Here is a 43,311-nt window from a genome sequence, read left to right as displayed (position 1 = left end):
GCGAATGAATTTCCTGCTCCATCGCATACCCGGCAGCCTCCATCTCTTTTTTCATGTTCGATCGCTTTACATATTTCTGTTGGAGGATTGCCTCTGCCCAATTTGCAGGGTCAGCCGATAATGCCACAGACGTATAATAAGAAGAAACACGCGTCTCATCCGATAGAACATCTGATACAACACACGGGAGCCCTGCAGCCTGTGCCTCTATCGCCGCGATCGAAAGGCCCTCGTACTTCGACGGAATCAACGCTACATCAAAGGCTTGATATAATTGATTCGCATCGTCCCGTGATCCCAACAACCTCACGTTCCTATCCAAATGCATACGCTTTATCTTATCCAAAACAAGTTGATAGTAGCGTTCCCCTTCTTTAGAACGTGGATATCCTCCGACCAACACCAACATGGCACGCTCCTCGGTGCGTAATACTTCTTGAAGAATATCCAACATAAACAGTTGATTTTTCTGATCTGAGATTCGCGCAATTGCTCCTATCACAAAGCAATCTTCCAAATCCAATGATGTACGCACCTCTTTACGAATGTTTATATCGAATATAAATTTATCTAAGTCAATCGCATTATGCAAAACTGTATAGTTTGAATGGTGGAAAAGCCAATCTCCTGCAAGTCTGGAGCAAGCTAATCTCATTACTGGTAGTTTTGATAAAAGTCTCTTGTTCAACCAATGCAAAGCCATTCCAATTTGACGACTCGTACTTGGCTGTGTGTTATGGGAATGGACAATAACCTTACACGACCCGGCTACACTTGCAACAAGTATTGCAAGCGGATTTGCCAAGCTGTTTTTATGAATATGCACAATATCATATTTCCCCGACTGAATGCAGCGATAAAGGTCTAAAACATGTCGGAGCGGATTCGAAAAATTGGCTATGCGAATAATCTGACAGTCATTGTCATTGGTAAGAAAATCTGAAAGCACGTAGTTGAATCTATCTGCTGTTGTGACAAAATCCATTTGAAACGACTTATCCCGATTGTTGTAAACATTAAAAAGGAACCTTTCTATTCCACCCAACGTTTTGTCCAAGCCAACATGTAAAATCTTCATAGTCGCCGTCCCCCTATGACCGGCTCATAACGTGCTTATATCGGCTATTGCGGCGTCTTGACGTGCTAATTTGCATCGTATAGTGCACGGGTTTCCTGACACATCTTAGTAGAATCAAATTTTTGATGAAAAATCTTTTCTGCTTGCTCTCCCATTGTGCGAAGTTTTTCTTTATCTAACTCCACTATGTTAAGCGCATTGGGGTTATTAAAATCGATTACATAGCCATTTATATTGGAAGAAACTAATTCAGGAAGGGCTCCATTCGGGCTTACCAAAACAGGCTTTCCATACTTCATCGCCTCAATGGCGACTAGCCCAAAGGCTTCCCAACGCGAGGGCATAACAACAGCGTCGCAATGAAAATAATATCTGGGCAATTCATCATGTGAAATCCACCCCAAAGAAGAGACATTATCCATATCAGCAACAGAAAAATCTTTGCCGCCTAACACACTGTCTCCAATAAGTGTCAAGTGTACATCCTTCCGTGTAAGATTCTGCATTGCTGATAAAAGCAAATCCACGCCTTTTTGCGGATCGAATCGCCCAACAAAAAGGAGATTTATGCGACTCGAATCAAACGGAGATGCCTCTTGAACATCTTCCCTATGAGAAGATATACCGCTGTAAATCCGCTTCATTTTTGTTTCAGGAATTCCGTATGATATAGCACTGCACATTTCATACTGCGATACATTGATAATCCAATCCGTCCTTACAGCAAGAAGTCGTTCTACCCATGCGTATAGATGTTTTTTCCAATCCGAAGTATCTTGCGTAAACGCCCAACCATGTGCATTGTATAAAATACGCATACGCTTCTTTTTGAAGAAGAACGGAAATCTGCCTAATACACCGGCCCATGTACTGTGACAATAGATAACATCAGGCTTTACCTGTGCAATGACGTTTTGAATAAAACACATGGCGGGAATGATATTCAAAAAGCTTCGACGATACGAATAAAAAAAACGTGATTTGGATCTAGTGACCAACTATGATCGGATTTGGCATCCGCTAAGACCATGAATTCATCTACACCTACATCTCTTGAGTGAGTTAGCAATGTCTTAATATAGGTAGCAACACCGCCCTGCACATACTCACCAATATGCAAAACGCGAAGATTGTTCATTTGTAGAGCCTCCTGCGTAAGATTTTTCTTAACGAGTTGTTGGAGCATCAAGAGATAATCAGTAGGCACCTTTTCCTGTAAACACAATCTTTGCAGTCTTAAATAAATACATCAAATCGAGCCAAATTGACCAGTTCCGTACGTACCAAGTGTCCATCGCAACGCGCCCTGCAAAGCTGACATCATTGCGCCCACTGGTTTGCCAAAACCCCGTAACCCCTGGAACAGTCAAGGTGATCGTAGAAAGGTACTCACCAATATCTTTCTTTTCGCGTGGGAGATAAGGACGAGGTCCTACAAGACTCATATCGCCTTTGATCACATTGAGGATCTGGGGCAGTTCATCCAAACTATATTTTCGGATCCATTTTCCAACCTTTGTCACGCGTGGATCGTAATCACGGAGTTTTGCGTAAGTATCCCACTCCTCTTTCGCTGCAGGGTTTTCTGCAAGATACTCCTCCAAGATTTTCTGAGAATCCAGATGCATGGAACGAAACTTATAGCAGGTAAATATTTCTCCCTTTTTTCCGATGCGCTCAGCGTTAAAGAAAGCAGCCCCCTTCGAATCAATCTTGATGCAAAGGGCAATGACAAAAATAATTGGAATGATCGGGATGCACACCAAGCCGCCAACCACAATGTCAAAGATACGTTTGAATAGCTGATTGCGACGACGCGCAAGATTATTTCTGAGGGACAACATCATAATCTGCTCATTGAAGAGTGTCTGAGCTTCGACATTGTAGAGAGGAACACCGATCAAATCGGGGACAAAGATAATATCCCTTACATAAGGCTGTATACCCTCCAAGAGTGTTTGAAGTTTTTCCTTCTCCATACCGGGAGCTGTAATGATAACCGTCTTGACACTGGAATCATGAATGATTTCTGCCGCGTTTTCCAATGTACCCATCAAAAGAAATTTCTGGGGCAAGTCTTCCGAGATGGGGCTGTCATCCAATATTCCAATCACTCTATAGCGATACCCCAAATCTCGATCAAAAGAACGAAGGACAAGTTCTGCGGTTTTTCCCGCACCAATCAAGATGACCGGTTTTGTCAGTGTATTGGTTGTCTTGAGGAGTTTCAGCAGGATGTAGCGCCCAACATAGATATTGAACAACGCGAGTATACCAAATAGGATCACGTAGAGACGTGAAGCAAGCATGCTCGCCTCCATAAAGTAGAGGGCAAGGAGGCAGGTAATGAGCGCATAGAGAACGGCATAGAATATCTGTCGCACGGTCTCTAGGATCGGTTGCATCTTTGTATATGTCTGTGCGATTCCAAGGAAGGCAATAAAGACAAGGGGAATCCAAAAAAAGAGGTAGGCATCGGGAACATGATAGGATGTCCCCATAAGAAGACCATAGAGATCATGCAGACCAAATGCCATCTTTTCGGCAAGGAGAATTGCTGTATAATCGAAGATAATAAAAAGAAGGGGGGCACATACCCTACGAATGCGAGTTGGTATTCTGATCCCCGTATTCATATATGTGCTTCCCTCCTTATTCTGTGTTATGCTTCACGCCGATAGACAAGCATACTGTACCCCATTGCAAGAAGGACACCGACCACAAACCCAATCGCTGTAATCAGCTTCTTCCGCGGTGCAACAGGTCTATCTTCATCCGGAAGATTGGCAGGATCGACAATCTGGATGTCCATACTCTCCATTGCTGCTTGAAGCTTACTCTGCTCACTCTGTTTTACAAGGTTCAGATAAACTTCACTCTGAATGGTCACATTGCGTTGCAGACGAACATACTCTAACACATCGTCCGGCAGTTTCCCGATCTCTTTTTCTTTCTTCCCCCACTCTTCTTCGACAGCTAACTTACTTGCTTTTGCAACAGAAATCTCAACAGAAGCAAGCGCCTGCTGTTTGAGAAGTTCGGACTGGGTAGGATTCAGTGTGACCGCATTGGAGTCCACAGAAGCCACCACTTCTGAATGCAGACTATTTTCGAGCTGATGCAACTCCTCCACCGCCCTTTGGACACTGGGATGTTTTTCGGTATAATTTTGGCGCAACCCAACAAGCTCGACCTGCTTCGCAACTATTTTTGAACGCAGTCCTTGAACAATGCCGTTATCCGACACGTTATACATTCTGCTACTCATTTTCTGGTCTTCAAGCGCTGCATTCGCAGCATCCAAAGATGCCTGTCCGGACTTAATAGAAACCTCGAAATCTGCCATAGCCTTATCGAACGCCTGCATTTGACCGACAACAAACTTTACTTGTTCATCCGGACTGTAAATCTTGTGTTCTTTACTGAACGTTACCAGTTTTTCCTCTGCAACCTCGGAAGCTTCTTTACTCTCGTCAATTCGTTTTTCAAGGAACTTTAAAAGTAACGATTGTGTCTGCTGGTTCATATCTGTCTGCATGAGAAGGAAGTTATCCACAACGGTCTGAGAGATGCGTTGCGCCTCTTCCGGACTTCTCCAGCGTGCAGAAACCTCAATGAGATTCGTTCCCTTTGTATTTTTTATGTCGAGATATTTTTTTGCGAAGTTTTTTGCATCCGGCTTCTTATCTTCACCTTCAAACGCAAGGCTGTCAATAATCGGTTCTAAAACCGTTCGCGACTTCATCAACTCCATATAATTCGTTGTTTGAGAAGATGCTGTTCCGCCTCCAAGAACCGCAAGAGCCGCAACAGCTCCCGAAGAGGCCGCTCCGGCGCTACGCGTTTGAACGAGTGTTGTAGACTCATACTGCTTCGGCAAAACAAGCGAAATCACAAGTGCTACAACGGTACAAATCCCCACAATACCGAATATAACAGCCTTGTGCCGCCCCATCACCCAAAATAGACGTCCGAGATCGATCGAATCTTCATTACGGTCCATCATTCAATCTCCTCCCGACTTACTTCGTCAAAGCCTTATACATTGCCCATACGCTCACATACGGCAGAACATCCTCATCCAGCTTAATACCATTGGAACGCGGTACATAGATGATGTCACCGTCCTGCAGGACGACGTTCTGTGTGAGGTCATGTTTCTTGATGTAGTTTTTGATATTCAGCGTCTTATAGTACATGGTATCGCCCACAACACGCAGAACCTGCACCTGTGTGCTGCGTCCGCGACGTTTGATGCCGCCGGCAGAGGAAAGTGCTGCGTATGCGTTGAGGTTATCGGCAGAGAGCTCCTGTATTCCGGGCGAACCGACTTCCCCCATAACATAGACTTTACGTGGTCCATAGGATTTCATAATGAGCGACATGTCCGGAAAACGAAGGTACATGCTCATCCGCTCCATCAGCACAGCCTTTGCCTCATCCAGTGTCAGCCCCGCAAGTTTCACGGAGCCGACATAAGGCAGTTGTGCATAACCGTCGGGACCGATCATGATATCGCTCATTCCGGCACCTTCAGGAAGTCCGATGACCTGGATATCAATGACATCATACTTCGTCAGGCGATATGTTTCGAGCAAACGATCCGGACGAAGGGTCGCCGTCTTAAAGTCGCCGCCCTCGACAACACGATGCGGCATATCGCTCGCCGTATCTGCTGTGACAGGCATAGCTTCAGCCGCCTGCACCGACGGTGACATCATTCCAACACAGCCCACAAGAGCGAGTGCACCGAAAGCTGCAAGGCCTTTCTTCCGTATCATTGCCGTCGATCTCCTTTTCTTGTTCTATAACCTAGTCACAATTATACAAAATTAAAGTGCGCTGTCAAGGTATTACTCATTGTCAAAAGAATTCCAATGTCTTGAGCAAAAAGACCCAACCAAAAATTGTAAAACAGGAAAGTGCACTGCTATATACAACGCAATTACCCGCGAGTTCCGCATCCGCCTGCATCTGCTGCGCCATCGCAAAGCTGGCAACGGCACATGGCGTGGCAAACACGGCGATAAGAGTCACCAGTTCGACACCGCGGAATCCGAGTGCAATCGCAAGAGAAAGCATGATTGCAGGTACGATGACAAGACGGGAGGCAACGGAGAACACAAGCTGACGCAGATGCGCCTGATAGCTCCCGCCATGAAATGAAGCGCCGAGAATAATGAGTGCCACTGGTGTCGTTGCTGCCGCAATCTGCGCGACGGGCTTCAACACGGGCGCAGGAATGGACAGGCTGACGAGGCGGCAGAATACACCCGCGATCGCCCCGAGGATCATGGGATTCATGAGTACGCCACGCAGAATGTGCAGGAGATCAAATCGCCCGCCGCGAAAGGTCTCGAGAACAAATACGCCGAGAACGTTATAGAGCGGGACGATCGCCGCAATCATCATGGTCGGAATTGCGATCGCCGCATCGCCGAAAATATTGCCGACCAGAGGAATGCCCATGAGGACGTAGTTGCTGCGAAAGATCGCTTGGATCATGGGACCGCGCCGTGCATTATCCTGCTCAATACGACAGACAATACCGGTAAAGACGAGCGCCGTGAACAGCACCCCGCCCGCGCCAAAGAGCATTAGCAGTGGCTGAAACGCCGTCCCCGGATCGGAGATGTAGATGTTGTAGAACATCATGAAGAAGAAGAACACGCGGAACACCATGCGGTTCATATGCAGGAGTTCTTCTTCTGTGAGAAGGCGCGAACGCTTCACGAAGACACCGACTGCCATCAGACAGAAGAGGGGCACGACGCCGCCGAGCGCGACAAAAAAATTGCTGAGCACAAAAAAGCCTCCCCATCCATAACCTGTATTATAACAGGAAAGAGGAGGAGAGGCAACGGATAAAAGGTTCAGCAAAGATCGACAAATTCGTTGTATTCTTCTTGTATGTATAGTAAGATAAAAAAGAAAGGTGGGATAAAGCATGGCACACGCAATGCCACTGAACAACACCGTGTCAATTACGGCGTTTAACCGTGGAAAGGCGGGACAGATTTTCTCGAATGTGAAGAAAAATGGCATGACTGTTGTGATGAAGAACAACAAGCCGGCGTGTATTCTTCTCTCGCCCGCACAATACGAGGCGTTGATTGATGAACAGTTGCTATGTGTCGCTGAGGAACGGTTGCAGTCGCTTGATCCGAAGGACTTCATGTCGTTTGAGGAGGTATGCCGTGAGGCAGGCATCTCACAAGATGAACTTGACCAAATGGACGAGGTTGAACTCGAATGAGTTGGCAGCTCACCTACATAAAGAAGGCCTCAAATGATTTGCGCCGCCTCGACGGCAATCAGAAATGCGCATTATCATCATCAGCATACGCGCAGACGAGCAAGTCTACAAAGAGGCGCAAGCACGCATGGACAAACTAAGGAAGCACTGATAAATTCAGCACCGCCATCTTAGCACATCTTTTTTGTCCGCTTTTCGTTAGCAAATCCTCCACATAGCTTTGGCTATGCGTCCGGTTTGCTGCCTCAATCGGACGAAAAATCTGCGCCAATCTGACGGACTTCATTTTATCAGCGATTCCCTAAAATAGTGTTCTATCCCTCACAAACCCGCATCTTCCGCTCACAGAATGTAACGACCTGCAAATCAAACGCACGGGCGAGTTCGCGCGCACGGTCATAGTTGCGGCCGACCCCCTCAGGGACATGGGCGTCGGAGCCGATGGTGACGTAACGCCCGCCGAGCTCGCTATAGCGGCGGTAGACAGGTGCAAGTTCCTTGATGCCGCGCGGCGCAGAGAGGCGTCGCGTGTTGATCTCGATGGCGGTCTCCGTCTCGATAAGGGCACGCAGAACGGCGTCGATATCAGCCGAAAAATCCCCATAGGAAATCTCCGGATTGTCGAACGTGGAATTCCGCGCGATGTAGTCGATGTGTGCAAGCGCATTGATGAAGGGATGCGCATAGATCTCATCGCGCATGACGGTGAAGTATTCGTGATACATCTCGCCCTTCTCGCGCCCCTCAAAGGTCTCGGGATAGTAGAGATCCTTCACATCCAGAAAATGAATCGAAGCAAGTATGAAGTCAAAGGGGACACGCCGCGCGAATGCGGCGTTTTTTTCGCGTGCGCTCGCCATCATTCCCATCTCGACGCCAAGCGAGAGCGACCCGTCCGCGCGCAGCGGTTCGTATGCCGCCCAATACGCCTCGGGATCAAAGATAAACTCTTCCTTGCCCGCCGCAGGATAGTCATAGTCCAGATGCTCGGTAAAGACAAGCCCGAGTCCCTGTTTCTCTGCCTCTCGGAGAGCCTCCTGCGCCTTCATCTCGGAGTCGGCGGAAAACTCCGTATGAACGTGGCTGTCAAAGTACATCGTCATCCCTCCTGCATCTCCAAGTTCCCAACGGCATCGGACAGGCGTGCAAAATCCATGAGCGAGAGCTGCTCTCCACGCATATTCTCAGCGATTTCCGCCGCCGCGAGCCCTGCGCGGCTCATCTCCTTTGTCACCCCCGCACCTGTGAGCGCATTGAGCAGTGTCTTGCGCCGCTGTCCAAACGCGGCGCGAACGAGACGGAAGAAGAGTTTTTCATCATTCGGCTGAACTGTTGGGACATCCTGCACCTGACAGGCGATGACGGCGCTCGTCACCTCGGGCGCCGGCAGGAAGGAGCGCGGCGGCACGTCCATGACCATGCGCGGCACGGTGAAATACTGCACGGCGATGGAGAGCGCGCCGTAGTCCTTCGAGCCGGGACGTGCCGTCATGCGGACGGCGACTTCCTTCTGCACCATCGTGACGAGTCGCTCAATCGGCAATCGCTGTTCGAGGAGCGTCATGATGATGGGAGTTGTGATATAGTAGGGCAGATTCGCAACGACCTTGAACCGTTCACCCTCTCGAAGTCCGAGGATTTCCGGGATATTCAGCTTGAGGATATCGCCCGGCACGATGGTCACGTTGTCATACCCCTTGAGCGTTTCCGCAAGCACGGCGGGGAGTTTCTTATCCAGCTCAACCGCGACAACGCGCGCCCCAGTCTCCGCAAGCCCCTGTGTGAGTGTCCCGATGCCGGGACCGATCTCGAGCACCGTATCCGCAGAGGTCAGTTCCGCCGCCTCGACAATCCCCTGTACCACGCTCCGGTCCACGAGGAAGTTCTGCCCGAGGCGTTTGCTTGCACGCAGGTGAAATGCGTTCAGTATATGGCGTGTAACCTTGGGATCGGCGATCACTGGGATACTTGCGTTCATTCTATCTCCTTTAGGGCAGAGTCAAATTCCTCACGAGTGATTCCATAGGTGTTGAGGCGACGAAGAAATGTCTTGGCGTTCGCAAATCCGAGCCCGAGCAGGCGACCGAGTTGCGCGCGGCTGGCAGCAGCATCCTCTGTTCCCGTCAGTCCGTGCGTCATCAGATCGCTCATCGAAAAGGTATTTGCGGGTGCTTCCATCGGCGTACGCACCGTTTCAAGCGCCGCACGGATGGCATCGGGACTTGCCTGCTCGACACCGATATCTCCGTCACGGATGTTCGTTGCATCCTCGACAGGGATAAAGGCATGGCGCGCACGCGGGAACATCTCTGTGAGGCGCGCACGGATGCGCTCGCCCACGGTATCGGGATCGGTGAGCACGATGATCCCGCGCTTCTCGTAGGCGGCACGAATGTTTTTAATTGCGGCATTGCGCAGACGAAAGCCGTCGGTGATGATGCAGTCCGCCTCGACCGCACGCCGCACCGCACGCACGTCCATCTTCCCCTCGACGATGATGACTTCTTTAATCACAATCGGCTCTTACGCTCCTCAGCCTGACACGTCACTGTATTCGCCCCTTCCACCGCTTACGCGGTCCCCCTCCCCCGTTGCGAGGGAGGCTTTTTAGTTTACGGACACCAACTTCTCCACCATAACACAAGACAGGCTTGAGGGAATCATGCGGATTCCTCAAGTGGATCCTTTACTACAGGGGCTTCATAGAGGACAAAGGGATCGATGTCAATACATTTCGTCGCGTCGCGATTTCCTTCGAGATCCCATGCCACAGAGCCATTCATGACGGTCATCGTATTTACAAAGACCTGCCGGTCACGCAGCCGCGCAAAAACGCCCGTCCCCATGACAAGCTCTGAAGCATCATAACAGCGTACCGTACCGTCGTTGAAGTATGCGTAGACAATATAGTTGTCACCAGGGACAACCTGCAATACTTCGGGGAAAAAACGAGAATCCATCGTGGTCACATCCTTCCCATTGGCGGAACCGGATTGGGAGACTTTCCACTCTTGACCAATTCCCAATTCTGCATCAGTTCATCCTGATAGAGAACACACCAAGCAAGGACAATCTTCAACTGTCTATTTGGGAGATATCCACTCAGAACGCAAGCATTCTGTATATCAATCGCCGCTTTGTTGCCTGCATATTCTGCATGGATATGCGGAGGATTGTGATCTTTGTAATAGATTGTAATACGAATACCAAAGAACAAACTGATTTCAGGCATATTACATCCCCCCGTCACAAAAATCTCCGCATTTCGCCATACAGCCTCTCGTGAATCTCCTCTATGGGAAGCGGCTCTCCATCCACACTCGACGGAATCCGCACCCAGCCGTAACGCTCTGCAACGAGGACGTAGGCGTCGTGGGCGCGCGCAAGGTAGTCTGAGTCGCGCTCGTGGATATCGGGCGTCGCGCCCTTCTCCTTTGCACGCGCGGCAATCAGCCGTTCCGCCGCGCGCGGCTCCATATCGAGGAAGAATACGGCATCGGGCACAGGCAGTCCCATCTTGCGGAACTCGAGGTCATAGAGCCAGTCGAGATAAGCATCGCGCTCTGCGGCATCCCTGATCTTCACTGCCTGATGTACCATGTTCGACGTGGTGTAGCGATCGGCGAGGATGATGGCACCCGCCTCGTAGTCCCGCCCCCACTTCATCCGATAGGAGGCGTAGCGGTCGACGGCAAAGAATGTAGACGCCGCATAGGCATTCACATCGTCCGCATGCGCGCCGAAGTCCCCGCGCAGATACATGCGCACGAGCATCGACGAGTCCGCCGCATAGTCGGGAAAGGTCACGGGCACGATACGATGACCCTCACGCACAAGCCGCTGGGCGAGCAGACGCGTCTGCGTTTCCTTGCCCGAGCCATCCCCCGCCTCGATGATAAAGAGTTTGCCGTTTGCCATATCAGCCTTTCGCAATCACCATGAGTGTTCCGAGCGACGCATCCGCCGCCCCCACCACGCGTGCTCCAATCGCCTTCATCGCACGCAAATACGCAAGTGTCTCCCCGTCAATGCGATCTCCCATCGCCAGCACGGGAATGCCCGGCGGGTAGAAGACAATCGTCTCCGCCGCAATCCGCCCCTCGGCATCCCCAATATCAACATGTTCACTTCGCGCAAAATACGCCTCACGCGGCGAGAGTGCCGTTTCCGGCGTCAGCGGCAAGGCAGCGAACGACGCCGCCCCACGCGAGGTGCACAGCGGCGCACACGATGCCGCCATATCCCGCAGCGCCGCCAAAATTCGCTCCGCCTCCCGCGTCCCATCGGCGTAGGACAGGAGCAGGAGCACGTTCCGCGCGTCGGCAAGCTCGCACGCGATATTGCGCCGCCGCAGTTCCTCCTCTGCCGCAAATCCTGTGCATCCAATTCCGGTAACCTGCACCGTGATCTTCAGCGGATCGAGAGCAAAACATCCGGCACCGCTCATACATTCCGCGCCAAACGCCCAAAGCCCCTCAATCGCATTGATGCGTCGACGCAGCTCGTGCGCACATCGAATCGCAGAGGAAAGGCGTTCCCTTCCCTCCTGAGCCATCTGCTCCCGTGCCAGATCAAGCGAGGTGAGGAGGAGCTCATTGGGACTCGTCGACTGCATGATGCCCGACGCCGCACGAATTCGCTCGTCAGGTATACGTCCGCCGCGCGCGAGCAGCATTGAGGTCTGCGTCAGCGAACCAAGCAGCTTGTGCGTACTCTCCGCCGAGAGATCCGCACCCGCCGCCATCGCAGACGGCGGCAGTTCATCGGAGAACGCGAAGTGTGCGCCGTGCGCACCGTCCACAAACAGCAGCATATCATGTGCGTGCAGGAGGTCCGCGATTCGCCCCAGTTCCGTCGCCACACCGTAGTATGTCGGATAGACGAGGAGCGCCGCGCGTGCCTCCGGATGCCTGCGCACAGCACGCTCAACGGCGGCAGCGGAAACGCCCATCGCAATCCCGAGCCGCGTGTCGATCTCCGGCTGCATGTAGACGGGGCGCACGCCCGTGAGTATCATCGCCCCTACGATGGAGCGATGCACATTGCGCGGCACGAGGATGGTTTCGCCCGGTGTGAGCGCTGCCATCAGCATTGTCTGGATCGCACCCGTCGTTCCATTCACCATAAAGTACGCGGCGTCAGCCCCGTATGCCTCTGCTGCCAGTTCCTCCGCCGCACGGATGCAGCCCGTCGGCGCATGGAGATCGTCCAGCTCCGCCGAGAGCGAGACATCGGCGCGCATCCCCTCCTCCGTAAAGAAGCGCCGCAGCATGGCGTGTGCTCCGCGTCCCCCCTTATGCCCCGGCGTGTGCATAGGCAGAACGCCCAGCCCCGCATACGCGAGCACCGCCTCGGCAAGGGGCGCGCTCAAGCGTCCTCCACCATACGGTTTTCCACGCGCAGATGCACCTTTGTCCCCTTGCCCGGCTCGGAAATGATCTGGATCGATGCACCGATGATCTTCGCGCGCTCCTCCATGCCGATCACGCCGAAGTGGCGCCCGCGCAGACGACGCTGTGTCTCCATATCGAACGCGTCATCCTCATCCGTCTTCTCCGGCTCCTCCGACATACGCTCCGGAGCAAAGCCGACGCCATCGTCCGCGATCAGCACCGTAAGCGCCTGCTCCGTATAGTGCATGCGCACACGTACTTTGTCCGTTTTGGCATGATGAACGACGTTGTTGAGCGCCTCCTGCACGATGCGAAAGATCGCGATCTCCACGTGTTTCGGCAGCGTGTAGTGCACCCCCTCGAGGCTGAATGTCCCGCGCAGCTTTCTGCGCTCGCCGAAGAGCGCGATCAGCTGCTCCACCGCCTGCGGGAGCCCGAGATCGTCCAGCGCCATCGGACGCATGTCGAAGATGATCTGACGCACGCCCGTGAGGCATTTACGAATCTCTTCACGCATCTCCACAAGGGTTTTCTTCGCCTCTGCCACGTCCTGATCCATCAGGCGCTCCGTAATCGTCGTGGTGAAGAGGACGTTTGCCAGATCCTGCGCAGGCCCGTCGTGCATCTCACGCGAGATGCGGTAGCGCTCCTCCTCCGTCGCCTTGATGATGCGCGCGCCGACGAATTTGTCCTTCTGCACCGCCTCGATCTTCCAGAGCACGCCGCTGACCTGCGTGCTGAGGTAACTGAGCACCGAGCCGATGGAGAGTGCCATATGCTCCGCGCGTACCACGACATTGTGGAGGTAGCGCAGACGAATCTCGAGCTTGTCGCGCTCCACGCGCATGGACTGCTCCTTCTCGCGCTCGATCGCGAGATTGATCTGGATGATCGAGACCGTCTCGTAGGACTTGCGAATCTCATCCTCCGTGTGCTCGGCGAAATTCTGACTCACCTGTGCCAGCTTCTGTTTCGCCCGCTGCTCCTCCACCGCAAGGGCATCCACGCGCTCGATCGTGTCTGCGACACGCTGCTTGAGCTCCGCCAGACGCTGCCGCGCATCATCCACCTCATTGCGCGTATTCTGGTAGATATCAAAGATCTGCGTCTTATTGTCCTCGATCGTATCGATCGTATTGGTCAATAGTTTGCGCAGCTGCCCCTCTTCAAAGCCCTCTATAATTGGCTCGCCCAGCATGCTGTCGCTTCCTGACCGGAATCTCTCACTTGTACGCATCGCACCCTCCTGTCCTCTGACTGCGTTCATTGTACCCCATTTCACATCAAAAGTCACGCAGACTTCTCCCTTGCTTTTTCCTTAAAAAATCGGTAAAATGACGCAATGGAGAGAAATACAGATCCGCATAGATAAAACGAAAGCATAGGTGACGTCAATGAGCATATTCTCACGCTTCCTCCCAAAGCGTAAACCACCGGAACTCAAGAACAACATTCCGAAGGAGAAGGAGAACATCCGCAAGACCTTCGGCGTTTACTGCAGTAAGCATCACAATCCGAAGAGCGGCAAACTCTGCCCCGCCTGCACGGCACTTCTCGCCACCGTCTTCACGAAAATCGATCGATGTCCCTACGGCATCACGAAGCCGATCTGTGATCGCTGCGACCGCCCGTGCTTCGGCGCGAAGGCGACACAGGACTTCCTCACCATCATGAACAGCACGCAGCGCGGCATGTTCCTGCGCCACCCGATCATGACGATCAAGCACAAGCTGGCGAGCATGGGCGTCGACTATGCGAAGTACCAGCAGGAGAAAAAGGTCAGTGACAAGGTAAAGGCAAAGGAGAAGGCGGCGAAGGCACGCGCGAAGGAAAAAGAGAAGAAGAAGTAAACGACATACAAAAAATCCCGCGAAACCGCGGGATTTTTGTATGTCGTTATCAAGCGAGGTTCTTGATATAGTCCTTAAGCTCGTCCGCCGCACGTGTCACGCGCGAGAGGTTCGCCGTGATCTCCTGCGTCGATGCCGCCTGCTGCTCGCTGATAGAGCCGGTCGTCTCAATGGACTTGGAGATGTCCTCCACCGCACGATTCATCTCGTTCAATGTGACCTGAATGCGCTCCGTCGCCTCACGGGACTGCTCGGCGAGCTTGCGCACCTCCTCAGCGACGACGGCAAAGCCGCGTCCCTGCTCACCGGCACGTGCCGCCTCAATCGCTGCGTTCAAACCGAGCAAGTTCGTCTGCCCGGCGATATTCGTAATGAAGTCGATGACCTTGATCGTATCGGCATTGCGCTCCTGCAGGAACTTCGCCTGCTTGACGGACTCCTGCCCCGCACTCGCAAGCTCCGTCGCACTCTGAGCGACCTGCTCGATCGCCTCATAGACCGTCTGCGTCGAGGTCGCGATCTGCTCAATCGCTTCGAGCAGGCGCTCGTGGTCAATCTTCGTCTCTTCTGCCATGTTTTCTTCCTCCCTGATCTACACAGGTCTCGGGAAACACGGATAACTTCATTTTATCAGCGATTCCCTAAATGATTTCGTATGTACTGCTTGCTATGTTCTTATTCAACGCACATAAGAAAAACCCTTCTTAAATGAAAAAATTATCTTATGGAAGCACTGATAAAATGAAGTCCGTCAGATTGGCGTAGATTTTTCGTCCGAACAAGGAGGCAAACCGGACGCAGAGTGGTGCTCTGTGGAGGATTTGCCGACGAAGTGCGGGCAAAAAAGATGCGCCAAGATGATGGTGCTGAATTTATCAGTGGTTCCTTATATTCTCCGGCATAAGAATGATGTTCACGGGGAGGTTCGACGCGCCGGGCGGCGAATACTCAAAACGCACGGGCTGTGCGCTCGCATACGTACCGAGATCAGAGAGCTCCGTGTACTGCGTCAAAAAGAGCAGCCCCTCCTCGCGCGCCTGCGCCACGTTCGGCGCCTCCGGCAGTGTCTGGTCACCGAAGTAAGGACGTGTCGCGGGTATCTCAAGCATGCGGCGGTGCGCCCCGCTCTCCGCGCGCATCGCCCCCGCATAGACACCACCGAGGGGACTCAGGAAGTAGCGTGTGTTCTCCCGCCCTGTCGTCGGGATGTTGATCTGATAGAGGATGCCGTAGTTGCCGTAGTTCACGACGACAGAGCCGTCCGTCGCGTCAATGCCGCTGCGGTAGACATCGTGGAGATTGTCCCCGATGGGGAAGTAGACTGCGCCGTCCGTCGTCGGACGGTAGATTTTCTGCGAGGTAATCATGCGGTTCATCCCGCGGAATGTCCCGCGCAGAGCCACCTCATCACGCGGCAGCACGTGCGCCGTGCGCAGGAAGGCAAAGGGATCGACATCCGCCCCGTACATGATGACCGAAACACGTACGGGCGCATTTGTGTGGAAATCATAGACCCCGTAGACGAGCTGCCCCGGTGCGAGCACCGCCACATTCATCGTGGGTGTCAGGAGGCGCGGTCGCTCCTTTGTCACGTAAATGCGCTCATCCATCTGGCGCGTATCGAAGTATCCGATCTGCGTTTCCTTGCCGACGTGCAGATAGTCCGTACTCGGTGCAGCTGCCGCCCCGCGCGTCACCGTGACCGTCGCGAGATCCGCCTCCGTCTCAAGGATGACTGCGACCTTCTTCGGCTGCGCGGTATCGTTCAGATGGTAGTAGAGGACGCGCGCATCCCCCGTCACCGTATCGCGGTAGAGGATGCCTGTCTCCTTGACATACTCGGGACTGTCCGAGAAGAGCAGTGTGCCGCCCGTATCGTAGGATTCCACCGGCCAGCGGTGCATGAGGTGTGAAGTCCCCGGTGCAAAGACGCGGTTGCGCGGCGGCTCCGTCGACCCGAGGATGCTCGCGACACGATCGCGGATATTCGCCTGCGCCGTTCCGCGTTCACGCACAATCGTATGATTCTCACCGCGATGTGCGGCGTATGCCTGTCCCGCCGTACAAACGAGGGCGAGCGTCAGCGCTGCCATCTTTTGAAATATTCCCTTGTTCATGCTTTCTCTCTTACATTCCCTTCGTTACAAGTCCCCGTTCAGCATTCTGCGCAGCTCCAAGATCCCGTCACGCATCCCCTCGGGCAGCTGTGAGAGCCGCACATCGAGCCGCGCGGCAATGTCAGCCTTCATGAGGCGCAGGCGGAACTCCGTCAGCCCAAAGTGCGGCGGCGGAATATTGACCCGGCGCAGGAGATAGGGGTTCGTCTCGAGCGTGTTCAGCCCCGCCTCCCCCGTCACTGCGGTCAGATACTCCTCCTCGGCAAGCATCGCAACGACGCCTGCGTTATAAGAACCATTCGGATAGGAGAAACTGTAGATGGTCTTCATCCCCTTCCACTCAAGCATCAGCTTCGAGAGGCGGAGTTCCTCGCGCTGCTTCTCGGGCGACAGCGTCGTGAGCGGCAGATGGTTTGCCGTGTGACTGCCGATCTCCATGCCGCGCCGCTCCATGTCAAAGAGGTTGTCCCACGTCAGGTAACCGGGCTTCCCAATGCTGTTTGTCACCATGTAGAACACCGCCTTCATCCCGCGTTCCTCAAGCATGGGCAAGACGACGCGCCAGTTGTCCTCATAGCCGTCGTCAAAGCTGAGGATGATGGGCTTTTCCGGAAGCTGCTGCTTGCCCTTGCGCGCACGCGCGTAGTCCTGCGGCGTGATGGTGGTATAGCCTTCCTCTGCGAGATAGTCAAGCTGTTCGGCAAAGTCCTCGGGCGGTACCACGTAGGGTTTTGCGTCGGGGTGCGGGTTCTCCGTTACCATGTGGTACTCGAGAATGGGAAATCCCTCCGGAGGCGCAGCGGTCAGAACCCATGCCACAAACGCCATAAGCAGGAGCATGGGCAGCGGCAGCCCCTTCGAGAGCAGCCGTGCAATTCTTCGGATCAATACTCAAACCTCCTCCGCCATCCTGCGGATCTTTCGCAGGCGATGGCTCATCCCCGACTTACTGATGTGACAGAGCGCGGCGAGCTCTGTCATACTGATCTCCGGATGGGCACGCCGCATCTCTGCCGTCTCGCGCAGATCCTCAGGCAGTGCTGCAAGCCCCCCCGCCGCCGCTGCGAGGCGCTCGATCGCCGCCAGCTGATCCGCCGCAGCATCTACGGCGCGCTGCAGATTCGCCGTCTCCACATTGACGAGACGATTCACCTGTGCACGCACCTCCTTGAGGTTGCGTGCCACCTCGATCTCCTCCGCTGCCTCCTCCGCACCGATGAGCGCGAGGAAGTCCATGACAGCGTCCCCCTCTTTGAGGTATACGACGTAGGTATCACGTCGATCAGTCAACCCTACAGGAAAGTGCAGACGACGCAGGAGCGTATGCAACGCGCGTCCCATCACCGCACTCTTCGTTGTAATCTCAAGATGACAACTTGCCTCAGGACGATTGACGCTCCCACCGCCGAGAAACGCGCCGCGCAGGTACGCCGCGCGACAGCACTTTCGGCGCAGGAGCTGCACATCCGTACCCGCGCGCGGAGCCTCTCCGCGCGTGAGGAAGCCAAGCCGCGTGAGGAGCGGCGTGACGCCCTCACCCGCCGCGATATTGACAATGTATGTGCGGCGCCGCAGCTGTGGCGTGCGCTCCATCGCGACCGAGGTCTCAATCGTCGTATCCATCGTGCGCAGAAGGCGAATGACACGGCGCGCGACGGCAGCACTTGCGGCCTCAAAGCGGAGCCCCAGTCCATGTTCCCCATCCGTCGCCATGGATGCCCCCATGCGCAGGAGCGCCGCAAGCTCCGCCGTCCGACAACAGTCACGCTCCGCATCCGTGCGCGAGAGCGCATTCTTCACATCCGAGGCGAACGATGGCATCTCAGCTCACCCGAAAATCATAGATCATACGCATGACGTTGCGGCTGAGCTTGTCGGGGTCATGCCGCACGGCATCCGATTGATTGATGATATCCGCCGCGACAAAACCAATGCCGAGCGCATTGATCGCTTCCTCGTCCACTGTGACGGGCTCAATTCCCTCTGTCGCATACTTTTCGCGCAGTTCATCCGAAATCGACGCGTTATTCACGAGCATAAAGTCAATCGCACCGCGTCCCGCATGCCTGATGATTGCCTCTGCGTGCATGGCGGCCGTATAGCCGTCTGTCTCGCCGGGCTGAGTCATGACATTGCAGATGTAGATTTTGAGCGCACGGCTTTTGCGGAGTTCCTCTGCAACACCATTCACGAGGAGATTCGGCATAATGCTCGTATAGAGACTGCCGGGACCGAGGATGATCGCATCCGCCGTGCGGATCGCCTCAAGTGCAGACGGCACGGGCGTGACATCCTGCGGATAGAGGCGCACGCGGCGGATGCGCCCCGGCACCTCGGGGATGTGCGACTCTCCCTCGACAATCGTTCCGTCCTCAAGGATCGCATCGAGGCGCACGGACTCCTTCGATGCGGGGAGCACGCGGCCTTTGACCGCGAGAACCTTGGAGGACTCGCGCAGTGCCGTCTCCATATCGCCCGTGACTTCCGCCATCGCGGCGAGGAAGAGATTGCCGAAGCTGTGCCCCGCGAGGTTGCTCTCCCCCTCGAAACGGTGCTGGAAGAGTTTTTCCATCAGCGGCTCGGTATCGGCGAGCGCAACGAGGCAGTTGCGCAGATCGCCGGGCGGAATGATGCCGAGTTCCTCGCGCAGACGCCCCGAGGAACCGCCGTCGTCCGCAACCGTCACGACCGCCGTCACATTGCTTGTGAGCTCCTTGATCCCCCGCAGGAGAACGGAGAGCCCGTGCCCGCCGCCGATCACCGTAACCGCAGGCCCACGGCTGAGGCGTGTCTTTTCATACACGAGATCTACCAAACGCGTGGATGTGCCCTCGGGCATCAGCACCGTGATGACCGCGCGGATGATGTGCCGCGTCGCAACAAGCATGAGCGCGCTGCCGAGGCCGAGGATAAGCGCCCCCGCAATCGCCGTGAAGCCGTAGCTGTAGCTGCCCCGCCACGTATAAACGAAGCGGAAGATCGCCTCCTCAATGCTGTCGATGTATTTATAGTTGAAGATCAGTGCAACTCCAAGCCCGACACAGAGCGTCCCGATCGCAAAGACAAGGAGCCAGCGTTTGAAGCCCATCCCGGGGTAGAGCCATTTCATGAGGTGCATCGATCAGCCCTCGCTCACGTGTTCGTGCACCTCATTCTTCATGAGGTCGCGATGTTCGAGATGCGCCGCATAGCTGCCCTTGATGCGGTCGTAAAGATGTTTGGCAATGAAGACACTGCGATGCATGCCGCCCGTGCAGCCGACGGCGATGACGAGTTGACTCTTGCCCTCCTTCACGTACTGCGGCAAGAGGAAGTCGATCATCCCATCGAGCTGCTGCTCGAATTTTTGCGTCACATCCCAAGACTCGATATAGGAAGAAACTTGGGGTACGGTGCCGCTCTTGCTGCGCAGCGAATCCACATAGAACGGGTTCGGCAGGAAGCGCACGTCAAAGACAAGATCAGCGTCGAGCGGGATGCCATACTTGAAGCCGAACGAAAGGATGTTGACATTCATCTCCGCATCCCTGCCCGGCGTGTCATAGTGCTGTCGGATGATATCGCGCAGCTCCGCCTTGCGCAGACGCGAGGTGTCGATCAGCTGCGTCGCACGCGCACGCACGGAGGCAAGACGGGCGCGCTCGCGTGTCACGCCCTCCGAGATACGCGCGTCAGGCGCGAGCGGATGGGGGCGGCGCGTTTCCTTATAGCGACGGATGATGACATCGTCGGACGCCTCGATAAAGAGCAGCTCATAGGAAACATCCCCCGCATCCAGATCACTGAGAACGCGCACGAAGTCATCGAAAAACTCGCGGCTGCGTGTATCCACAACGATCGCCGCGCGATTGATCTGCCCATGCGTTTCGCGGCAGAGATCGATGAATTTCGGAATGAATACCGGCGGCAGATTATCCACGCAGAAATAGCCAAGATCCTCCATATAGCGTGCTGCGAGCGACTTCCCGCCGCCGGACAGCCCCGTCACGATGACGGGACGGAACTTCTCCGTCACGCGCTTCTTCTCTCCCATCGCAATCACCTCACAGTACAAACTTCTCGATCGCGAGAGCAATCCCGTTCGCGTCGTTTGACGCCGTCACATAGCGGGCGCGCTCCTTCGCCTCCGGCGTGCCGTTCTCGGGAACGACGGAGAACGCGCCCATCTCGAGCATCTCATAGTCATTGTCCGCATCCCCCGCGACCATCACCTCATCGAGGCTGAGCCCCATCGCGTCCGCGAGCGCCTGCACGCCGACCGCCTTATTGACGCCCGGCGGATTGATGTCAACGCTCGTTCCCGTATTCTGCTGCGGTACCAAGCGATCGCCGAAGTGCTCACGCACCGCACCCACGTAAACGTTGATCCCCTCATCTACGTTGCGCAGAACGAACTGGGGTACGTTCTCGGTATAGCGCAGGTAGTCATCACCCACCTCATTCACCATGAAGTGTGCGGTCGTGCGATAGGCGGCAAAGAGCTCCTCGCGAAACTCCGGTGCGTAGATCTCGATACCGCTGTACCAGTTCACGTACCAGTTGCGCTCATAGGCAAACGTCAGAAACTCCCGCACAAGCGCGGGATCGAAATACTTCGCAAAGACGGGCGCCCCCTCTTCCTTTCCCACGTAGCCGCCGTTGCAGCAGATCACAGGGGCATCGGAGGCAAGCAGGCGCGCAAAATGCAGAGCCGAACGCAGCATGCGCCCCGTCGCGATGGTCACTGTAACGCCGCGCGCCATTGCGCGTGCAATGATATCTTTCGTGCGCGTCGTAATTTTCTTATCCGAGGTCAGGAGCGTCCCGTCCAGATCGAGCGCAATGAGTTTGATTGCCATGTCTCAGTTCCTCGTCATCGGCACGGGCGCATCCGCCCCCATGCCGAGCACGTAGTGATAGATCGCTGCAGCGAGACCGTTCTCCTCACAGGAAAGCGTCTTGTAGTCCGTCACCGCTTTGACCTCGGGGAAGGCGTTGCCCATGGCGACGCTCTTGCCCGCCGTCTTCAGCATCGGCAGATCGTTGTAGGCATCGCCGATCGCCATCGTCTCCTCAATGGAGAAGCCGAGCTTTGCGGCGAGCGACTGCAGCGCCGATGCTTTGGAGATCCCCTTCTCCACGATCTCGATGAGGTGATCTGCTGAGCGCGTCACATCCACCTGTGCACCGAATGCCGTGAGTATGGCTTCCGAGCGCTCAAGCGTGATCTCGCGACCTTTGGTCACGAGGAGCAGCTTGCAGTTGCCCTCTGTATGTGCGAAAAGCCCATCCCAACCGACTGCCTCCCCCGTGAGCTTCTGCGAGTTCTCATAGAAGCGTGACTCGTCGCAAGTCTCGACATAGCGCAGAACACCGCCGCTGTAGGTCTGGATGTACCAGTCACGCTCCTGACAGAACGCCATGATATCATGTGCGAGTGCAGGCTCCACCGCATGTTCCTCATAGACGCGTCCGCTCGGGCTCTTGATGAGAGCGCCGTTGTACGCGATGATCGGCACATCTACGCCGAGTGCCTCAGCCACCGGCAGAGCTGCCTCAAACATGCGTCCCGTCGCAATCGTCACCACGACCCCTGCCTCTGCGGCACGCTGTACCGCTGCAATATTTTCCGCTGAGACCTCATTGCCGTCCGGCAGCATCGTCCCGTCCAGATCCGACACAAACAGCTTTACCGCCATTTCGTCCCCTCCTGTATCCCATTTCTAGGGTCTATGTCAAGTGTTACGGATTGCGATGCTCCACGCAAACGCCTCGTTCGCAAGCGTTCGTGCGCTTGTACGCTTAAATACCGGCGAATTTCTAAACGCCCTTCGGTTGAACGACGAAATCCGCCGGGGCGTACCGCGCAAGCGGTCAACGTCATACAATCACACTTCGCGAACGCTCGTGTTCTTGGGACGTTTTCCCATGCGACCTGTTACCCAATCAGCTTCGTCCTACGGACTTGCTTCTTGGACAGGTCAGTATTTTTCCGCTTGCTCCACTAGGGTTTGCTTTGGAACATCGCAGTCCGCATTCTTCCGTAACAATTATCATAGAACCCATTTCTATCAACTGCTGACAAAAAGCTTTCCCCTATGTTATAATACCCCGAAACAACGAATCCATTGAAAGGAGGAGCACGATGCAGAATTTGTTCCACCGACTCGTCATCCTTGTCGCACTGCTCCTCATCCTCGTCGGCATCTTCGGTCTCTCCTACACCTACCGGATCGATCATCGCAGTGCGCGCAGTCTCTCCGCCTACGCGCGCATCGACTTCCGGTCGTCCTACACGGACGAAGGACGGCTCGAGGGCGCAACGCTCGCGCTCTGGGACTATCGCTATGACAAGGCGAAACTGCTCCCCGATGTCATTCTCTACACGGACGGTGCCGCATGGGAGATGAAGGCCGCGACCAAGTACACGCTGCGCCCCGTGGAGGGAGCGGACAGCCCCTACAAGAATGAAAACAAACTCTTCGTCGAGCTGCCGCGCGCAAGTCTCCCCGCCATCCGCAAGGCGACGAGCGTGCGCCTGCGCTTCTACTACGACAACGGACAGACCATTGACCTGCCGCTGAATGAGCCCGATCTTGCCTATTGGCAGCGCGAGCTGGGACGCGGCATTTGACGGCACAAAGGCATCTCTGCTTTAGGGAAGCACTGATAAATTCAGCACCACCATCTTAGCGCATCTTTTTATCAGTGGTTCCTTAGACATTGTAACACCTCCACACAAATTTTTCCAGTCACAGCATTCTTGATCTCACTCCCATTTCTGCTATGGCGAAACTCCCATATACACTTGAAATGCTTTTCTATCAATGCTATAATGATCACGAATCAGAGGTGGGCATGCGCCAACCAATAGAAAGGCCTCGGGGAGTGATGACCCCCGAGGCTTTTTTTGTGCGCTGATGAGACGCACCCGGCTGATGCCACAGCGGAGGCTGCTTCTACCTCCTCAGCCTCTGCGCAATCAGCGCGCCAAGAACACTCCCGACAACACTGATGAGCAACGAAAGCAACAGATCAGAGATGTGCACGTCACCAACCTCCCTCCCGTGCCTGATTGACCGGATGAGAGCCGTGGCAAGGGGATTATATCATACAGGGAAAGGAAACATCAATGAAGAAGAACGATCTAGCCCTCATCGGCACACTGCTTCTCCTCTGCGGGATCGGCGCCGTGTTTTTTTTCACACGTGCGGACAGCGATATGCGTCATGCTGTCATCACACAGGATAACGTGCAGCTCTACGACATCCCTCTCACAGGACACACAGGCACAGAGGAGATCGTCATCACAGATGCGCACGGCACAAACACGATCCGCATTGAGGGCGAGACGATCGCCGTCGTGGATGCCGACTGCCCCGACCTCGTCTGCGTAAAGACAGGAAAAGCAGAGAAAAAAGGCGATGTGATCGCCTGCCTGCCGCACAAACTCCTCGTCGAAGTGAAATAATATGAACCTCCGTCGAATCACGCGCATCGCGCTCCTCACCGCGCTCTCGCTCATCCTCTTCGTACTCGAAGGCTTCCTCCCTCTGCCGCTGCCCGTGCCCGGCGCAAAGCTCGGGCTTGCCGCCATTGTCACGCTCATTGCTCTCTGCACACTGCCGACGCGTGATGCAGCGCTCATGCTCACGCTGCGCATCCTCCTCGCCTCCGCCTTCGGCGGCGGGTTTGCTCCCATGCTCTACAGCCTCGCAGGTGGTGCGGCGAGTTTCACCGCAATGGCACTGCTCAAAAAACATACACAACATTCCATCATTGCGATCAGTGCCGCGGGCGGCTTCCTGCACAACATGGCGCAGCTCCTCGCCGCTGCCGCCGTCATGCAGACATCCGCTTTATTTTATTACGCGCCCGTGCTTGGCTTCGTCGGCGTTTTGACCGGCATCCTGATCGGCATCACCGCACGATCAATTTTACAGAAAATATCAAGATAAATATTCTCAATTTCATATTTTTGTGCTATACTCTCATTAGCAGATTTTTCTCTCTACTATTACAATTTTAAGGAGGACAATCCAAATGGAGTATCGTATCGAACACGATTCCCTCGGCGAAGTCAAGGTGCCCGCAGACAAGTATTGGGCGGCACAGACGGAGCGCAGCTTCGAGAACTTCCCGATCGGCATCGAGAAGATGCCCGCCGAGATCATCCATGCATTCGGCATTCTGAAGAAATCCGCTGCCATCGCGAACAACAAGCTCGGCAAGCTCGACGAAAAGCGTCTGAACGCCATCAAGGCGGCGTGCGACGAGATCATCGCAGGCAAACTCGCGGAACACTTCCCTCTCGCCGTCTGGCAGACGGGCAGCGGCACGCAGTCCAACATGAACGTCAACGAGGTCATCGCAAATCGCGGCAACGAGATCGCGGGCGAGAAAATCCTCCATCCGAACGATCACTCCAACATGTCGCAGAGCTCGAACGACACTTTCCCGACAGCGATGCACATTGCCGCCGTCATCGCCATCGAGGACGGACTCTTCCCGAGCATTGACCTCCTCGCAAATACCTTCCGCCGTCTGATGAAGGAGAATGAGGGCATTGTCAAGACCGGACGCACACATCTGCAGGATGCTGTACCCATCTCCTTCTCTCAGGAGATCAGCGGCTGGCTCTCCATGCTTGAGCAGTCGAAGAAGCAGCTGCAGGCAGCTCTGCCGTTCCTGCATGAGCTCGCACTCGGCGGCACTGCCGTCGGCACGGGACTGAACGCACCAAAGGGCTTCGATGTTGCCGTTGCCGAGGCGGCAAGCGAGCTGACGGGCAAGAAGTTCGTCACCGCGCCGAACAAGTTCCACGCACTCACGAGCAAGGACGCCGTTGTCTTTGCGCACGGCGGACTCAAGGGACTCGCCGCGAACATGATGAAGATTGCAAACGATATCCGCTGGCTCGCAGCAGGTCCGCGCTGCGGTCTCGGCGAAATCACGATCCCCGCGAACGAGCCGGGCAGTTCCATCATGCCGGGCAAGGTCAACCCGACACAGTGCGAGTCCGTCACGATGGTCGCCGTGCAGATCATGGGCAACGATGCCGCAATCGGCTTTGCCGCCTCGCAGGGCAATTTCGAGCTGAACGTCTTCATGCCTGTCATGATCTATGACTTCCTCCAGTCCGCACGCCTCCTCACCGACTCGATCAAGTCGTTCAACGACCGCTGCGTCACAGGAATCACGGCGAACCGCGAGAAGATGCACGAGAACCTCCATCGCTCGCTCATGCTCGTCACGGCGCTGAACCCGTACATCGGTTACGAGAACGCCGCGAAGACCGCGCACAAGGCGTTCGACGAGAACATCAGCCTCAAGGAGGCATGCGTCGCCCTCGGCTTCCTCACCGCCGAAAAATTCGACGAGGTTTTCCATCCCGAAGAGATGGTGTAAGGCTCCCCCTGCCCATACGAAAAGACCTGCCGCAAACGTGCGGCAGGTCTTTCTGTTCTCCTACAGCGCGAGAAAATCCGGGTTGAGCACCCGCAACGTCTTGCGGTCATAGTCGATGATCCCCTCGTCGCGCATATGACTCATCTCGCGGCTGAGTGCACTGCGCTCGACGCCAAGATAGCGTGCAAGCTGCGTCTGGTTCATCTCGCGCAGCCCCTCGCCCCCCTCGGACGAGATCGCCTGCAGGTAGACGCTGAGCTTCGCTCGGATGCTCTTTTGCCCCATGATGCGAATCTTGTGCTGGTAGAAGATGCCCTTGTGCGAGATGCGCCGCAGCATATTGAGCGTAAAGCGCCAGAGATGCGGATCCGTGCACGCGCTGCGATGATACAGCTGACGAAACGGGAGGCGCAGAATCAGCGTATCGTGGAGCGCCTTGACAAACATGCGGCTCGCCGAGAGATTCGCGCCCTCCATCGTCTCGCCGAAGCTCTTGCCCGCCTCGAAGATGCTCATGTCGATCTGGTCGGCGTTCTCGTTGAGAAAGGACACCTCGATCGATCCCGAGAGGATGATGCCCGTCACGATCGGCGCACGCCCCATGCGCATGATGTTCGTACCCGCCGCATAGTGCTTCAGATCGCCGCCGAGCGCATTGAGGAGTTCCGGCAGCGCATCCGCAGGGATTCCCTCGAACAGATCGTGCTGCAGCAGGAGTTCTGTATGCGGTGCCAGTATTTCATGCGTCAGCATAGTCCACTCCTTTCCATTGATAGAGAACCATTCTCTATCATTATAGGAGGAATCCTTGTATTTGTAAATGAGGCACACATTTTTTCCGCAATATTTCTCTTCATTGTGTCAAAAAATGCTATAATAACAGCAGTTATATACATAAATTTCAACAGAAATGGAGCATACGATGCAGAACACATCATATCAAAATCTCATCATCGGATTCGGCAAGGCGGGCAAGACACTTGCCGGCTTCCTCGCGAAGAAGGGCGAGACCGTCGCCCTTATCGAACGCGCGAAGGAGCGTTACGGCGGCACCTGCATCAACGTCGCCTGCATCCCGTCGAAGTCGCTGGAGTACAGCGCGCGTCTCTCGGCAGCGGCGGGCGGCGACTTCGCAGCAAAGGCGGAGCGCTATCGTGCGGCGATTGCAGAGAAACGCCGCCTCACAAAGATGTTGCGCGAGAAGAACTACGCGAAGGTAACGGGTGCGGGTGCTGTCGTCATCGATGGAGAGGCATCCTTTATCGATGCGCACACAGTACGCATTGTCGGCACAGAGGGGGAGCAGTGGGTCACGGCGGAACGCATCTTTATCAACACGGGCGCACTTCCCTTCGTACCGCCAATCCCGGGCGCTGCAGAGAGCACGCACGTCTATACGAGCGAAACGATGATGGAGCTCGACGAGCTTCCCGAAAAGCTCGTCATCATCGGCGGCGGCTACATCGGACTTGAGTTTGCCTCGTACTACGCCAACTTCGGCTCGTCCGTCGCCGTCGTACAGGACGGAAGTGACTTCATCCCGCGTGAGGACAGGGAGATCGCTGCGCGTGTTATGCAGCAGATGAATGATCGCGGCATCCACATCCTGACGGGTGCAAAGATACAGCGCATCGAGGATGGCGCGGCGGGGGCGAATGTCATCGTGCAGACGGAGGACGGTGAGAAGACACTTGCCGCGAACGCCATCCTCGTCGCCACGGGGCGCCGCCCGAACACTGCGGCTCTGAACCTTGCGGCGGCAGGCATCGCGGTAACGGAGCGCGGTGCCGTCGCGGTGGATGAACATCTGCGCACGAACGTACCGCACATCTGGGCAATGGGTGATGTTGCGGGTGGACTGCAGTTCACCTACATCTCGCTTGACGACTTCCGCATTGTAAAAGATCAGCTCGGCGGTACGGGTGCACGCACAACGGCAAACCGCGGCGCTGTTCCTTACACCGTCTTTCTCGATCCGCCGCTCTCACGCGTCGGAATGACCGAGGAGCAGGCACAGGCGGCAGGCTTTGACGTGCGTGTCACACGTCTCGAGGTTGCCGCCATCCCGAAGGCGCAGGTCTACAAGAAACCTGCAGGAGTCCTCAAGGCAATCATCGACGCGAAGACAGACACAATCCTCGGCGCACATTTCTTCTGTCCCGAGTCGCAGGAGATGATCAACCTCATAAAGATGGCGATCGACCACGGGATCACCGCCGCCGCACTCGGCTCTGCCATCTACACCCACCCGACCATGACTGAGGCGCTGAACGACCTCTTTGGATGAAAAGGAGACGATGATGACATTCTGCCGCAAAAAAACTCTTTGCCGCGCCATGCTTCTGCTTGCCCCTCTTTTCTTCTTCGGTGCAAATTACGGACAGGCAGCACCCGAGACGACACCCCCTCAACAGGTCGTAGGGAGTGCAGCGCCCACCGAGGCGAGCACGATTCAGATCTTCTCGATGGAGTTCCGCCATCCCGTTGCGGACGGTGCTCTGATGCGCATTGTCTGCCAGATCGATGCGCCCGTCAAGAACGCCCTGCCCGCCGAGGAGATTGCGGCGCAGGGGCTCGATCCGAACAGCTTCATCACCTGCCTTGGCGAATTCGTCGGCAAGGAGTTTACGAACGGACGCCATCTGGACATCCGCGAGCGCTACGTTCCATGGACGCAGGAGCTTGAGGCGAGCCTTCAGGATGTGATCGCCGCACACAATCTCACCGCCGAGAACGACTACGGCGCACGCGCAGAGACCGTTTTGAATCCCGCCTACAATATTCTCATCGCCTACAAGGACGGGCGCAGCCTCCACATCACCTCGGAAGGTCCGACGGTAAACGAGCACGAGGCACACATCGAGGACATCCTCCTCACATGGGCAGACGAGGCATTTGCTGCGGGTGGAAAATAAGAAGATTTCAATGAACAACTGGAAGCGATATATCAGCGGTATCATGCTCGTCCTCGGGCTGATGATCCTGCCGCAATGCTCGTTTGACAAAGCATCCGATACGCCTGAAACGCGCGGTATCGTCCTCACGGGCGAGGCGAAGCAGGACTACATTCAGCAGCAGATGAACGAGCTCTATCATCCGCCCGAGGACAAGAAACCCACACCGTTCACTGCACCCACCGGCTGGACGTATGAAAAGACATCCATCGGAAATGTGCGTGTCGAGCGTCTTGCTCCACCGAAGTCATCTACAAAACACGTTGTTCTGCGGCTGCATGGCGGCGCATATATGAGCGGCATTACGGATCTCTACCGCAGTTTTGCCGTGCATCAGGCGGAGTACACGGATGCGTCGGAGATCTACTGTGTGGACTATCGTCATGCGCCCATATACACCTATCCTGCGGCGCTCGAAGATGCGACGACGGTCTATCGGGGACTTCTGGCGCGCGGAACGAAGGCATCGGACATCATCATCTACGGAGATTCGGCGGGCGGCAATCTTGCCGTGGAACTTGCAATTTATTTGAGGGAGCACGACATCCCACAGCCCGCCGCCCTCATTCTCCTCTCGCCGTGGGCGGACTTTGAACACAAGGACGGCACGTCGCGCACGGAGAACTTTGCAAAGGACAAGGTGCTCGGCGAGGGCACGCCGTTCGCCCCCCACTTGCGGAGTATCCCGCCGTATGCGGGCGATCTCCCGCTCGACGATCCGCGCCTCTCGCCGATTCACGCCGATCTCAGAGGTCTCCCGCCAATGCTCATCCAGACGGGCAGCTACGATCTCCTATTGACCGAGGACGAGCAGCTTGCGGCAAAGGCAAAGGCAGACGGCACAGACGTAACATTCACTGTCTACCCCGAGATGCCCCATGTCTTCCCGCTCGTCCTGCCCGAACTCGCGGAAAGTTTCGCCGCACTTGAGGAGATGCGGGACTTTGTGAATCGGTATATGAACGAACTACCATAATCATACGAAAGCGGGAGATTTCGCCACATGAGCGAAATCTCCCGCTTGTCGTTTCTCTATTATGCCTCTCTGCGGTCGAACGGTACTTGTCCGAGCTGCAAATCCGGGTTGTTCTCACGGATCCAGCCAAGTGCCCACTCGTTGCTCACGAGGAGGACGGGGTTGCCGCTCTTGTCGTGAACGAACATGCCGCGATCCGCACCGCGCAGATCGGAGGGCGTGATCGTGCGCCCGTCTGGGAACGCGAGCCAACGCGCCGTCTCGAACGGCTGCATCTGCATCGTGATCTCCGTGTTGTACTCGTTCTTCAGACGATACTCGAGCACCTCGAACTGCAGCGAGCCGACGGTGCCGACGATGTAGCTGTCGAGTCCCGCGCCGACCTGCTCAAAGAGCTGAATCGCCCCCTCCTGCGTCAGCTGCTCGATGCCCTTGACGAACTGCTTGCGCTTCATCGTGTCCTTTGCCGCGACGCGCGCGAAACGCTCGGGCGGGAACACGGGAAAGTCCTCGAATTTGAACTTGTGCGCGGGGTCACAGAGCGTATCTCCGATGCCGAACACGCCGGGGTCGAACAGCCCCACGATATCGCCGGGATACGCTGTGTCGATGATCTGGCGATCCTGTGCAAGGAACTGCTGCGGCTGTGCGAGTTTGATGAGCTTGCCCGTCGGTGCGTGCCAAACACTCATATTGCGGTCGAACTTGCCCGACGAAATCCGAATAAATGCGAGGCGGTCGCGGTGCGCGGGGTTCATATTCGCCTGAATCTTGAACACGAAGCCCGAGAATTTCTCATCGTCCGGCTCGATCACACCCGCCGAGGACATGCGCGGCGCCGGCGTCGGTGCGAGGCGAATGTACTCCTCGAGGAAGTTCTGCACGCCGAAGTTTGTCATTGCCGAGCCAAAGAACATCGGCGTGAGTTCGCCTGCATCCACGGCTGCGCGGTCGAACGCCTCACCCGCGTCGCGCAGCAGCTCGATGTCGTCCGCAAGCGCAGCGGCAGCCTCCTCCCCGACGCGTTCCTTCCACGCGGGGTCGTCCATCTCAAACACCTCAGAGACGCGTGTTTCCTGCCCGTGTGTCTCATCCTCGGCAAAGAGCTCGATGCGGTTCTTCTCGCGGTCATAGACACCGCGATAGGTGCCGTCCGTGCCGATCGGCCAGTTCATCGGATAGGAGCGGATGCCGAGCACGTTTTCGAGTTCATCCATGAGGTCAAGCGGTGCTTTGCCGAAACGATCCAATTTGTTGACGAACGTGAAGATAGGGATGCCGCGCTGACGGCAGACGCGGAACAGCTTGCGCGTCTGTGCCTCGACGCCCTTTGCCGCATCGATGATCATGACGGCGCTGTCCACCGCCATCAGCGTACGGTAGGTGTCCTCACTAAAGTCCTGATGCCCCGGCGTATCGAGGATGTTGATGCGATAGCCGTCGTAGTCGAACTGCAGGACGGAGGAGGTGACGGAGATGCCGCGCTGCTTTTCGATCTCCATCCAGTCGGAGACGGCGTGGCGCTGCGTCTTGCGCGACTTGATCGAGCCAGCGAGATGGATTGCCCCGCCGTAGAGGAGCAGCTTCTCGGTGAGCGTTGTCTTGCCCGCGTCCGGATGTGAGATGATGGCGAATGTGCGGCGCTTTGCGATTTCGCGCGCGAGTTCTTCTTTCAGTGCTGCCATAAATTTCCTTACAATACAATCGTTCGGTAATCACAGGGCTGCACGACACGCAGCCTATCTTTTTGCCCCTTCCACCGCTTCGCGGTCCCCCTTCCCCGCAAGCGGGGCAGGCTTTGGAGGACAATTATTTCAACGTCAATGATACGGGGCAGTGATCGCTGCCGAATACGTCCGCATGGATCTCCGCCGCAGCGATACGGTCACGCAGCTCCTCGGAGACGAGGAAGTAGTCGATGCGCCACCCTGCATTCGTCTCGCGCGCATGACGCAGATACGACCACCATGTGTATGCGCCCGTCAGATCCGGATAAAGTGCACGGAAGGTGTCAATAAAACCTGCGCCCAGCAATTCGGTGAGCTTTCCGCGCTCCTCATCCGTAAAGCCCGCATTGCGGCGATTGCTTTTCGGATTCTTGAGGTCGATCTCCGTGTGTGCAACGTTGAGATCGCCGCAGACGACGACGGGCTTCTTCGCACGCAGGTCGAGGAGAAACGCACGAAACGCATCCTCCCAGACGAGCCGATAGTCAAGCCGCGCGAGTGCGTTCTTTGAGTTCGGCGTGTAGACGGTGACGAGGTAGATATCCTCAAACTCCATCGTGATGACGCGCCCCTCGTGATCGTGCTCCTCGATCCCAAGACCATATGCAACGGAGAGTGGTTTCACGCGCGTAAAGATCGCCGTGCCCGAGTAGCCCTTTTTCTCCGCGCTGTAAAAATACTGCTCGTAGCCGGGCAGATCGAGGATCGCCTGCCCCTCCTGCATCTTCGTTTCCTGCAGACAAAACGCGTCGGCATCCAGTTCCTTGAAGGACTCCATGAAGCCTTTTTTCAGTGCGGCACGCAGACCATTGACGTTCCATGATACAAAGCGCATGATGCTTCCCTCCATCAGAGCGTCTTATATGCCGAAATCGGCCAGAATACAATCATCGCCTTGCCCTTGATGAAGTCGTACGGAACGAAGCCGACATCGGCAAAGCGGCTGTCCTCGGAGTTGTTGCGGTTGTCGCCCATGACGAAGATGCGTCCCTCGGGCACGGTTGACTTCGGGTACTCGCTGCGCGTCTTTTCGAGGATGTAGTCCTCCGTGAGCAGCTGATCGTTGACGAGCACACGCCCCTCGCGGATCTCGATCGTATCCCCCGGGGTCGCGATCACACGCTTGATGAAGTCGCGGCTCGGGTCACGCGGGTATTGAAAAACGAGGACTTCGCCCTTCTCCGGCGGTCGGAAGCGATAGATGAATTTATTGACGACGAGGCGCTCCTCCGACTCGAGCGTCGGACGCATCGACGGTCCGTCGACGACATAGAGCTCCACGATAAAGGTGCGGATGAACATGGCAAGCGCGACGGCGACGACAATGGATACGACCCAGTCCTTGATCTCCGACGCGGTTGACGTTTCTTTTTCCATAAACTCCTCCTCTCATACAGCAAAAATAGGGACTGCCGCAGCAGTCCCCATCCATCGTGATTTAGCGCTTTTCCCGAATACGAGCTGCCTTGCCCGTGAGTCCGCGCAGATAGTAGAGCTTAGCGCGGCGAACAATACCGCGGCGCGTCACCTCGATCTTGGCGATACGCGGGGAGTGCACGGGGAAGAGACGCTCGACTCCGACGCCCGAAGCGATGCGGCGCACGGTGAAGGTCTCACGGACGCCTGTGCCCTGACGTGCGATGACAACGCCCTCGAACACCTGAATGCGCTCGCGCGTTCCCTCGACGATGCGCGCATGGACGCGAACCGTGTCGCCGGGTGCAAACTGCGGGATGTCGGAGCGAAGCTGCTCCTTCTCAAGGATCTCGATGATATTCATATGTTTTCCTCCTTTGCTCGGACGTTCATAGCCGGCTCATGCCGTCCAGCGGACCATCCACACACATACTAAGTGAATATAGCATAAGATGCGCCCATGTGCAAGAAAAATTTTCCTCAGCGATCCCAGATGCCCTTCAGGCTGTCCTCGGGATAATTGATCTCGTGAGGCTTTGCGACGGGCTTTCCTTTTGCACGGCGCGACGGCATATGTGCCCGCCAGTCCGGCTCGCAGGTGATGCGATTGCGCCCGCTCTCCTTCGACTGGTAGAGCGCCATGTCCGCACGCTTCACCACATGATCTGCCGTATCCTCATCCGTCCCGTACCAAATAGCAACGCCGCCGCTGCACGTCACCTGTTCCGACGGGTGAATATGTGCCCTCGAAACGGCCTCACGAATGATATTCGCGAACGCCTCTGCCTCCGTTCCGTCATAGTGAAGACAGAGCAGAATGAACTCCTCACCGCCCCAACGGATGAGAATGTGCCGACGATCGAGGAATCCGCTGATCGTCTGCGCGAAACCAACGAGCACCACATCGCCGACATCGTGTCCATAGGTGTCATTGATCTTCTTGAAATGATCGATGTCAAACATGATGAGGGCAAACGGCTCCTTGGTCTCGATCGAGATCCGCATGAAGTCACGCGTCGCCGCAAGGAATTTATTGCGGTTGAACACGCCTGTGAGCGGGTCGACCTCCATGCGCTTTGTCACCACAGAGACCTCGTTCTCAAGGCTCGCGGACAGCTCTGTGAGATAGCGCTCATGTGCGGCGCGTTCCAAAATCAGCCGGACAATAAAGAAACCGATCGTATAGATTCCAAATGGAACGAGGTACATGTGCCAAGCAAACAGACGGTACTGCAACGCCATGCCATCGATGACGGCAAGCGCCGATAGTGTCCCAAAGGCGATGAGCAAAGGGCGGCAGCGCTGATTGCCGCGCTCGTGGCACGACCAGAGCCAGTATGCGATCATGAGTCCGCAGACAAGGAGCGCGGGATAGTAAAAGAACCGCATGAGATAGAGGCCATTCTGTCCCAAAAGTTCAAACAGAACGGCAAGAAATAAAATAAGTCCGTAGATGCAGGAAACCTGAAGAATGTTCTTTTTGTAGCGTTCGTCAATGACGCTGTAGATGAGCAGATTGGCGCTGAGGGGGACAAGATAGGTCGAGATCAATTCCAAATTCCACCAGAACACCGGCCAATCCAGCCAGAGGAGCATAAGACTCGACGAGCTGATCATCCAGACGAAAAAAATGACCAGAACAACAATCAGCCGCAGATAGATATCGCGGAGCTTCTTTTCTGTGAAAAAATAAACGCCGAGCAGCATGATGAAGATGAGGAGCGCCGTAATGCCGCTGACATAGGGAAAGTCGTAGAGAAATACGACCTCAATCTGATGGGCAGCGCGATCCAGGCGAATGCGGTCGAACTGCCCGAGCACCCAGATATTGTCCGAGTGCGCCTGAATGTAAATATGACGCCCAACCGCCCACGCAGGCAGATCGACGAGATGCCACTTGCGCCCATAGGAGAAATCATGCAGATTCAGATCGCCGTAGCGATAGATGGAAACGCCATCGATGAAGATCTGCACCGCCTGATCCGTTGTGGAGAAGAACAGACTCTCGTCCACGCCCGTATCGGGCGGAATGTAGACACGTATCCAAACATAATGTGTTCCCTCGGGCACGGCAACGCCGAACTGTGGGTTGAATTTCCGCCAGCGCCCCTCCTCCTTGGGGAATGCAGGAACACTCTTCGCTGCCTTTTCATCGGCATCGGGCCTGTTTGGCTGCCAGTACTCCCATGAAAGTTCGGAGGTTTCAGCAAAGACCGTATGACATGTGCACAGCATCCACACAAAAAAAATTGCCTGCACAAATATGCACCATCTACGGTTCACCATTGCTCACCCCCTTTAAGGAAGCACTGATAAATTCAGCACCGCCATCTTGACGCATCTTTTTTGCCCGCACTACGCCCGCGATCCTCCACATAGTCCTTGCTATGCGTCCGGTTTGCCTCCTTGTTCGGACGAAAAAATCTACGCCAATCTGACGGACTTCATTTTATCAGCGATTCCTTAAGTTATTCGTTATAAAATGAAGGTTACTTAAGTTTTTTCAGGAAGAAAGTCCTGCTAATGTTTTGTGTACGATCTCCTCAGGAACATCAATGTGCACGGACACTGTTCCGATCTTCTCCGCGAGTACCCAATGAATACGTCCGCCTACGGTCTTCTTGTCGTGGAAGAGATCGGCATACATCGCGTCTGCCGTCACACCGTCGGCAGAGAGCGGCAATCCCATCGCAGAGATCAGCGCGTTCATACGCACACGCTCCCCATCCGCGAGGAGCCCCATCTGCACGCTGATATCCGCCGCACCCACCATACCGATCGCGACCGCCTCGCCGTGCCGATAGCGCACATAGCCCGTCTCCTTCTCGATCGCGTGCGCGATCGTATGTCCGAAGTTCAGGATGCGCCGCAGTCCGCCCTCGCGCTCATCCTGCCGCACAACATCCGCCTTGATCTCACAGGAGCGTGCGATCATATATGCCGTTGCTGCGGGTTCGAGGGCGAGCACATCCGCGCGATTCGCCTCAAGCCACGCAAAGAAATCGGGATCGTAGATGATGCCGTATTTGATGATCTCGCCGAGTCCCGTGGCGATCTCACGTGCGGGCAGTGTCTTCAGAAAATCCAGCTCCATAAAGACAGCATCCGGCTGATAGAACGCACCGATGAGATTCTTGCCGAGCGGATGGTTGACGGCAACCTTGCCGCCGACGCTCGAATCCACCTGAGCGAGGAGGCTCGTCGGCACCTGAACGAAGGGCACGCCGCGCATGTAGGTCGCCGCGACAAAGCCCGCAAGGTCTCCGACCACGCCGCCGCCGAGCGCAATAATCGGCGAGCGTCGATCCAGCCCAAGTTCGATGGCACGCGTAAAGAGTTCATTCGCCTGCGTGAGGCTCTTCGAGGACTCCCCTGCAGGAATCGTCGCGATCTCTGCCTGTACGCCTGCATCTGCGAGGAGCGCTGCAATCTGTCCGGCGCAGAGCGGTGCGATATTTGTATCCGTGACGATCATGCCATGCGGGGAGTATCCCGCCTGACGAACGAATGCACGTATCTCATCCGCAACGCCGCTGCCGATTACGATTGAATAGCTGCGCTCTCCGAGCTCTACTTCTACCCTCTGCCTCATATTATTTTCTCCATATCCGCGTTGCCTGCACGATATACTCCGCTACCTCGAGCGGCGAGCGCCCGCTCGTATCCACCGTGATGTCCGCATCCTCATAGAGAGCGCGGCGCTCCTCGAGCAGCCGCACAACAGCCGCACGGCGATCCCCTGCATCCGCATGGTCGAGGACGGGACGCGCTCCGCGTGCTGCCGTTCGCCGGAGGATGGTATCGACATCGGCGGTCAGCGCTACGATCACGCCGTTTTGACGCAGCAGCGCGACATTCTCCGGATCCTTGACCGTTCCACCGCCGGTCGCAATAACGAGATTCGTACGTTCTGCCGCTGCACGCACAGCCTCCTTTTCACGCGCACGAAAGTACGGCTCACCGTGCTCCGCAAACATCGCAGGGATACTCATACCATGCTGCTCCTCGATCTTCTTGTCAAGATCGTGAAAGGCACAGCCCAGCCGCCCGGCGAGCAGGCGCCCGACACTGGTCTTGCCCGTCCCCATAAAACCGATCAGTACGACGTTCTTCATCCCTTCTGCCATACCCTTTCAAGCCGTGCATGGTAGGCAGCAAGCGAAGCGGCAAGATCGGTCATCGTGTCCGCATGGAACTGCGTACAGATTGCATCCGCGAGGACAAAGGAGACCATCGCCTCGCCAACGACAGAGGCGGCGGGCACGGCGCAGGTATCGCTGCGCTCCTTGCTCGCGGAGACCTCATTGCGCGTTGCAATGTCCACTGTCCGAAGCGGTGCCATCAGCGTCGGAATGGGCTTCATCGCCGCGCGCACGACAAGCGTCTCACCGTTCGTCATACCGCCCTCAAGCCCACCCGCACGATTCGTCTTACGATAGGGTTGCCCGTTTTCGCCCATAAAGAGTTCATCGTGAATCTCGCTGCCGGGCAGATGTGCACACGCAAAGCCCGCGCCGATCTCCACGCCCTTAATCGCCTGAATGGACATGAGCGTCCCCGCGAGCTGTCCGTCGAGACGACGATCCCACTGCGTATGGGAGCCAAGCCCGACCGGAAGCCCGCGCACAACGATCTCAAAGATGCCGCCAAGCGTATCGCCATTCGCCTTTGCCTGGTTGATGTATGCCTTCATGCGTGTCTCTGCCGCAGGATCACAGCAGTTCATGTCGCTGCTGTTCGTCACACCGATGTCCTCATCGCGGATTGCCGCACGGTCAACCGACACGCCGCCGATCTCAGTCACATGAGAGGCGACGGTCACACCGACGGCAGCGAGCAGCTGACGGCAGACAGCACCGACAGCAACACGCATCGTTGTCTCGCGCGCACTCGAACGTTCGAGGATGTCACGTGCGTCATCGCGGTCGTATTTCAGTACGCCCGTGAGATCGGCATGCCCCGGACGGACGGCAGTAACCTTCGGCCCCGCCGGATCTCCGAAGGGATCCATGCGCTCCGTCCAGTTTGCAAAGTCGCGGTTCACGACCTGAAGTGTGATCGGCGAGCCGAGTGTCTCACCGAAGCGCACCCCCGAGAGAACTTCGACCCGATCGGTTTCGATCTTCATGCGGTCGCCGCGCCCATACCCTTGCTGACGGCGCGCAAGCTGCGCATCAATGGCCTCGCGCGTGAGCCGCAGTCCGGCGGGCATACCGTCGAGGATCGCCGAGAGCGCCGCACCGTGTGACTCACCGCCTGTGACAAAACGCAGCTGACTCATTCAAATTCCTCCCCATATAACATATTTGCATTCATTTTGAAGTAAATTCGATATAAGACGACCTTTTCCTGCAAACGCTCCTGTCTTTGTCCCATGGAGGGATCCATCACGGCTCTGCTGCCGCATGCGCCGCAATATGGAGAAGCAGAACGCCATGCATTTCATTTCCCTCAGCAGTGATCGAAAAGGAGCCGAATCGAACGCTGCGTTCGCCCTCCTGTACAGCGTGCAAAAAGGAGAGCACATCGAAATAGGTTCCACGAAATTTGAGCTCAATCGGCTGAATGATAATTTCGCCCACGGTCTCGGGCGGCTGTGGTGCAAAGCTGACAACGGTCACATTGTTGCGCCGCGCAAGAAGCTCTACTGCATGGATAAACCGCCCCTGCCCACGCTCCTCCGGCAAGGCATCCGCGAGGCGGGCCTGACGCGCACGCAGTTTCGGCTCCGCCCGCTCATCTGTGAGCAGCAAGCGCTGATATGCATCCACACGTGCAAGCTCAGCCTCAGCCGCCTCCCGCTCGGCACGCGCAGCAGCGTGCTCCGCCGTGATGACGGGAGAAACGACAAACAGGTAGAGGAGGAGCAATCCGATCGCCCATATCAGTGCAATCTCGATGCGCTGCCGCACAGAAAACCGATCCATAGCGCCTCCTACCAACTGCTGCTCAGGATGAAGTGAATGCGCTCGGTCATATCCTCCGCCTGCTCGCCCGGACCCGCATGCTCAAGCGCGATGTCCGCAGAGAAAAATGGATCTGCCTCCATCGCTCCCATGAGGGCGGCGAGCGCCGCATAGTGCACGGCCTCACCTTCGATCCGAACGGCGTGTTCCTCCGCCCGCACGCCCGTGAGACGGACACCATCCACCGTCATCGAACCGAGATGAATGAGCAGTGCACGCACGGGCAGCGACTCCGCTGTGAACGCGCTCAAAAGCTGCTCATGCTGTGCCACGTTGGCACGCAGCGCATAGAACGTCTTCATGCGCGCCCGCTCCGACGACCGAAGCGCAAGCTCCTCCACCGCGTGGTCACGCGCCTGACGCTCCGCCATGCAGGCGGCGATATCCGCGGTCACATTTGCCAGAAAGAGTCCCGTGGCAATGACAGCAATGATTGCCGCCGCATGCGGGCAAACGGATCCAACGGCAGATCGTTCGGTCGTCCAATAAAGGTTCACCGGCATCCCTTTACGCACGAGAAGCCCCGCATAGACGGCGGGCACCAGTGCATCATCCTCTGCCGACTCCCACGGCATACGCGGTTCACGTGCCTCCTCGATCTCCTTTTCCAGAGGCGTGGTGACCGGCGGGAACACGGTGAGCCGCCGCAAAGGAAGCCCTGCGGCAGTGAATACAGAAAAATATTTCTCGATGCGGCTCGCATCCATGCGTGCCATCCAGTAGCGGTGTGGAGTCGTATTCGACATTGGTACGGCGCAGAGTCGGACATCGCCGCGCTGCTTTCCGCCCGTATCATCTTCCTCGGCACGCAGCGCCCAGAGAAGTGCCGCATGGAGTTCTGCGCCCTCGAGCAGGACGGGCAGCTCACGTTCCTCCGTATCCACTTCCGCGAGAGGGAGTGCAAGTGCCAACGGTATTTTTTCCCATCCCGCACGGATCAGCTGTGCATGCACAAAGGAGGCAAATGCTTCGGCATCCGAAGATGCGGAGCAGGGCTCCTCAGATGTGCGCGATTCGGTCACCATCCATGCTCCCCCATGCTCCTCTGCAGCGCACAAGCGAACAAGTACAAGCCCATGCGGCGCAGGATAGAGCCCCACTGCCTCACGCACGCTCCACGGCAGCCTAATACCAACGCCGCCAGACATAGCGATTCCCCTTTTTCTCCATCCACCCACGCACGATTTTCGCACGTTCCCACTTCTCTCCATCGGGGATGCGTATACCTGTCTCCGACTTATCGATCGCCGCCGCACCGACCGTCAGTCCTTTCTCTGCCCATGCTCCCTCAGGTCTTTCGATAAAAACACAGAGTTTGATCCCCTCCGACGTTGGAATTGAAACAAGATCCGTGCTGACGATTTTACTGCGTCCAACCGGAGGCAAAGGACCATAGGCGTCCGCATCCCGTTCAAGCGATGCCGCAGCGGTTTCGACGCCGCTCTCGGCAGCAAGCCGCAGCTGCATCTCACGTTCATACTCTGCAGCAACGCTTGCTCCGCCGCGCATAAACTGCGCCGCAGCAAGCGCGAGCAGGAGCACCGCTGTGAGCACGCAAAGCCCAATAGCAGAAACACTGCCGCATTCCCCTCTATGATCCACCCATATCCTCCCGCAGATAAACCGAGGTTTCGAGGCGGCAGGTGCGTCCCGTCACCATGCTCACCCCTGTCATCGTAATGTGATAGAGGCGCGGATACCGGGCGTCCTCCACGATGGAAAACGCAGTAATCTGCACCCCGGCCCCCACAAAAGAGCCTGTAATGGGCGCTGTGACCGCATTGAGCACCAGCTGTGTATCGCTGCGCCAGTAGCGATCCAGCGCCTCCCCGCTCTTCGCATCCTGTCGCATTTCGTAGACGCCCCGCTGACGCTCTCGAATGCGGCTGGAGCTGAGGGCAGACTCCACAATGCGTGCAGCCGCGATCTGCATCTCCTGCCGCAGTTCCGCATCCGCGATTTCCTGTTGATAGCTGCGCCAACTCCACGCAAGTGCAAAGGAGAGAAAGGTCAGGAGAAGCACGAAGACGGGCAGACTGACTGCAAGCTCCATCAATAGAACCCCACGTTCATCCCTCTGCCTAGGGTGTGGTTTCCACACGTACATGCTGCCTCAGCCTCCGCACAAAATCCACCTGTTCCTCCTGCCCCAGAATCTGCCATGAGATGCGCAGGGACACATCGTAGAATTCACCCGCGCGTGTGATTGTCCTTTCGATCTGATAGCTGCGATCATTCGAGTTGATCTGAGTGGCTGCGCTCAACGGCTCTGTTCCCTGATCCAACTCCGCCTCCATCACAGAAAACTGCGCACGCGCGAGCAGCGCAGCCTCCATTCGCGCGGCGGCGTGCTCCTCGAGCAGTGCCGTGCGCGCGAAAATACCGAGTACCGCTGCTGTGGCGAGGGCAATAAGACCAAGCAAGACCGCCTCGAGAAGAATCCAGCCACTCTCCCCATCACTCCTCATCCGGTCTCTCCTGCTCTCCCCGCTGCATGCGGATACGCGCCGCGCGATCAATCACGACGCGCAGGGCATTCCCCTCCTGTTTTGGCACGTAGACACGGATGGTCATGTTGTGACTCCTGTCCCATGTAATATTACCATAGGGATCAAATGCAATCACCGTATTCTTCGCCGTCTCCTGATCGAATCGAACAAGCGGCAAAGGAGCATAGTGCCGATCTTCGCCAAACGGACGGTGCAGGACATAGCCGTCGGAGTGAATGCGGAGACGCGGTACACGCTCCTTGCTTTGCTTGCCGTCCAGCATGGAAAGGGAGACGGCAGTCGTGCGGCTGATTGCCTGTATGCGCCGCAGTTCCGCAACGAGATGGAGCGCCTCATACTCCACAGCTGCCCGCGCGTAGAGTGAAAGTGCGGCAGGAAGCGCAACTGCAAGAACAATGCTTAGGACAGAGAGTGCGATCAGGACATTCAGCAGAGCCATCCCACGCATGCCTTTGCTCCTCATCAGAGCATTCCCCAATAGAGCCGCCAAAGCTGCGCCCCCACGACAAATCCGATATAGCCGCCGATGGCGAGAAAGGGGCCGAACGGAATCCCATCGTGCCGCCCCCTGCGACGCGTGATGAGGAGCAGTGCAGCAACTGCCCCTCCGAGCATAAACGCAGTCCAGACAGCGATGACCGCCGCCTCCCAACCGAGCCAAACGCCAAGCCCTGCGGCGAACTTCACGTCGCCACCGCCGAGCCCGCCACGTGCAAGGATATAGAGGCAATAAAATAAGACGCCGCAAAGCGTCCCACCAATCAGTGCCTCCCGCAGAGAAATCAGCCCCGTGAGCACCGGAACAAATCCGAACAGGGCAAACGGTATCGTGATTGCGTCATAGAGCAGACCATCCCTGATGTCGAGATAGGAGAGCCAGATGAGCGCAGCTGCGAATACTGCCCCACAGAAGCTGCGTATGTTCAGACCGGCAAAGAAAAGAATGCCGATCAAGGAAACCACCCATAACACGCTAAGAGGAAGCCATGCACTGCGTGCGGGAAAAAGCACCTGCGCTTCCTCCTGCATATCAAGTGCCTCCCTGTTTCTTTGCATGGAACTCCTCTGCTGTATGCCCCGCACAAGTTGCGCGCCAGACTTTATTATCCTTGTGTTCGATTTTATACGTCTTGTCTGTCAAGGGGGTTTCCTGCCCATCGATGATCACATTGCCCGATGGGGGCTTGAGATCCTTGAGGTTTGTCACATACTCCTCCAGACTATTAATATCCTTTGGATTTTCTCCCCTTGCCGTCTGATAGAGCACGATCGCCGTATCGAGCGCCGTGAGATCTGCCTGAACCTTCACCGTATTTGCCGTCGTGATGGCAGATGTAAAACGCGGCACGGCAATCGATAGGATCACCGCAAGGATCATCACGGCGAGCAGTGTCGAGAGCAGCGAAAAACCCCGTTGATCGTGCACAGCATGACGTGCAGACACGAATCGTTTACTTAAAATCGACAAACTCATCAATGCGCGCACCGCCCTTTGCCATCGGCTCAACGAAACTGCGCCACACATCCATCACAATGACGCGCGGATGACTGCGATCCTCAAGCGCACTCTTGAGCGCCGCCGCAAATTCCTCCTGCGTCGAGACGCACGCCGCCTTGATGCCGAAGCTCTCCACGTATTTTACATAGTCCATCTCGTGATCCAGTTCACAGGCGATATAGT

General features: G+C 56.1%; 51 protein-coding genes (1 of these 51 running past the window's edge). 9 read left to right on the top strand and 42 right to left on the bottom strand.

All coding sequences use genetic code 11. The features are described from left to right. From HMPREF9081_RS04070 to HMPREF9081_RS04045, 7 genes are all read right to left on the bottom strand, one after another. Positions 1 to 1,078: glycosyltransferase (locus tag HMPREF9081_RS04070; RefSeq protein WP_006305728.1), on the bottom strand; the 1,078-nt coding region annotated here is incomplete at its 3' end. A 65-nt stretch (positions 1,079 to 1,143) separates the two neighbouring features. After that, positions 1,144 to 2,025, bottom strand: a complete 882-nt coding sequence (locus HMPREF9081_RS04065; RefSeq protein WP_167535612.1) for a glycosyltransferase — start codon at positions 2,023 to 2,025, stop codon at positions 1,144 to 1,146. Beyond that, positions 2,022 to 2,216, bottom strand: a complete 195-nt coding sequence (locus HMPREF9081_RS13805) for a hypothetical protein (protein WP_050795004.1) — start codon at positions 2,214 to 2,216, stop codon at positions 2,022 to 2,024. The genes HMPREF9081_RS04065 and HMPREF9081_RS13805 overlap by 4 nt, the downstream gene beginning before the upstream one ends. Before the next feature lie 58 nt (positions 2,217 to 2,274). Beyond that, positions 2,275 to 3,714 (bottom strand): undecaprenyl-phosphate galactose phosphotransferase WbaP, encoded by a 1,440-nt coding sequence (wbaP, locus tag HMPREF9081_RS04060; RefSeq protein ID WP_006305725.1) that lies wholly within the window; start codon positions 3,712 to 3,714, stop codon positions 2,275 to 2,277. Positions 3,715 to 3,740: 26 nt separating this feature from the next. Then, a complete protein-coding gene (locus HMPREF9081_RS04055; RefSeq protein WP_040394462.1) occupies positions 3,741 to 5,081 on the bottom strand; it encodes a GumC family protein in 1,341 nt (446 codons plus the stop codon). 19 nt (positions 5,082 to 5,100) lie between these two features. After that, positions 5,101 to 5,859: a polysaccharide biosynthesis/export family protein gene (locus HMPREF9081_RS04050; protein ID WP_006305723.1), complete on the bottom strand. Its 759-nt coding sequence runs from the start codon at positions 5,857 to 5,859 to the stop codon at positions 5,101 to 5,103. A gap of 82 nt (positions 5,860 to 5,941) precedes the next feature. Then, positions 5,942 to 6,883: an AEC family transporter gene (locus tag HMPREF9081_RS04045; RefSeq protein ID WP_006305722.1), complete on the bottom strand. Its 942-nt coding sequence runs from the start codon at positions 6,881 to 6,883 to the stop codon at positions 5,942 to 5,944. A gap of 142 nt (positions 6,884 to 7,025) precedes the next feature. On the opposite strand from HMPREF9081_RS04045, the gene HMPREF9081_RS04040 reads away from it, so the two are divergent. Then, on the top strand, positions 7,026 to 7,334 hold the full coding sequence (locus HMPREF9081_RS04040) for a type II toxin-antitoxin system Phd/YefM family antitoxin (RefSeq protein ID WP_006305721.1): 309 nt from the start codon (positions 7,026 to 7,028) through the stop codon (positions 7,332 to 7,334). A gap of 136 nt (positions 7,335 to 7,470) precedes the next feature. Here the strand turns inward: HMPREF9081_RS04040 and HMPREF9081_RS14410 are convergent, their stop codons facing one another. The 9 genes from HMPREF9081_RS14410 to HMPREF9081_RS04000 all read right to left on the bottom strand — a co-directional run bounded on the left by HMPREF9081_RS14410 (position 7,471) and on the right by HMPREF9081_RS04000 (position 13,964). Beyond that, on the bottom strand, positions 7,471 to 7,620 hold the full coding sequence (locus HMPREF9081_RS14410) for a secretion protein HlyD (protein ID WP_071778190.1): 150 nt from the start codon (positions 7,618 to 7,620) through the stop codon (positions 7,471 to 7,473). Positions 7,621 to 7,648: 28 nt separating this feature from the next. Next, positions 7,649 to 8,437 carry a histidinol-phosphatase HisJ family protein gene (locus HMPREF9081_RS04035; protein ID WP_006305719.1) on the bottom strand — a complete coding sequence of 263 codons (789 nt, stop codon included), beginning with the start codon at positions 8,435 to 8,437 and terminating at the stop codon, positions 7,649 to 7,651. Next, a complete protein-coding gene (gene rsmA, locus HMPREF9081_RS04030; protein ID WP_006305718.1) occupies positions 8,434 to 9,312 on the bottom strand; it encodes a 16S rRNA (adenine(1518)-N(6)/adenine(1519)-N(6))-dimethyltransferase RsmA in 879 nt (292 codons plus the stop codon). The genes HMPREF9081_RS04035 and rsmA overlap by 4 nt, the downstream gene beginning before the upstream one ends. Further along, positions 9,309 to 9,848, bottom strand: a complete 540-nt coding sequence (gene rnmV, locus HMPREF9081_RS04025; protein ID WP_006305717.1) for a ribonuclease M5 — start codon at positions 9,846 to 9,848, stop codon at positions 9,309 to 9,311. Before rnmV ends, rsmA begins: the two co-directional genes overlap by 4 nt. Before the next feature lie 146 nt (positions 9,849 to 9,994). Beyond that, positions 9,995 to 10,294 (bottom strand): DUF2442 domain-containing protein, encoded by a 300-nt coding sequence (locus HMPREF9081_RS04020; RefSeq protein WP_006305716.1) that lies wholly within the window; start codon positions 10,292 to 10,294, stop codon positions 9,995 to 9,997. Between the two features lie 5 nt (positions 10,295 to 10,299). Further along, the gene (locus tag HMPREF9081_RS04015; protein WP_006305715.1) at positions 10,300 to 10,566 is read right to left on the bottom strand and encodes a DUF4160 domain-containing protein; all 267 of its coding nucleotides are present in this window, start codon (positions 10,564 to 10,566) and stop codon (positions 10,300 to 10,302) included. A gap of 14 nt (positions 10,567 to 10,580) precedes the next feature. Further along, the gene (locus tag HMPREF9081_RS04010; RefSeq protein ID WP_006305714.1) at positions 10,581 to 11,252 is read right to left on the bottom strand and encodes a dTMP kinase; all 672 of its coding nucleotides are present in this window, start codon (positions 11,250 to 11,252) and stop codon (positions 10,581 to 10,583) included. Between the two features lies 1 nt (position 11,253). Then, positions 11,254 to 12,705, bottom strand: coding sequence for an aminotransferase class I/II-fold pyridoxal phosphate-dependent enzyme (locus HMPREF9081_RS04005; RefSeq protein WP_006305713.1), 1,452 nt, complete (start codon positions 12,703 to 12,705; stop codon positions 11,254 to 11,256). Further along, on the bottom strand, positions 12,702 to 13,964 hold the full coding sequence (locus tag HMPREF9081_RS04000) for a sensor histidine kinase (RefSeq protein ID WP_040394458.1): 1,263 nt from the start codon (positions 13,962 to 13,964) through the stop codon (positions 12,702 to 12,704). The genes HMPREF9081_RS04005 and HMPREF9081_RS04000 overlap by 4 nt, the downstream gene beginning before the upstream one ends. A gap of 157 nt (positions 13,965 to 14,121) precedes the next feature. Between HMPREF9081_RS04000 and HMPREF9081_RS03995 the strand changes: the two genes are divergently transcribed. After that, entirely contained in the window at positions 14,122 to 14,577 is a 456-nt protein-coding gene (locus HMPREF9081_RS03995; protein ID WP_006305711.1) for a nitrous oxide-stimulated promoter family protein, read from the top strand. A gap of 49 nt (positions 14,578 to 14,626) precedes the next feature. Here HMPREF9081_RS03995 and HMPREF9081_RS03990 read toward each other — a convergent pair whose 3' ends face one another. The 8 genes from HMPREF9081_RS03990 to HMPREF9081_RS03955 form a co-directional block, all read right to left on the bottom strand. Continuing rightward, positions 14,627 to 15,151: a methyl-accepting chemotaxis protein gene (locus HMPREF9081_RS03990; RefSeq protein WP_006305710.1), complete on the bottom strand. Its 525-nt coding sequence runs from the start codon at positions 15,149 to 15,151 to the stop codon at positions 14,627 to 14,629. A gap of 301 nt (positions 15,152 to 15,452) precedes the next feature. Next, on the bottom strand, positions 15,453 to 16,694 hold the full coding sequence (locus HMPREF9081_RS03985) for a hypothetical protein (protein WP_006305709.1): 1,242 nt from the start codon (positions 16,692 to 16,694) through the stop codon (positions 15,453 to 15,455). 24 nt (positions 16,695 to 16,718) lie between these two features. Beyond that, positions 16,719 to 17,534 (bottom strand): polysaccharide deacetylase family protein, encoded by an 816-nt coding sequence (locus HMPREF9081_RS03980; protein ID WP_006305708.1) that lies wholly within the window; start codon positions 17,532 to 17,534, stop codon positions 16,719 to 16,721. Positions 17,535 to 17,585: 51 nt separating this feature from the next. Further along, entirely contained in the window at positions 17,586 to 18,515 is a 930-nt protein-coding gene (gene whiA, locus HMPREF9081_RS03975) for a DNA-binding protein WhiA (RefSeq protein ID WP_006305707.1), read from the bottom strand. 1 nt (position 18,516) lies between these two features. Further along, the gene (locus tag HMPREF9081_RS03970) at positions 18,517 to 19,812 is read right to left on the bottom strand and encodes a gluconeogenesis factor YvcK family protein (protein WP_006305706.1); all 1,296 of its coding nucleotides are present in this window, start codon (positions 19,810 to 19,812) and stop codon (positions 18,517 to 18,519) included. Between the two features lie 3 nt (positions 19,813 to 19,815). Beyond that, entirely contained in the window at positions 19,816 to 20,727 is a 912-nt protein-coding gene (gene rapZ / locus HMPREF9081_RS03965; protein WP_006305704.1) for an RNase adapter RapZ, read from the bottom strand. Between the two features lie 10 nt (positions 20,728 to 20,737). Next, complete coding sequence (locus HMPREF9081_RS03960; protein ID WP_006305703.1) at positions 20,738 to 21,532, bottom strand: Cof-type HAD-IIB family hydrolase; 795 nt, start codon at positions 21,530 to 21,532, stop codon at positions 20,738 to 20,740. Positions 21,533 to 21,535: 3 nt separating this feature from the next. Beyond that, on the bottom strand, positions 21,536 to 22,372 hold the full coding sequence (locus tag HMPREF9081_RS03955) for a Cof-type HAD-IIB family hydrolase (protein WP_006305702.1): 837 nt from the start codon (positions 22,370 to 22,372) through the stop codon (positions 21,536 to 21,538). 446 nt (positions 22,373 to 22,818) lie between these two features. Between HMPREF9081_RS03955 and HMPREF9081_RS03950 the strand changes: the two genes are divergently transcribed. The 4 genes from HMPREF9081_RS03950 (at position 22,819) to fumC (ending at position 26,081) form a co-directional block, all read left to right on the top strand. Further along, positions 22,819 to 23,307 carry a hypothetical protein gene (locus tag HMPREF9081_RS03950; RefSeq protein ID WP_006305701.1) on the top strand — a complete coding sequence of 163 codons (489 nt, stop codon included), beginning with the start codon at positions 22,819 to 22,821 and terminating at the stop codon, positions 23,305 to 23,307. A gap of 498 nt (positions 23,308 to 23,805) precedes the next feature. After that, entirely contained in the window at positions 23,806 to 24,144 is a 339-nt protein-coding gene (locus tag HMPREF9081_RS03945; RefSeq protein ID WP_006305700.1) for a NusG domain II-containing protein, read from the top strand. A 1-nt stretch (position 24,145) separates the two neighbouring features. Next, positions 24,146 to 24,631, top strand: coding sequence for a Gx transporter family protein (locus HMPREF9081_RS03940; RefSeq protein WP_006305699.1), 486 nt, complete (start codon positions 24,146 to 24,148; stop codon positions 24,629 to 24,631). Between the two features lie 85 nt (positions 24,632 to 24,716). Next, the gene (gene fumC / locus HMPREF9081_RS03935) at positions 24,717 to 26,081 is read left to right on the top strand and encodes a class II fumarate hydratase (RefSeq protein WP_006305698.1); all 1,365 of its coding nucleotides are present in this window, start codon (positions 24,717 to 24,719) and stop codon (positions 26,079 to 26,081) included. Between the two features lie 60 nt (positions 26,082 to 26,141). Here fumC and HMPREF9081_RS03930 read toward each other — a convergent pair whose 3' ends face one another. Continuing rightward, complete coding sequence (locus tag HMPREF9081_RS03930) at positions 26,142 to 26,834, bottom strand: Crp/Fnr family transcriptional regulator (RefSeq protein WP_040394451.1); 693 nt, start codon at positions 26,832 to 26,834, stop codon at positions 26,142 to 26,144. A gap of 169 nt (positions 26,835 to 27,003) precedes the next feature. Here HMPREF9081_RS03930 and HMPREF9081_RS03925 point away from each other — a divergent pair, with 169 nt between their 5' ends. The 3 genes from HMPREF9081_RS03925 to HMPREF9081_RS03915 are packed head-to-tail and all read left to right on the top strand — an operon-like array spanning position 27,004 to position 30,011. Further along, a complete protein-coding gene (locus tag HMPREF9081_RS03925; protein WP_040394449.1) occupies positions 27,004 to 28,368 on the top strand; it encodes an FAD-dependent oxidoreductase in 1,365 nt (454 codons plus the stop codon). Between the two features lie 10 nt (positions 28,369 to 28,378). Beyond that, positions 28,379 to 28,996, top strand: coding sequence for a hypothetical protein (locus HMPREF9081_RS03920; protein ID WP_245529849.1), 618 nt, complete (start codon positions 28,379 to 28,381; stop codon positions 28,994 to 28,996). Positions 28,997 to 29,006: 10 nt separating this feature from the next. After that, positions 29,007 to 30,011 (top strand): alpha/beta hydrolase, encoded by a 1,005-nt coding sequence (locus HMPREF9081_RS03915; RefSeq protein ID WP_006305694.1) that lies wholly within the window; start codon positions 29,007 to 29,009, stop codon positions 30,009 to 30,011. Positions 30,012 to 30,070: 59 nt separating this feature from the next. Here the strand turns inward: HMPREF9081_RS03915 and HMPREF9081_RS03910 are convergent, their stop codons facing one another. The 17 genes from HMPREF9081_RS03910 to ilvB form a co-directional block, all read right to left on the bottom strand. Next, positions 30,071 to 31,696 carry a peptide chain release factor 3 gene (locus HMPREF9081_RS03910; protein ID WP_006305693.1) on the bottom strand — a complete coding sequence of 542 codons (1,626 nt, stop codon included), beginning with the start codon at positions 31,694 to 31,696 and terminating at the stop codon, positions 30,071 to 30,073. Positions 31,697 to 31,820: 124 nt separating this feature from the next. After that, a complete protein-coding gene (locus HMPREF9081_RS03905; RefSeq protein ID WP_040394443.1) occupies positions 31,821 to 32,573 on the bottom strand; it encodes an exodeoxyribonuclease III in 753 nt (250 codons plus the stop codon). A 14-nt stretch (positions 32,574 to 32,587) separates the two neighbouring features. Beyond that, positions 32,588 to 33,115, bottom strand: coding sequence for a signal peptidase I (gene lepB / locus HMPREF9081_RS03900; RefSeq protein WP_006305691.1), 528 nt, complete (start codon positions 33,113 to 33,115; stop codon positions 32,588 to 32,590). A 61-nt stretch (positions 33,116 to 33,176) separates the two neighbouring features. Next, positions 33,177 to 33,518: a 50S ribosomal protein L19 gene (rplS, locus tag HMPREF9081_RS03895; RefSeq protein ID WP_006305690.1), complete on the bottom strand. Its 342-nt coding sequence runs from the start codon at positions 33,516 to 33,518 to the stop codon at positions 33,177 to 33,179. Positions 33,519 to 33,634: 116 nt separating this feature from the next. Continuing rightward, entirely contained in the window at positions 33,635 to 35,440 is a 1,806-nt protein-coding gene (locus tag HMPREF9081_RS03890; RefSeq protein WP_006305689.1) for a GGDEF domain-containing protein, read from the bottom strand. A gap of 217 nt (positions 35,441 to 35,657) precedes the next feature. Next, on the bottom strand, positions 35,658 to 36,746 hold the full coding sequence (aroB, locus tag HMPREF9081_RS03885; RefSeq protein WP_006305688.1) for a 3-dehydroquinate synthase: 1,089 nt from the start codon (positions 36,744 to 36,746) through the stop codon (positions 35,658 to 35,660). Between the two features lies 1 nt (position 36,747). Continuing rightward, entirely contained in the window at positions 36,748 to 37,269 is a 522-nt protein-coding gene (locus HMPREF9081_RS03880; RefSeq protein WP_040394440.1) for a shikimate kinase, read from the bottom strand. Further along, positions 37,266 to 38,435 (bottom strand): chorismate synthase, encoded by a 1,170-nt coding sequence (aroC, locus tag HMPREF9081_RS03875; RefSeq protein WP_006305686.1) that lies wholly within the window; start codon positions 38,433 to 38,435, stop codon positions 37,266 to 37,268. The genes HMPREF9081_RS03880 and aroC overlap by 4 nt, the downstream gene beginning before the upstream one ends. A gap of 106 nt (positions 38,436 to 38,541) precedes the next feature. After that, positions 38,542 to 39,081 carry a type 4a pilus biogenesis protein PilO gene (gene pilO / locus HMPREF9081_RS03870; RefSeq protein ID WP_006305685.1) on the bottom strand — a complete coding sequence of 180 codons (540 nt, stop codon included), beginning with the start codon at positions 39,079 to 39,081 and terminating at the stop codon, positions 38,542 to 38,544. Between the two features lie 8 nt (positions 39,082 to 39,089). Beyond that, positions 39,090 to 40,268 (bottom strand): PilN domain-containing protein, encoded by a 1,179-nt coding sequence (locus HMPREF9081_RS03865; protein ID WP_006305684.1) that lies wholly within the window; start codon positions 40,266 to 40,268, stop codon positions 39,090 to 39,092. Further along, on the bottom strand, positions 40,246 to 40,722 hold the full coding sequence (locus HMPREF9081_RS03860; protein WP_040394437.1) for a hypothetical protein: 477 nt from the start codon (positions 40,720 to 40,722) through the stop codon (positions 40,246 to 40,248). Before HMPREF9081_RS03860 ends, HMPREF9081_RS03865 begins: the two co-directional genes overlap by 23 nt. Next, positions 40,712 to 41,173, bottom strand: coding sequence for a hypothetical protein (locus HMPREF9081_RS03855; protein WP_006305682.1), 462 nt, complete (start codon positions 41,171 to 41,173; stop codon positions 40,712 to 40,714). Before HMPREF9081_RS03855 ends, HMPREF9081_RS03860 begins: the two co-directional genes overlap by 11 nt. Positions 41,174 to 41,201: 28 nt before the next feature. Further along, on the bottom strand, positions 41,202 to 41,588 hold the full coding sequence (locus HMPREF9081_RS03850; RefSeq protein ID WP_006305681.1) for a hypothetical protein: 387 nt from the start codon (positions 41,586 to 41,588) through the stop codon (positions 41,202 to 41,204). Continuing rightward, the gene (locus tag HMPREF9081_RS03845; protein ID WP_154647287.1) at positions 41,578 to 42,078 is read right to left on the bottom strand and encodes a pilus assembly FimT family protein; all 501 of its coding nucleotides are present in this window, start codon (positions 42,076 to 42,078) and stop codon (positions 41,578 to 41,580) included. Before HMPREF9081_RS03845 ends, HMPREF9081_RS03850 begins: the two co-directional genes overlap by 11 nt. A gap of 14 nt (positions 42,079 to 42,092) precedes the next feature. Beyond that, positions 42,093 to 42,659, bottom strand: a complete 567-nt coding sequence (locus HMPREF9081_RS03840; protein ID WP_006305679.1) for a prepilin peptidase — start codon at positions 42,657 to 42,659, stop codon at positions 42,093 to 42,095. A gap of 1 nt (position 42,660) precedes the next feature. After that, positions 42,661 to 43,104: a competence type IV pilus major pilin ComGC gene (locus HMPREF9081_RS03835; protein ID WP_040394431.1), complete on the bottom strand. Its 444-nt coding sequence runs from the start codon at positions 43,102 to 43,104 to the stop codon at positions 42,661 to 42,663. Further along, on the bottom strand, positions 43,082 to 43,311 hold the 3' end of the coding sequence (gene ilvB / locus HMPREF9081_RS03830) for a biosynthetic-type acetolactate synthase large subunit (protein ID WP_006305677.1). 1,435 nt of this gene lie beyond the right edge of the window; only the last 230 of its 1,665 coding nucleotides appear in the window; its start codon lies beyond the right edge, outside the window; it ends in the stop codon at positions 43,082 to 43,084. Before ilvB ends, HMPREF9081_RS03835 begins: the two co-directional genes overlap by 23 nt.

Source organism: Centipeda periodontii DSM 2778, assembly GCF_000213975.1.
GTDB lineage: Bacteria > Bacillota > Negativicutes > Selenomonadales > Selenomonadaceae > Centipeda > Centipeda periodontii.
The sequence above is the reverse complement of the archived record's forward strand: the minus strand, read 5'-3'. Positions and strand labels throughout refer to the sequence as shown.

What these genes read in the sequence shown, in the direction of transcription:
- HMPREF9081_RS13805 (WP_050795004.1), bottom strand. Translation starts at nt 2,216, where the DNA reads ATGAACAATCTTCGCGTTTTGCATATTGGTGAGTATGTGCAGGGCGGT.
- wbaP (WP_006305725.1), bottom strand. Translation starts at nt 3,714, where the DNA reads ATGAATACGGGGATCAGAATACCAACTCGCATTCGTAGGGTATGTGCC.
- HMPREF9081_RS04055 (WP_040394462.1), bottom strand. Translation starts at nt 5,081, where the DNA reads ATGGACCGTAATGAAGATTCGATCGATCTCGGACGTCTATTTTGGGTG.
- HMPREF9081_RS04050 (WP_006305723.1), bottom strand. Translation starts at nt 5,859, where the DNA reads ATGATACGGAAGAAAGGCCTTGCAGCTTTCGGTGCACTCGCTCTTGTG.
- HMPREF9081_RS04040 (WP_006305721.1), top strand. Translation starts at nt 7,026, where the DNA reads ATGGCACACGCAATGCCACTGAACAACACCGTGTCAATTACGGCGTTT.
- HMPREF9081_RS14410 (WP_071778190.1), bottom strand. Translation starts at nt 7,620, where the DNA reads ATGAAGTCCGTCAGATTGGCGCAGATTTTTCGTCCGATTGAGGCAGCA.
- HMPREF9081_RS04035 (WP_006305719.1), bottom strand. Translation starts at nt 8,437, where the DNA reads ATGACGATGTACTTTGACAGCCACGTTCATACGGAGTTTTCCGCCGAC.
- rsmA (WP_006305718.1), bottom strand. Translation starts at nt 9,312, where the DNA reads ATGAACGCAAGTATCCCAGTGATCGCCGATCCCAAGGTTACACGCCAT.
- HMPREF9081_RS04020 (WP_006305716.1), bottom strand. Translation starts at nt 10,294, where the DNA reads ATGGATTCTCGTTTTTTCCCCGAAGTATTGCAGGTTGTCCCTGGTGAC.
- HMPREF9081_RS04015 (WP_006305715.1), bottom strand. Translation starts at nt 10,566, where the DNA reads ATGCCTGAAATCAGTTTGTTCTTTGGTATTCGTATTACAATCTATTAC.
- HMPREF9081_RS04010 (WP_006305714.1), bottom strand. Translation starts at nt 11,252, where the DNA reads ATGGCAAACGGCAAACTCTTTATCATCGAGGCGGGGGATGGCTCGGGC.
- HMPREF9081_RS04000 (WP_040394458.1), bottom strand. Translation starts at nt 13,964, where the DNA reads ATGCGTACAAGTGAGAGATTCCGGTCAGGAAGCGACAGCATGCTGGGC.
- HMPREF9081_RS03995 (WP_006305711.1), top strand. Translation starts at nt 14,122, where the DNA reads ATGAGCATATTCTCACGCTTCCTCCCAAAGCGTAAACCACCGGAACTC.
- HMPREF9081_RS03990 (WP_006305710.1), bottom strand. Translation starts at nt 15,151, where the DNA reads ATGGCAGAAGAGACGAAGATTGACCACGAGCGCCTGCTCGAAGCGATT.
- HMPREF9081_RS03985 (WP_006305709.1), bottom strand. Translation starts at nt 16,694, where the DNA reads ATGAACAAGGGAATATTTCAAAAGATGGCAGCGCTGACGCTCGCCCTC.
- HMPREF9081_RS03980 (WP_006305708.1), bottom strand. Translation starts at nt 17,534, where the DNA reads ATGCTCCTGCTTATGGCGTTTGTGGCATGGGTTCTGACCGCTGCGCCT.
- whiA (WP_006305707.1), bottom strand. Translation starts at nt 18,515, where the DNA reads ATGCCATCGTTCGCCTCGGATGTGAAGAATGCGCTCTCGCGCACGGAT.
- HMPREF9081_RS03970 (WP_006305706.1), bottom strand. Translation starts at nt 19,812, where the DNA reads ATGCACCTCATGAAATGGCTCTACCCCGGGATGGGCTTCAAACGCTGG.
- rapZ (WP_006305704.1), bottom strand. Translation starts at nt 20,727, where the DNA reads ATGGGAGAGAAGAAGCGCGTGACGGAGAAGTTCCGTCCCGTCATCGTG.
- HMPREF9081_RS03960 (WP_006305703.1), bottom strand. Translation starts at nt 21,532, where the DNA reads ATGGCAATCAAACTCATTGCGCTCGATCTGGACGGGACGCTCCTGACC.
- HMPREF9081_RS03955 (WP_006305702.1), bottom strand. Translation starts at nt 22,372, where the DNA reads ATGGCGGTAAAGCTGTTTGTGTCGGATCTGGACGGGACGATGCTGCCG.
- HMPREF9081_RS03950 (WP_006305701.1), top strand. Translation starts at nt 22,819, where the DNA reads ATGCAGAATTTGTTCCACCGACTCGTCATCCTTGTCGCACTGCTCCTC.
- HMPREF9081_RS03945 (WP_006305700.1), top strand. Translation starts at nt 23,806, where the DNA reads ATGAAGAAGAACGATCTAGCCCTCATCGGCACACTGCTTCTCCTCTGC.
- HMPREF9081_RS03940 (WP_006305699.1), top strand. Translation starts at nt 24,146, where the DNA reads ATGAACCTCCGTCGAATCACGCGCATCGCGCTCCTCACCGCGCTCTCG.
- fumC (WP_006305698.1), top strand. Translation starts at nt 24,717, where the DNA reads ATGGAGTATCGTATCGAACACGATTCCCTCGGCGAAGTCAAGGTGCCC.
- HMPREF9081_RS03930 (WP_040394451.1), bottom strand. Translation starts at nt 26,834, where the DNA reads ATGCTGACGCATGAAATACTGGCACCGCATACAGAACTCCTGCTGCAG.
- HMPREF9081_RS03925 (WP_040394449.1), top strand. Translation starts at nt 27,004, where the DNA reads ATGCAGAACACATCATATCAAAATCTCATCATCGGATTCGGCAAGGCG.
- HMPREF9081_RS03920 (WP_245529849.1), top strand. Translation starts at nt 28,379, where the DNA reads ATGATGACATTCTGCCGCAAAAAAACTCTTTGCCGCGCCATGCTTCTG.
- HMPREF9081_RS03915 (WP_006305694.1), top strand. Translation starts at nt 29,007, where the DNA reads ATGAACAACTGGAAGCGATATATCAGCGGTATCATGCTCGTCCTCGGG.
- HMPREF9081_RS03910 (WP_006305693.1), bottom strand. Translation starts at nt 31,696, where the DNA reads ATGGCAGCACTGAAAGAAGAACTCGCGCGCGAAATCGCAAAGCGCCGC.
- HMPREF9081_RS03905 (WP_040394443.1), bottom strand. Translation starts at nt 32,573, where the DNA reads ATGCGCTTTGTATCATGGAACGTCAATGGTCTGCGTGCCGCACTGAAA.
- lepB (WP_006305691.1), bottom strand. Translation starts at nt 33,115, where the DNA reads ATGGAAAAAGAAACGTCAACCGCGTCGGAGATCAAGGACTGGGTCGTA.
- rplS (WP_006305690.1), bottom strand. Translation starts at nt 33,518, where the DNA reads ATGAATATCATCGAGATCCTTGAGAAGGAGCAGCTTCGCTCCGACATC.
- HMPREF9081_RS03890 (WP_006305689.1), bottom strand. Translation starts at nt 35,440, where the DNA reads ATGGTGAACCGTAGATGGTGCATATTTGTGCAGGCAATTTTTTTTGTG.
- aroB (WP_006305688.1), bottom strand. Translation starts at nt 36,746, where the DNA reads ATGAGGCAGAGGGTAGAAGTAGAGCTCGGAGAGCGCAGCTATTCAATC.
- HMPREF9081_RS03880 (WP_040394440.1), bottom strand. Translation starts at nt 37,269, where the DNA reads ATGAAGAACGTCGTACTGATCGGTTTTATGGGGACGGGCAAGACCAGT.
- aroC (WP_006305686.1), bottom strand. Translation starts at nt 38,435, where the DNA reads ATGAGTCAGCTGCGTTTTGTCACAGGCGGTGAGTCACACGGTGCGGCG.
- pilO (WP_006305685.1), bottom strand. Translation starts at nt 39,081, where the DNA reads ATGGATCGGTTTTCTGTGCGGCAGCGCATCGAGATTGCACTGATATGG.
- HMPREF9081_RS03865 (WP_006305684.1), bottom strand. Translation starts at nt 40,268, where the DNA reads ATGTCTGGCGGCGTTGGTATTAGGCTGCCGTGGAGCGTGCGTGAGGCA.
- HMPREF9081_RS03855 (WP_006305682.1), bottom strand. Translation starts at nt 41,173, where the DNA reads ATGGAGCTTGCAGTCAGTCTGCCCGTCTTCGTGCTTCTCCTGACCTTT.
- HMPREF9081_RS03850 (WP_006305681.1), bottom strand. Translation starts at nt 41,588, where the DNA reads ATGAGGAGTGATGGGGAGAGTGGCTGGATTCTTCTCGAGGCGGTCTTG.
- HMPREF9081_RS03845 (WP_154647287.1), bottom strand. Translation starts at nt 42,078, where the DNA reads ATGCGTGGGATGGCTCTGCTGAATGTCCTGATCGCACTCTCTGTCCTA.
- HMPREF9081_RS03840 (WP_006305679.1), bottom strand. Translation starts at nt 42,659, where the DNA reads ATGCAGGAGGAAGCGCAGGTGCTTTTTCCCGCACGCAGTGCATGGCTT.
- HMPREF9081_RS03835 (WP_040394431.1), bottom strand. Translation starts at nt 43,104, where the DNA reads ATGAGTTTGTCGATTTTAAGTAAACGATTCGTGTCTGCACGTCATGCT.